The sequence below is a fragment of the Halostagnicola alkaliphila genome (assembly GCF_055379965.1).
This window is the reverse complement of record NZ_AP043825.1, coordinates 170,281-227,951: the sequence shown is the minus strand read 5'-3', so window position 1 is coordinate 227,951 and position 57,671 is coordinate 170,281. Positions and strand designations below refer to the sequence as shown.

Here is a 57,671-nt window from a genome sequence, read left to right as displayed (position 1 = left end):
ATGACGCCCATGAATCCGAACGTCAACGCCGTGTATCGCAGGAACAACGCACCCTCGGAGATGACCTCGGGGTCGTTCGTAAAGACGGACACGATCGGGTTGGCGGCGAAGAGAACGAGCACGCCGAGACCGCTCAACACGAGCAACATCACCTTCGCGCCGAAGTGATTGGTCCGCTCCGCACGATCGATCTTTCCGGCGCCAATATTCTGCCCGGTCATCGTTTCCACGCCCTGTGAGAACGCGATCGCGGGAAGGAAGATGACCGAGAACACTCGAGTTCCGATCCCGAACGCCGCGACGACCGTTTCGGGGAACATGGCAATAATAACCAACAACAGATTGATCGAAAGCGCTCGGGCCGTTCCCTCGACGGAAGCGGGCATCCCGATATCGACCAACCGGCGACCGTACTCTATATCCGGCGACATCTCCGAGAGGTGGATTTGAACGCCGTGGGTGCCGCGAAACAGGATCACGAGTCCGACGCCGAACGCCAGCGTTCGCGAGAGAACGGTCGCGATGGCCGCGCCTTCGATCCCCGACCCTGCGTAGCCGGTAAGCGCGAATAGTTCGGTCTCTAGGCCGCGGAGCCCCAGATAACCGAATAGGGGATTGTTCTCGAAGCCGAAGATGAAAAAGGGGTCGACGACGATGTTGATCACGACCGATCCGAACATCACGAGCATCGGCGTGACCGTATCGCCGTATCCGCGCATGAGCGCGAGGAAGACGAAGAAGCCGAAAACCGAGACCAACCCGATGGAGTACACGCGCATGTAGTCGGCGACGAGAGGTGCGACCTCCGGTGATGCACCGAGCAATCCGAGGACATCGTCGACGAATACGTAGCCGAACGCGCCGAGGATAACCGACGTGATAATCGAATACGTCACCGTCTGCGACGCGGCGTACTCCGCCTGGTGTTCCTGTCCCGCGCCGGTGTACTGGGCGACGAGAACACTCCCGGCAACCGAGACCCCGAGCGCGAGCGCGATGAGGAAAAAGACCATCGGAAACGCGAAACTGATCGCAGCCAGCGAGGTGGTGCTATGTTGTCCGAGCCAGAACGTGTCCGCGAGGTTGTAGGTAACCTGCAGAAGATTCGTGATAATCAGCGGAATCGAGAGGTATATCAGTGGTTTTGCGATCCCACCCGATGTGAGATTGAGTTGATCCGACGATTTGAATATCGCGTTCAGATGCTCTCGGAGCGTCACTCGACGCTAACCTCCACTCCATCCGATACGAGTACGTGTTCCGCAATGTACGTCTCGAGCGTGTCACAGGTCCGTTCGAGAGGGTGTCCGACGGCGACGTGACGAGTCTGGACGCCGTTGAGTATCGTCACGATGAAATCGGCCGTCTGGTCCGGGTCGATCTCGTCGCGAAACGTTCCCGCTTCCTGTCCCGCCTCCAGAATCGACCGAAACCGGTAGTGGAGGAGTCTATCGAAGTCCGCCAGTTCGGAGCGAAATCGATCGTCGTAGGGTCCCTGGGCCTTGATCTCGAGCAATGCCGTCCTAAAGCGCTGAAAGGTCTCTTCGTTCCGCGGGGCGAGGTACGTCTCGATGAGCGCCACGAGTTGTTCATCGGGCGTGTCTCCCTCCAACCCCGCGATTCGCTCGGCGAACGAGCGCTGTAAGTAATCGAACAGGGAGTAGAGGAGATCCTGTTTACTATCGTAATAGTAGTGCAGCGTCGATTTGCTCTTCGAGGACTCGTCCGCGATATCCTGCATTCGAAGCGACGCGTAGCCGTGTTTACAGAGGGCTGCATAGGTCGCGTCCATGAGTTCGTCGGTTGTTTCGTTCATTGTGCTCAATTTGACTGGCCAGCCAGTCAGCCGTTTTGTTATATAAAGCGTTTGCCGGACAAAAAAGCACCGGTTCACTTCGACGAAAGGACTCGGGAATCCTCGGAATTTCTCGAGAGCGGACAGGGCCTCCAAAGTGGACCCTGACGTTTCTCGACGTTACTCGTTTTCAGTTCGTTTCCGCTCGACCAGCGACAGCCCGATCATCGAGAGCACGATATCACCGTCTTGATTCGTGACTTCTCGCAGGGTTTCTATGTGACCGCGGTCCGGCTTGCTTTCGGACGCTTGTTTATCGACAACCTCGACTCGAAGCGAAAGCGTGTCGTCGGGCGTAACCGGGTTTTTCCACCGCAGTTCGTCGACACCGATACCGGCGATCGTCGCGAACTCGTCTCCCATCCCGTCGGCGCTCAGGCGCATGCAGATCGCCGCGACGTGCCAACCGGAAGCGACCAACTCGCCGAAGAGCGAGTCCTTCGCGGCCTCTTCGTCGGTGTGAAACGGCTGCGGATCGTACTGTCGTGCGAACTCGGTAATTTCTTCCTTCGTGACGTGGTAGTCGCCGTATTCTCGAGTCTCACCGACTTCGATATCGTCGTAATACTGCATGCTAGTACGTAGCAGGAAAAATGCAAAAGTGTTCTGTTGTCGTTCATCGTCGTCCCTCCGCGGTCGATCCGCGAACATCGTGAGAAACAGCCTGTCCGACCGGCGGCGATACGCTTCGTCTCGCCGTTCTCGAACTCGTCGGCGGGAGCGACTTCAATACGGTCGACGTCGTTCATAGACCGAACACCTCCGTCGCGTTCCAGCTGGATATTCAAGAGTTACGCTGACCACTCCCGCCGTGCGTGCGCGAAGCTGGCACCTCGGATTCCGAGAGATGGGTCTCAAATGAGCCACCTCCAATCTTCGTCGAACGGGTAACTATTCGGAAAGCCAACCGCAGTGTGACGAGTTCTACCTATCGTCTAAAAGAATGAAAACGCCGAAATCAAGCCCCGTCTACCGACCCTACGAAACAATAGATTTATACTGATGTGCTAATAGCACAGACATAGGTTTGATGATAACATGAGACATGCCACCACTATCGGTCGGCGTCGCTTCCTGAAAGGCACGAGTGCAGCGGGTGCAGTAGGTATCACAACGCTTGCTGGTTGTCTGGGAGAAGGGGGAGGCGAGGACGAATTGGTTATCGGTACCGCCGCCTCAGCGACGGCGAACTACGCGTCAATGCAGGGCTTCGGCTCCGCGGTGAACGAGAATACAGACGACATCTACCTCGACGTGCGTCCCAATGACGGGATGGCCGCCAACGTCGGTGACATGGCACGAGGCGAAATGGATCTCGCGTTGCTCACTGATTACAACGCCCTCCTGATTGAGCGCGGTGAAGACGAATACGCCGATATCGACTACGAACTCACGCAACTACTGAAAACGGCCACGACGGAGTGGATTCTGGTATCTAACGACGAGGACATCACCTCGTACGACGACATCGATGCGGATACCAGCGTCTCTGCAGGTCCGTCCGGTACAGCAGTCATGGACTACTTTGTCGAAATCATGGAGCTACTCGAGATCGAGTTCGACGAGACCCCAGTCGGCTTCGGTGACATGGGCTCTGCTCTCGAAGAAGGGCGGATAGACATCGGACTCTCGGCGACCAACAACGCACCCACGGCCGACGAAGAGGAAGGCACCGATCTAATCACCCCGGGTTGGGTCCAGCAACTACAAGGGTCGTCTGATGTCCATCCTCTCGAAATGGCGGAAGACCAGTTCGAAACTGTTTCCGACGAGTTCACGACGTTCGCCATCGATCCGGACTTGGTAGACGGGTACGATAGTACCCCGGACTCTATTCCGGGAATGGTCCAGACGACGTATCTCTGTGCACCTTCCGATGCGGATGGAGACCTTATTACGACGATGATGGAAACGGCGTGGGACCAGCGCGACGACATGGGCACGTACCACGACTTCCTGACGTTCCACCAGTACGACGACCACTGGACTCGATTCAGTTTCGATGGGTTCCCGTTTCACCCGGCCGCGGCCGACTTCTACGAGGATGTCGGAGCCTGGGACGACGACCTCGAGCGCCTGTCGGAGTAGCGGAACTTCACCCACAATACAAAATATGATACTAGTTATGAATACGGGAGAGGAGCCTGTATGAATTGGACCAATCGAAAGTCGCTCTATCGGTTCGGAGACGGCGTGATCTGGGTTCTCGGAGTCATCATGTCGTTGCTCCTCATCTACTACGCGTTCTCACTGTACGGTGTCCGCACGCAACACGCCAATCTCATCCTCGGCTTGAGCATGGCTATCTATTACATGCTTCAGTTTAGAGAGATCTACGGCGAACAAGAGGCTTCGGATACGATCGATGAGGACAACGTGGCCGTGCCGATTTTTAAATACATCCGCATCGAACAATACCTTCCACAGATCGACGCCGAGGTGAAACATGTGTGGGTAGCCGTCAGTCGGTCGTACGAGAAAATAAAACCGGCACTGTTTCTCACCCTCACGGCGCTCTCGCTGGCGACTGCCCTCTACATTCAGTTTCACTTCTCTCGACTCCTCACCGAGGCCCCTATCGCCGGAAATACCCAACTGGATTTCCTCGTCGGTGCGATCGTCATCGTGCTCGTTACGGACGTCACGACGCGGGCTTTCGGGAAGATCATGGGCGCCGTCGTCGTTATCGGAATCCTCTTCGGTTTCTTAGGCCCGTATCTCCCGGGTCTGTTCTACCACGGCGGTCTCGGTTTGGAACAGATGATCAGAATCGCGGCGATCGGTCTCGGCGGCGTCTACGGGTTCATCCTCGAGATCGGCGCCACCTGGGTCGCGATATTCCTCCTGTTAGCAGGCTTTACAAAGTCCTACGGTATTCTCGATTACATCGTCGAAGTGAGCGAGGAATTCAGTAAACTCACTCGAACCGGAATCGTCCACGTGGCCGTCGTCGCGAGTCTCGGCTTCGGATCGATAACCGGTAGCGGTGCTGCGAACACTGCCACGACCGGGAACTTCACGATTCCCATGATGAAAAAGCAGGGCGTCGATAAGGCCTATGCCGGCGCAGTCGAAACGGTCGCGTCGATCGGCGGTCAACTCGTTCCACCGATTATGGGCGTCGCTGCGTTCATTATGGCCGACCTCGTCGGCGTACCGTATCTCTCGATCGTACAGGCGGGACTGATTCCGGCCTTCCTGTTCTACTTCAGCATCGTCGTGGCCGTCCAACTCCTGATCTTCAAGCACGGCTGGACGTCGAACACGTCGGGCGATGTCGACTATCGTCTCTTCCTCCAGTCCGTTTGGTACATGATCCCGTTCGCTGTTCTCATCTATCTTCTCGCAGTGTTGCGGTTTAGCCCGCTAATTGCTGGCTACTACACTGTGCTATCACTGATAGGCGTCTTCTTCGTCAAAACGATCGTCGAAGACGGGAGAGACGGCGCGAGAGAGGCCACCGTCAAAACGGTACACGGGCTCCGACAGGGTGCCGTCGACATGGCCGCACTGATCGCCGTACTCGGATCCATCGGGATTCTCATCGAAGTGCTAACGCAAACTGGATTCGCACAGCGTTTGAGTACGTTCATGGTCGGGCTCGCCGGCGGGAATCTTCTCCTCCTGCTCGTTCTGGCGATGATCGTTAGCCTGCTGTTCGGTCTCGGAATGCCGGCACCGGCGGCGTATATCCTCACCGCGTCACTGGCGGCGACCGCTATGGTCGGCTTCGGTATCAGGGATATTACCGCCCACATGTTCGTGTTCTACTTCGCGCTGTACGCATCGTTCACACCACCTGTTGGTCCGTCAACGATCATCGCGGCGAAATTAGCGGAAGCGTCGTACCTCGAGACGGCGAAGCAGTCGATGCGACTCGCCTTCCCCGGGTTCCTGATCCCGTTCGTATTCATCGCTAACGATTCGTTGATCTATTGGGAGAGCCCGGTTACCGTACTCTTGCTACTGACGACCGTCGTCTGTGTCATCGGCCTCTGTATGAGCATGTTCGCATTCGACGGCCGGAACCATCTCTCGACGATCCACCGGGTCATATTCCTCGTGCTCTCGCTGCTCGGTATGTTCGGTACCCAGCTTGGAGTGTTCGATACGTACCTGTACCAGGTTGCGGTCGCCGCCATGCTGGCGACGTTGATGGCCGTGAGTTATTTCATCTCACCGAGGATGGAGACTTCCGGCCTCACAGCGCGCTCCGACTAGTCGAATTCGTTCCCCGATTTAGGGATCTTTTTCGCCAAAATACCGACAAAAGCTTTTAGCCACTGATAAAGTAATAGTGCATGTGTATTATGAACACACACGGGTTAGTTGTGCGGAGAAAACATGTTACGAAACAGACTGTAACGGGGATCGGACCGTCTCGTTCACCCGATCGGGATTCGAGTGACCAGCGATGGAATTAGATCCCGACGAACGGGCCATGCTGAACGGTGAGGAAGGTCCCGCCAAACAGGTGGCGATGGATCTACTGATCAGGTACGCCGAAGCGCTAGACGCCGACCGCCTCATCGACACGGACAACGTTGCTGGCGTCCCCGGAGCGGTCAACGAATTCCTCGAGAACTACTACGGTGGGGAGAGTACCAGTCACGACGAAATATTCTCGCGATACGATCTCGATAGCGATCGGGTCGTTGACGTCCCCGATACCGAGGCCGGTGCCACCCGACTGCAGGGGAAGGTCGAACCCAAACATTGGGACGAGCTGGGAACCGACCAGAAAAACGCCGAACTGGACCGTATAAGCGAGGAATTCGCCGCCGACCACGATGTCGAAGTTCTGAAGACGTGTACGCCGTACCACGCGGGAAACCTCCCGTCGTACGGGGAACACTGTGCGTGGATGGAGTCGTCGGCCGTCGTGTTCATCAACTCCGTCCTCGGTGCGCGGACGAACGTCGAGGGACGTGAGAGCACCAGTGCCGCGATGCTCACGGGGAAAATCCCCGACTGGGGGCTCCATCGCGATGAGAACAGGTACGGAACCCACCGGATAGAAGTCGACGTGCCGGTCGACGACATCATGAATTGGGGGATGCTGGGCTATTTCGTCGGTAAACACATCCAGGAAGACATCCCCGTTCTGGTCGGTGACTACGGGAGTCCGAGCCGGGTAGAGCACAAGCACTTCGGCGCCTCTGCGGCGACCTCCGGCGGGATCGAACTCTACCACGTCGTCGGCGAAACCCCGGAAGCCGAGACCGAGGCCAGTGCGTTCGGTCCCAACGAACCGGAGAACGTCTATCGCTACAACGAGGAGGCCCGCGGGAAGGTGTACGACGAACTCAATGCTATCGGTGACGACCGCGACATCGACTTCGTGATGCTGGGCTGTCCGCACTACTCGATAGAACAGGTACGGGAAGCCAGTCGTCTCCTGGAGGGGGACGAGCTCGACGAAGACGTCGAACTGTGGCTGTTCGCGTCTCGAAAGGTTCGGGATCAAGCCGAACAAGAGGGGCACGCGGACGTGATCCGTGCCGCCGGCGGGAAGATGATGACCGATACGTGTTCGTCGATGAGTCAGGCCGTCCCGCCGGAGACCGACGTCGTCGCGCTCGATTCGGCCAAGCAAGTTCACTATCTTCCGGCCATCATGGACGTCGAAGCGTGGTTCGGCTCGACCGAAGACGTCATCGACGCGGCTGTCTCCGGTTCCTGGGACGGTGAGCGGCCATGACCGACGAGACGATTGTTCTCGAGGGACGCCCCGTCGTCGACGGTTATATCGAGGCGGAGGCCATCGTCACCGACGAGACGATCTCCGGCTGGGGTGGCGTCGATCCGGAACACGGGACGATTATCGAAATGCGCCACGAACTCCACGGCGAATCGTTCACGGACAAGGTGCTCGTGTTCCGAGGGGCGAAAGGCTCCTCGGGCTGGTCGTCAGTCTTTCACACGACGCGGCTGGCCGATACCGCACCCGCTGCGATGATCTACGAAGAGACGACCACGAAAGTGGCGCTCGGGGCTGTCGTCACGCGGGTGCCTGCCGTGACAGACCTAGACGAGGATCCGACAGAAATCATCGACAACGGCGATCTAGTTGCCGTCGACGGTGACGAGGGTATCGTAACGATCACGAAACGCGCTGGCTCCGGCGACGGGGACGTACCAGAGTAACCGGCAGATCCGATCACGAACCGGACATCATCAGGGACTCTGGCCCCAAGCCAGGGTTCGTCAACGGACAGGGAAACACACTACAATGACAGAAGACATCCAGACGGATACGGTATCCAAATCGGAACAGGACGAACGAACGCACATCGAAGCCGATATCTGTGTCCTCGGCGCGGGAATATCAGGCGTTTCGACCGCGTTAGAGGCTGCCAAGTCGGGTGCAGACGTCGTCTTGGCCGACGCTTCGCAGTCGATCGGCGGTCAGGCGGTCGGCTCGATCATCGGGACGCTCATCGGACTGTACTCCCACGGTGACGACCCCTATCAGCTCACTCACGGCATCGCTGACGACCTCATCGAGGACTTGGAACCGGAGGGGTCGATTCAGCGGCTCAGTGCCCAGACTTCGGAACTCTCGACGGTCCTGTTCCAGTACGACGAAGTCGAACTCCAGCGGTGGATGGAACGAAAGTGCCAACAGCATGGCGTGCGAACGCTGCTCGCTGCGATACTCACTGATGCGGAGTTCACCGACCGTCGCGTGGACCATCTCGATTTCACGACGCGGTACGGTTCAGTTAGAGTCGAAGCGGACGGATTCGTCGACGCCTCCGGCGATGGGAGCCTCTGTTGGGAGGCCGGACTCAAGCTACGCGAACCCAACGAACCGGTGTACGGCTCGCTGAACTTTCTCATCGAGGGGTACGACACCGACGCTGTTGGGGACTTCTCGATGGACGACGTCCACGATCGGCTCGAGGAAGTTGGCGAGGAGTACGATCTCGTCCGGGAAGACGGCCACTTGATGCACTTTCCCGAGAAGGATTTCATGCTGGCTAACATCACTCACATCGAGACGCCGCTGGACCCGCTCGGGTACGGTAATATGGTATTCGAGGGACGCCGGCAGGCCGACAAGACAGTCGAGTTCCTGCAAACTGAGTTTTCCGAAATCTTCGAGGGCGCGAGCGTTCGCCGCTACGGGAATCCCGGGATCCGCCAAACCCGTTGGATCAAGAGCCGTGAGCAACTGACGCTCGACGACCTCCGGGAGGGGCACCGGCCAGACGACGCCGTCGCGCGCGGTTCGTGGTCGGTCGAGCTCCACGACACCCCAGAAGACGTTCACTGGGAGCACTTCGAGGACGGCCACGTCTACTACATCCCGCTGTCCTGTATGATACCCGAGGGAGCGGACAACATCGTCACGGTCGGCCGCTGTGTCGATGCCGATACCGAAGCCCTCTCGGCGATCCGGATAATGGGTATCTGTATCGCGATGGGAGCTGCCGCTGCACACAGTCTCGATCTGGCGGGTTCGGACCCGGTATACGAGATCGACATGGACGACCTCCAAGAGCGGCTGTACGATAACCTCGAACGAACCGACTAATCACCGATTGTGCTCTTCTATCCGATTTCGGCACAGAAACGGGGTAATCGAAATCGTTCGGAGCGAACAGCGAGTGCGACGGCCCTCGCTACTTGCACACTGGCTATCCCGGCTGCGTCGGGCGAACGCTATCGCTCGAACCAGTACGAGTACCTCATCTTTGTGCAGCCACAGGGAATGTGCGATTGGAACCGATATGATCGGATTCGATCCGATCCGCGATCACACGCAATAGTCCTCGAGCGTTCAGGCGGTCTCCGCGTGCGGATCGTACTCGCTGGAACGACAACGGTATCAATCGACTCCGACAGTGCTAACCCATAAAACTCAAGCAAGTAGAGATGTAACCATTGCTCGATGACTAAACAGGCTACTCGGCCAGACGAACCCGAGATATCCATTGACGGTGACTGGAATGCGCTCTTTATCGACGGCGAATGGCGCTCCGTCGACGATCGAGAGCGGGTTGCCGTGGAGAACCCGGCAACGAGAGAAACGGTCGCTCAGGTTCCGTTGGGGACGGTTGAGGACGTCGATGACGCGTATGACGCGGCGGTCAGCGCACAGGAAGCGTGGGCCGAAACGACACCCGACGAGCGTGCCAAAGTGGTGCGAACGGTCGCAGAACTGCTGGAAACTCACGCCGAAGAGATCCGCGAAATCCTCGCAGTCGAAGCGGGAAGCGCTCCGCCCAAGCTAGATATCGAACACGGCGGTGCCGTGACGTTCGTCCACGATGCGGCGTCGTTCCCATTTCGCATGTCCGGCCGGCACAACCAATCGAAGATTCCGGGTAAGGAAAACATCATCCAACGCGACCCGGCCGGCGTCGTCGGCGTCATCAGCCCGTGGAACGTACCGCTAAAACTCGCGATTCGCGCCGTCGCTCCCGCCATCGCCCTCGGGAACAGCGTCGTTCTCAAGCCGCCGACCGAGACGCCGATATCGGGCGGACTCGTCATCGCTCGGTTATTCGAAATGGCCGGATTGCCCGACGGGGTCCTAAACGTCGTTCCCGGCCACGGCACCGTGGCGGGCGACCGGACGGCGTCCCATCCCGACAGCGACGTCGTCGCCTTCACCGGCTCGACCGGAGCCGGACGACTCGTCGGTGAAAACGCCGTGAACCACTTCGCGCTCCCGGCGCTGGAATTGGGCGGGAACAACCCGCACGTCGTCCTCGAGGACGCCGACCTCGACGCCGCGGTCGACGCCGGGACGTTCGGTTCGTTCTGGCACCAGGGTCAGGTCTGCATTTCGATCAATCGCCACCTCGTCCACGAGTCGCTCTACGACGAGTACGCAGAGCGGCTCGCGAACCGCGCGGCCGAACTCCCGATCGGCGATCCGACCGACGAGGAGACGGTCATCGGGCCGATTATCAACGAAGAACAGCGTGACGAGATCGTCGAATACATCGAGCAAACGATCGACGAAGGCGCGACGCTCGAGGCCGGCGGCGACTACGACGATCTGTTCGTCGAACCGACCGTCCTCACCGGCGTCGAAAACCACATGGCTGCCGCCTGCAACGAGCACTTCGGACCCGTCGCGCCGATCATCCCGTTCAGTACGGACGAGGAAGCGATCGAACTCGCGAACGCGACCGAATACGGACTGGCGGGCTCGGTCCATTCGGCGGACCGCGGTCGCGCTCGCGACGTTGGGGACCAGATCGAGGTGGGAATGATGCACGTCAACGACCAACCGGTCAACGCGGAGCCACACACGCCGTTCGGCGGCAAGAAGGACTCCGGTATGGGTCGGTACAACGGCGACTGGATCATCGACAAATTCACCGAAGTGAAGTGGACATCGGTCCAGCGCGAGTCGCGCGATTACCTGTTCTAAGCGCACCGAGGCGACTCCGAAATATTCGGAAAAGACTCTCCGAGGATCGATACGCCACTTCCATCGCGATCACCTCATCCGCTTTGCAGTAGTACTAAATATCGCTAATACGACTGTTACCGTATGGCAGTGAACGCCGCGATAGTCGGTCCTGGAAACATTGGCACTGACCTCATGTACAAGATCCTCGATCGGAGCGATTCGATCGATCTACAGCGGATGATCGGGATTTTTCCGGTGGACGAGTCCGAGGGGCTTCAGGCCGCCGTCGACGAAGGGATCGACGTGGGAACGAACGGAATCGACAGCGTCCGAGAACACGCCGACGAATTCGACGTCGTCTTCGAGGCCACGAGCGCGTCGGTCCACGAACAGCAGGCGCCGGTGTACGAGGAACTCGACCTGTTCGCAATCGATCTCACCCCCGCGGCAGTCGGTCCGTACACGGTCCCTGCCGTCAACATGGACGACGTCACGAACAGCGGGAACAACATCAATATGGTCACCTGCGGCGGACAGGCGACGATTCCGCTCGTCCACGCGGTGAACCGAGTCGCCGACGTCGAGTACGCGGAAATGATCTCGACGATCTCTTCGGAAAGCGCCGGCCCCGGAACCCGCCAGAACATCGACGAGTTCACCCAGACCACCGCCGCCGGCCTCGAGGAAGTCGGCGGCGCCGACGAGGGGAAAGCGATCATCGTCCTCAATCCTGCAGAACCGCCGATACTAATGCGAAACACGGTGTATACGAAAGTGTCGGACACGACCGACGTAGACGACGTACGCGACTCGGTGGCCGAAATCGAGAGCGAAATTCAGTCGTACGTCCCCGGATACGAGGTAACCCTTGAGCCGAGCGTTAAGGATCAAGACGATGTCGGCTTCGACCTCGGCGATTCGATCGTCATCACGACGATGCTCGAAGTAGAGGGAGAGGGACAGTACTTACCGCCGTACGCCGGAAACCTCGATATTATGACCAGCGCCGCGCTCGGTGCGGCAGAACGGATCGCGGAACACTCCGCTGAGGCGCGGACCGTCGGGGGTGATGCCGATGACTGAACGCGACGTTCGACTCGTCGACATGACGCTTCGCGACGGCATGCACGCCGTCGACCACCAGTTTACGCCGGACCAGATGGCGGACATCGCGAGCGCCCTCGACGAATCTCAGATGGACGTGGTCGAAGTCTCCCACGGCGACGGCATGGGCGGCTCGTCGATCAATTACGGATTCTCGGCGGCGGATACGGCAGAATACCTCGACGCGGTCGTCCCCGAGCTAACTGATACCGAGCTGTCGGTGCTGATGCTACCCGGAATCGGAACCGTTGAAGAGATCGACCTCGCAGTCGACCGCGGTGCCGACATCTGCCGCATCGCGACGCACGTGACGGAAGCGGACGTCTCCGCCGAACACTTCGAATCTGTAACGGACAGGGGACTCGAGGCGAACGGACTCCTGATGCTTTCGCACATGGAGCCGCCGGAAAAGGTGTTAGAACAGGCCAAGCTCATGGAAGAATACGGCGCAGACGCGGTATACGTGATGGATTCGGCGGGGGCGATGCTCCCCGAAGACGTTCGCGAGCGCGTGGGACTGCTCGCCGACGAACTATCGATCGACGTCGGATTCCACGCGCACAATAACCTCGGCCTCGGGATCGGGAACACGCTCGCCGGTATCGAAGCCGGAGCAACGACAGTGGACGGCTGTCTTCGCGGCCTGGGTGCCGGCTCCGGGAACGCGCAGATGGAAGTGCTCGTCGGCACCCTCGAGAAAGCAGGGTACGACGTGACGCCCGATTTCTTCAGTACGATGGACGCCGCAGAGGACGTTCTGGTTCCGATGTTGACCGAGGAAACGATGCCCGAACTCGATAACGACTCGCTCGTTCTGGGCTATGCGGGCGTCTACTCGTCGTTCCTGCGACACACTCGACGCGTCGGCGAGAAATTCGACCTCGATCCTCGAGAAATCCTCGTCGAACTGGGCGAGATGGGCGTCGTTGGCGGGCAAGAAGACATGATCACCGACATCGCCGCGAGTATCGCGGAGGAACGAGCGGACGAAGTCGAGGCCGACGACTAACGGGCTCTCGAGTGGTCCCGTCTCGTTTTGCTAACCGATCGGAGAAGCGTCGCGAACCGCCGGTCGTCAGTCGAATTCCTGAACCAGTTCGATACCGTAGCCGTCCGGATCCTCGATGAACGCCACTCGAGCGTTCGCGCCGTCCGAGGTGAGCGGACCCCGCCGAACCCGACAGCCCGTTTCTTCGACGAGTCGCTCGACTTCGGCGTCGGTATCGTCGACTTCGATTGCCACGTGGTCGAACCCGTCCGAGGACGCCTCACGGTCCGGATGGGATTTGAACTGAATCTCCGTGTCGGAGTCGCCGGCAACGAACACATTGTGAGCCCCCTCGCCGCTCTCGAATTCGCGCGTCTTCTCGAGGCCGAGCGAATCGACGTAAAACGACAGGGTCTTATCGATGTCCGATACCCACAGCGCACTATGTATAACGTCCATAGGAGTAGATAGATAGCTGAAAACATAAAATCGTCGGAACAACGCGGTGAGACGAGCGACGGTCGAGGGCTCGCGCCGACTGAGTACGAGACGGGGAAGAGCTCGCCGTATGGACGTGAGGTTTATATGACGGCTATTCGTTAGTAGTTATGTATCATCGGTATCACAACCCGAGTGCCGTATCGGAGGAGACGGGTTCGACGACCGCTCACATACTTCCAACGATGAAAATCGACGCATTCACCCACGCGCTGACGGAACGGTTCTACGAAACGTTGCTCGAGGAGTACGAATTTCAAGGTCTCAGCGGTTCGCCGTCGTTCTTGTGGGATCTCGATCAGCGCCTCGAAGACATGGACGAGTTCGGCATCGACAAGCAGGTGATCACGATCGCCCTGCCGCCGATCTGGCAGGGGATGGGCGACGAGACGGCGCTGGAACTCACGAAATTAGCGAACGACGAGATCATGCGTATCGCCGATCAGCACCCCGATCGGTTCGTCCCGGTCGGAACGATTCCGAAGGTCAACGACGAGTTCATCGACGAGTTCGATCGGTGTGTCAACGACCTCGACATGGCCGGCATCCAGATCTTTTCGAACATCGACGGCAAACCGTTGGATAGACCGGAGTTCGATCCGCTCTTCGCGAAAGCCGACGCCGAAAACACGCCCTTGTGGATCCACCCGCAACTGTTCGAGTGGTACGACTGGGCGAGCGAATACATGGATCACCGACTCTTCGGCTGGCCGTTCGATACCACCCTCGCGCTCTCGCGACTCGTGTTCGGCGGAGTCGTCCAGAAGTACGATATCGACATCGTGTCGCACCACGGCGGCGGCATGATCCCCTACTTCAGCGGACGTATCGACGGGTTCTACGAGACCCGCATGCAGTACCCGGACAACTACGCCGATACCGATCTACCCGACTTAGAGCAACCGGTGAGCGACTACTTCGGCGAGTTTTACGCCGATAGCTGTCTCGGAAATTCCGTGTCGGCTCACGAATGCGCGTACGACCTCTTCGGAGACACGTTCATCTACGGCACTGACTACCCGTTCGGTCCGGGTCGAGGACGCGCGGGGATCGAAAACGGACTCGACGCCATCGAGGAGATGGATATCGACGAAACGGAACGAGAGCAGATCTATTCACAAAACCTCCTCGAGTTGATCGAGTAGCGCGCTCGAACGGCAGCCCGTTGCATATTTTGTCGTCGATATCGGAGTACTCGGTCGTCCGATGTCCGGTTCGATAGCAGGCGACCGGAGGAAAATACCTATATATCTGTCTTACGAACAGTTTTAGCAAGCCGCCAACGGTGGTTTGTGTCAACAGGAGACACAGGAACGCGGCTATCACTAGCTGGTGATATGAATGATGAAGTCACAAATCGCAAAACTCGGCCACGTCGCGATACACACGCCCGACCTCGAGGAATCGCTCTGGTTCTTCAACGAGGTTCTCGGGCTTCAAATAGTCGAACAGACCGACGATACCGCCTATCTCCGCGGCCAACGAGACTGGGAACATCACACGCTGAGCGTTACGGAATCGGGACAAAAAGGAGTCGATCACATCGCGTTTCGAACGTCCAGTGCCGACGCGTTAAGCGAACTCGCCGACCAATTCGAGACGGAGGGCACCGACGTTACCTATCTCGACGCGGGAGTCGAACCGGGACAGGGAGAAGCGATTCGAATCGAGAAGTTCGGCCACCCCTACGAATTCTATTACGAAGTCGACAAGCCTCAACCTCCCGAAGACCAACGGTCGGGTCTCAAGAATCGTAACTACACTGAAGCGGTCGCGAATCGAATCGCGCCGCGGCGCATCGACCACGTTCACGTCCAAGACCCGACCGAAACGGCTACGGACCACGCAGTCTGGTTGGAGGACGAACTCGGATTCCGACTGAACGAGCGATACCGAGCGGAAGACGGCGAACTCTGGGGGTGGTGGCTCGCGGTGACGCCGCTGCCGCACGATATTGCGATTCACCGGGAACCGCCGGGAACGACCGAAGGGTTCCATCACCTCTCCTATCACCTCGATAGCCTCAACGAACTCTGGAGCGCCGCCGACATCCTGAGCGAACACGGCATCGAACCGGACGGCGGTCCGGGTCGTCACGCGATTACGCGTGCGGACTTCTTGTACGTGTCCGATCCCGCAAGCGGGTTCCGCATCGAACTGTTCGCAGGCCCCGGATACCTCAACTTCGAACCCGACTGGGAGCCGATCGAATGGACAGAAGAAGACATCGGTGGCGAGACCAACCACCAGTGGGTCGGCCAAGGACCCGCATGGGACGGCCTCGACTACGTTAATTGAACGCGATCACCAACTCGACACGGCGTTCGACTTCAAGACAACGTATCGGAGCGGAATCCGAGTCGATCCGACCATTTCGGATTTCGGTCGCGCTCATCGTTATTCATCGTTGAAACGAGACTATCGATGCGGAAGAGGCGGAACACTAAATAAGCAATCACCGAAAGAACAAACCGGATGACTCTTAGCAAAGACGAAACGACCGAGTTCGCGGAATCGCTTTACGAGGCACAGAAAACGAGTTCGCCGATTCCACCGATTACGGACGAAAAAGAGATTTCAGTGGACGAAGCCTACGAAATACAATCAGGAGTCGTCGACCGCATTTGCGGCGACGACGGACGGATAACCGGTCACAAGCTGGGCCTCGTAAGCGAGGCGAAACAAGAACAGCTCGGAATTCAGGAACCGATATTCGGCTCCGTAACCGAAGAAACCGTCCTCGACGGGACGACGATACCGACCGACTCGCTGATTTCCCCCCGACTCGAGGCCGAAATCGGCCTTATCCTCGACGAGGACATCTCCGCGCCGGTAACCCCGACCGATATCCTCACGGCCACGCGCGCCGTCGTTCCGGTCGTCGAGATCCTCGAAAGCCGATTCCAGGGGTGGACTATCCCGTCGGCCCAAGACGTCATCGCCGATAACACGTCGGCCGGTCGCGTCTTCGTCGGCGAAACGCTCCACGACGTGACCGACGTCGACCTCGCGATGGAAAGCGTCGTCGTCTCGGTCAACGGGGAAATAGAGGCGACGGGAGTCGGCGCGGATATCATGGGACACCCCGCTCGAGCCGTTGCTTGGCTCGGAAACAGACTCGACGAACTCGACGAAGGGCTGGAAGCGGGCGAGGTTATCCTCACCGGCGGTATCAACGCTGCAATCGACATCGAACCGGGCGACGTCTATCACGTCAAGTTCGCGAACATCGGAGAGATTACGCTCACCGCCGAGTGAACACCGGGTTGTCCGCTGTTCTCGTGTGACAATGATCCGATTTTTGTCCGCTCTCATCAGCCACAGTGAGTCTCAGTGAGACGGTGAAAATGCTCCCTCGAAGACGGCCGAAACACCGTTCGTTACTCGACGGTCGCTGTGATCGTCCCGATCGAAGCGAATTCGGCCGTGAACACGTCTCCGGGTTCGATATCGACCGCGGGTGTCAACGAACCGCTCAAAATGAACTGCCCGGCCTCGAGCGTCTCTCCCAAATCGGCGAGCGTGTTCGCGAGCCACGCGACGGCTCGTGCAGGATGATCGAGAACCGCTGCGCCGACACCTGAGGCCTCGAGCTCGCCGTTGTGATAAAGTTTCAGACCCTCCAGCGAGAGGTCGATTCCGTCGACGGCGCTTCTCGTCTCGCCGGTGAGATACAACGCAGACGACGCGTTGTCCGCGATGGTATCCTGAATTCGGATATCCCAGTCGCGAACGCGACTATCGATCACTTCGAGAACCGGAACGACGAACTCCGTCGCGGCCAGGACGTCGAGGGACGACACCGGCGGCTCGAGATCCTCGCCGATCATGAAACCGATCTCGGGTTCGATACGCGGTTCGATCAGTTCGTCGCCGGGAATTTCCCGTCCCTCGACAAACATCGTATCTAACAACCGACCGAAGTCGGGTTCGGGGACGCCGAGTTGGTCGCGGATCGCCGTGCTCGTAAGCCCGATCTTGTGGCCGACGAGAGACGCACCGTCCTGCAGACGACGATCGACGAGGTTCGATTGGATGGCGTAGGCATCCTCGGTCGTCAGGTCGTGCGCTTCGGTGAGCCTATCGATGGGGTCGTTCGTTTGCAGTGCTTCGTAGAGCGATCCCGCAAGTCGATTTCGGGTCTCGTCGTCAAGCATACGTGTACAAGAAGCGGTCACCAGCAAATAGATTGGGGTATGAAGCGAGACGAACGCCGCATCGTCCGCGTCGGGAAGCGGCGAAACGGAGAACACTCCGGCGGAGTTGCGTCTCGATCTCCGCGTTCGAACGCGGTGATCGCTACTCGTTTCCCACCCGACGCCCGTTCATCTGTATCTGCCACAGCGCCCGGTATAGCGTCTGAAGCGTACACTCGCACCGATCGGCGACCGATCGACACACCTGCAGATATCGATCGTAATCGGTCGGCGACGGAGGCGACGGATACTCCCGCGAGAGTTCGCCACACCGTCGTAACGATTGCCACTCGGACTCGCTCAATACCAGATAGGTTTCCGGATCGAGGAACTGCAAGAACGCGGTCGCGACCGAAACGTCAACGCCGGTCAGATCCGTGAGACATTCGAGTTTCGCTCCCGTCGTCTCGCACTCGAGCGCGCCGTCGATTGCCCCCTGGATGTCGTCGAACTCGTTATCGCCGAAGGCGTCTTCGGCTTCGCGTCGTTCGGCATCAGGATAGTCACCCAGAAACCGCCGGTAGTACCACTGTACGATCCACTCTACGTCGCGGCGCCCGTACGAACCGCTTTCCAGCGTCGAGGGGAGCATCTCGAGGTGGTCTGCCTCGACCCCGGCGAGGGGTTGGGTGTCCGGATACGCTTCGACGAGGCGACCGACAGATTCCGCGGAGAGATCCATACCATCAGGTACGTGTGGCAGGTGCGTGAATGTTGTCCTCGGAACCGCCACCCGACGGACGAACGGTCGCTTACGAAAGCGACGGACAGTCCGACGAATCGAGACGGGTTTGAGAGAAAGGTTCATACCGTGGGAAGAGTTAGTATGCCGTATCATGCTCCATAACCAAGCAGGTGATCACGATGTCGACGGATGACACAGATTCTCCCACCAAAACGATCTGCCCGTACTGCGGCGTCGGATGCGGGATTCAGGTCCAACAGGGCGAGGAACCCGACGACGTTCGGTTCATGCCCTGGGGGGACGCGCCGGTCAACGAAGGTCGAATCTGTATCAAAGGCGGTGCGGCGACAGAAGTCATTGCCCACGAAGATCGGTTGACCGAGCCGCTGATCAAGGAAGACGGTGAGTTTCGTGAGGCGACTTGGGACGAGTGCTACGAGTACATCGTCAGCGAACTCGAGCGGATCCGATCAGAGTACGAGCCCGACGCGATGGGGTTTTTCGGCTCCTCGAAGACGATGAACGAGGAGAACTACCTCCTCCAAAAGCTGGCTCGGCGATACGGCACCAACAACGTCGACAACTGCACGCGCATGTGTCACGCGTCGACAGTGTGGGCGCTCCGGACCAGTCTGGGTGCCGGCGCGATGACGAACAGTATGCAAGATCTTCGCGACGAAACGGACGTCTTCTGGATACAAGGGGCGAACCCCGGCGAGCAACATCCGATCGCCAACAGTCAATACTTCCGGCAGGCGATGCTCGACGGTGCGACCGTTATCCAAGTCGATCCGCACGCGAACAAGACGACGCAGTCGTTCCAAATCGACGATACGGAGCGGCACATGCACCTCCAGTTGAACCCGGGAAGCGATATTCCGCTGTTGAACATCGTTCTCAAGACGGTTCTCGAGAACGATTGGATCGACGAGGAGTTTATCGCGGAGCGAACCGAGGGATTCGACGACCTCAAAGCGACGCTCGAAGACTTCGACAAGGAAGCGGCCGCTGAGGAGTGTGGCGTCCCACTTGAGGACATCGAGTTAGCCGCGGAAAAGTACGCGACGGCCGGCAACGCGGCGATCTTCACCGGGATGGGGATGAGCCAGCATCGGTGCGGCGTCGACAACGTTCAAAACGAGATCAATCTGGCGCTGGTCACGGGCAATCTCGGTCGGCCCGGAACGGGCGTCAACCCGTTGCGCGGACAGAACAACGTGCAAGGAACCTGTGACGTCGGAGCGATGCCCAACGTCCTGCCCGACTATCAGCTGGTCGACGACGACGAGGCCCGCAAATCGGTCGAAGACGTCTGGGGCTTCGAGGTCCCGCCCGAGCCGGGCTTGACCAACGTCGAAATCTCACACGAGTTCGGAGATTCGATCAAAGGGGTGTACGTCATGGGCGAAAACCCGGTCATGAGCGAGCCCGACGCGAACCGGGTCGCCGAACGAATCCAGGACCTCGAGTTCATGGTCGTCCAGGACATCTTCATGACCGAAACTGCAGAGTACGCGGACGTGATCCTCCCGGCGACGTCGTGGGCCGAACGAGACGGGACCGTCACCAATACCGACCGCCACGTCCAGCGGATGCGCGGAATCGACAAAGTCTACGAAAACACCCGCCACGACCTCGACATCCTCTCGGAAGTCGGAACTCGTCTGTTCGGCGATGAGAAGTTTGATTTCGACGGACCTGAAGCAGTCTTCGAAGAGTTGCGACAGGTTTGTCCGAGCTACCACGGCATGACCTACGACCTGCTCGGCGAAGCGGGACTTCACTGGCCGTGCTACGAGCCCGGCGACGAGGGCGACCCGTTCCTCTACGAGGAGGAGTTCGATACGGAAAGCGGGCTGGGACACATCGAAGGCGTGAATCACACCCCGCCGGCCGAGACACCCGACGACGAGTACCCGCTCGTCCTGACGACCGCTCGCCTCGAGGAACACTACAACACGGGGACGATGAGCCGTCGATCGCCGACACTCAACAAACAGACGCCCGAGAACTTCGTCGATATCCACCCCAACGACGCCGAGCAGTACGAAATCGAAACCGGTGACGAAGTCACGCTCAGATCTCGACGAGGGCAAATTACCGTCGAGGCGCAGGTCACCGAAGATATCAAGGAAGGCGTCGTCTGGACGACGCCCCACTTCGCGGCCGCCTCCGCGAACAAGCTCACGAACGACGTCCTCGACGACCGAGCGAAAATCCCCGAGTACAAGGCCGCTGCAACCGATATCGAGGTTACACTCGAGAACGACAGCTCCGGAACACCGGCCGACGATTAACGGGGTACTTCGATTCGAATTTAACTAATTGATCGAGTCGGCGACTCTTGGGGGACCGATTACGTAACCGTCGTCTACTCAGTTCCGAGAGTATAACCGATAGCTGATAATTAGAAGGTCGCTCGCTCGCGGTTGTCGAGACGAATCAGACAACCCGGGAATCGAGAGACGCCGGTCACGGGCCCCTCGGCGATCTGGCCGCGCTTGCGACGTTCTCAGTTGTATTTCACGGTATCCAATCCCCTGATCTCGCCGATCCATTGTCGGTCGTCTAAGTCGCCTTCCTGCCAGGCGATGGGCTCCCAGTTCGGATCGAACACCAGGTAGCCGCGGACGTTGAATTCTACCCGGTGACCGCTCGAGTCGTCCCTAACGTAGAGGAATTTGCCCCTCGAGATCGAATGCTGGCCGAGTCCATCGATCGGATACCCGCGTTCGTTCATCGTATCCGCCGCATTGAACAGATCTTCCGCGCTCTCCGACGTGAACGCGATATGGTGTAATCCTGGACAGTCGTCCTCGCTCTCGCCCTGAATAACCGCGACCTCAATTTTGTTCTTTGATGCACTCAAAAAGGTACCCCAGCGCGATCCGTCTTTTTCATCATAATATTCCATTACCGACAATCCGAGCGTCTCCTGCATCCATTCGGCAGCTTTCAACGCGTCCGTGTCCCAAATTTGAACGTGATCGACGCGAAGGGGGGCGATCGCGCTCGTTTCATCCGAAATGTACGATTTGTTTTTCAGCTTCGACCGCCGCTGCTTCGGCGGGTCGGGTTTTTCCATCTCGTGGTAGATCTCGAACTCGTGGCCGTGTGGAACCTGAAACCGAATCGCCTCCCCTTGCCCGAGCTCTTCGCCGGCTTCCAATCGCTCCACCTCGATACCCTGTTCGCGGAGTCGCTCTGCGAATCCGTCGATGCTTTGGTGATCCTCCGTTTGCCAACCGATGTGATCGACGCGGGCGGAACCGGTTTCGGTAAGTCGGAGCGAATGGTGATCGAACTCTTCGACGCCACGGAGATACGCCGTGTCACCGTCTCGTTCTACCTCCTCGAGGCCGACCGAATCTCGGTAAAACCGAAGCGAATCTTCGAGATCGGGTACTTCGAGTGCGACGTGACCGAGACGGGACAGTTCCGGAGACATAGATAGCGAGATGCGATCCACCATAATAATTCATTCGATATGGTAGATGTTCGCGGGAAACACGGCATCCTCAGATAGCGCGTTTACTCTCGTTGCACGGTAAACAGACATTTAATGCGGCCCGATCCAAATCACGTTTCGAAATCTGCGACCGGTCCGAAGGGGTGCCGGCTCGAAGTTGTCTATCCGACTTACTCGGATGGAGAATGCGGCTGGACGGTGCTTCTACGCGCTAGTCAACGACCGCCTCCCATCGTATTGCGGAGTTCAAACTATACACCCCACACTATTTCGTTAATTGATCAGCTAGTACTAGGAAAATAGTACCGATATAAGCGGAGAGATCCTTTCCGATGCAAACCGTATTGAGAGCGGATGCTTTTATTAGCCAATTTTCGTGTCTTTCATTTCTCACCACACCATCTTTTACAACGGTACAATGTAATTCTAAGAGGGATCATCGTCCGAGAAGGTTTCCGATTATTTCGGAAATTTTCGATAGCAGCGGTTCCATCGTCTCCACGACGACTGTTCGCCTCTATGCGACGCCGAGAGAAAGTAGGGGGTTTCGACTGGCCGATTCTCGAGTTATTCGCCAAATTGGTAGTTTATCGTCACTGTCTCCTCCATTTCTTGCAGCTTCCGCAATAATTCGTTCTGGTATTGTTCGTCTTGAATACGTCCGGTCGGGACGACGATTCCGAACGATCCGAGCACTTGATCGTCAATCAGAATTGGAACCGAAGCCATACCCATGCCGATAACCTGCTCGTTCCAGTCGACGGCATACCCTTTGTCCCTAATTTCGTCTAATTCGTCCTTCAGCCGATCGAGATCGGTTATCGTATACTCCGTTCGCTGTTCGAGGCCGCGTTCGGCGATAATCTCGTCCACTCGTTCATCCGGTAAATGTGCTAGTATCGCTTTCCCCGTGGCAAGCGTGTGAAGCGGAGTTGCAGCTCCTGTATGCGTCCCGAGACTCAAGGCCTGTTTCCCCTCCTCCTGGTGAAAGACCACCGCGATCCCGTTGTTCTCGATCGTCAATCCGACCAATTCGTTCGTCTCGGCGGCGATTCGCTTCATCTCGGGTTTCGCGACCTGGAAGAGACGATTTCGATATTTCATCTTCCCTCCGATTGTGAGAAAATACGAACTCAGAAAATACTCTCCATTTTCGCGCGTAACGTACTTCGTGTCGCTCAGCGATCGGAGGTAATCATAGACGGTACTATCCGGAAGGTCCATGCGGTTGGCCAACTCGGTGGGACCCGCACCGTCTAACTCCCACAGGAGCTCCAATATTTCAAACGCCCGGTGAATCGTTGTGAGTGAGCTTGTCTTGCGTGCCATAGGGAGACATTGAACCGGATGCGTATTGTAATTTCCGATGTATTCGGAAACGGTCGTCGGTGGTCGAGAGTGGACTTCGCAACGAACGGGGCCAGACTAAACTGCATTGAACACAACTATTAACACGTTGGAGACTGAGTGAGTATTTGAGGGGTAGAGTACCTCATCACTTCCCTAGCCCTGGGAGGTCATCAGCCATCTGAGAACCATACCCCTCCGTAGCTCATATTCGGTGAGACTCATAGCTCACCCCGGTGGCCTCATTCTTTGACCGGTTCGGCGGAAATACCGACAACCGCGTGTCGCGGCGTTCTGGGACCGGAATGTATATTGTAGTGTACCATCCAATGAGTAGTACACGATGGACCAGACAAACGATTTCCGAAGAGCGATCGAAAACAATGGATCCGTACTCGGGGCCAGAGCCTCGACGTTCTCACCCGCCGTGATAGAAATCTACGGAGAATTGGGGCTCGACTTCGTCTGGCTGGACTTCGAGCACATGGGACCCAGCCCGTACGATAGCACGATGTTCGAAGAGTTAACGCGCGCCGCCGATGTCGGCGGAATCGAGTTGTTCGTGCGACTCCCCTCTGCAGACCCGTCGCTCGTTCGAAAAGTCCTCGATACGGGCGTTCGAAATATCCTCATTCCCCGAATTGACGACGCCGAAGAGGTTCGAAAAGCCGTAAAGGCATCCCGATTCGTTTACGAAGGCGAACCCGGGGAGCGCGGAATGGCCAGCGGAAGAGCGCGAACCTGGGGATTTTCTGAGGACTACGTCTCGACCGAAGACGACGAAGTGTGTCTCGGAGTGATGATCGAGAAGACGACCGCCGTCGATAACTTGGACGAAATAGTATCCGTCCCCGAACTCGGGTTCGTATTCGTCGGCCCGTCAGATCTCTCGGTACAAATGGGCCATCCGACGAACAAAAACCACCCAGACGTCACGTCACAAATCGGGGAAATAGAGGAGGCCTGCAAAGCGGCGAACGTTCCGATGGGGTGTATCGCGAACAGTCCCGACAAGATCGAATCCGTCGTAGAAGACGGCTACCAGATCGTCCGTATGGGAGGCGACCTTTCGGCAGTGAAAAATACCTTAGGGGAACGACTGAGCGAAATCGGCGAATTGTAACCGCGACGCGATCAAATCTGTCGCAGCGAACACCGGTTTGACCGTCTCAAAACGTTTCACTCGAAAACCGCCGGACACGTTCCGCGACCGTTATTTTTCTGCCGTCGCGATATACCGCTCGGAGAGACGCTCTCCGTCTATTATTCGCGTCACGTTCGACGCAAGCTGGTCGATATTTTCGGAGCGAGCTTCGGTCGTCATCGCGGCCACGTGCGGCGTTACGACGACGGTATCTAACTCGAGAAGCTCCGAATCGGAATCGAGCGGTTCCGTCGCAAAAACGTCCAATCCGGCCCCCGCGATCGAGTTCGAGGAGAGTGCGTCTAGTAGTGCGTCTTCTCGAACGAGGGGGCCGCGACCCGTATTGATGAGCACCGCGGAGGAATCCATAATGGACAGCTCCCGTTGATCGATGATATGACGCGTTTCGTCGGTTAGCTCAGCCGTGAGTATGACCACGTCGCTTTCCTTGAGAAGCGTTCCCAATGACGCCTCCTCGCCGCCGACCAGTTCGGTGTCGATACTCGGGACGTACGGATCGTACGCGAGAATGTCGACGTCGAACCCCGAAAGGATTGTGCCGACTCGTTTTCCAACGTCTCCGAATCCGACGATACCTACCGTCGATCCCGACAGGTTCGATCCGAGCGAATACTCGTCTCGCCACCGATCCGTCGCGATAAGGTCCCGGGCCGCCGTGAGACGACGGAGCGTCGCCAACGTGAGACAGAGCGTGTGCTCCGCCACCGAGAGGGCATTGTGTCCCGGCGTGTGCGTGACCGAAATATCGGTAGCTTCGGCTGCGTCGAGATCGATCGAATCGATTCCGGTTCCGAGTTTGCCGATGACTTCGAGCTGCGGCGTCTGCTCGATTACTTCCGCCGAAAAGGGAATGCGGGACGTAACGAGCGCAACGTCATAGCCAGCGATCTGTCGCGCGTATTCGTCGTTGTCTATCCCAACGGTGGCCTCCCACGAATCAGGCAATTGATTGAGAAGCCGCGAAGTGGGAGTAATGTCTTGATCGATGATTACCTGAACCATGCTACAGATCATCTTCACAAGCACTTGATTGTACCGGTCAAGTTTATAAATCGTTCCCACAGTTACGTCGGAAGCTCGAGAGAGACTTGAGGACGATCATATCGTGCACAAAGAAAAACGTCGGCGGTATCGTTCCTCAAATACGTCCGACCGGTTCCGTCCCTCGCCGAATCGCTATTCTGGACCCACGTTGAAGAAGCGACAGAGATTGGGCTGAAAAAGAGGGTCTATGGCGGTAGATTTTTGGTCGAGAACGTATTCTATCCATACGACCGCAACTGACAGCGGCAGTGTTAGAGATGGATACGAAACTAACCGAAATAACAGTCGTCGGTGACGACGATACTGGCCTTTTAGCACGAATCACGACCCTCCTGTTCGAGAACGATATCAACATCGAAGATCTCGATCAAGAGGTGAAAGACGACGTGTTTCGGATGACGATGCGCGTCGACACATCCGAAATGAACTGTTCGGAAAGCGAACTCGAGGACGATTTAGCGGAGCTGTGTGACGAGCTAGACGTCGATTTGCGGGTTCGATTCACGGACGACGACGAGTGTGAGTCCCTCGCGGTGCTCGTAACGAAAGAGAGTCACTGTCTCCAAGCGTTGCTCGAGGAGGACGAAAGCGGCGAACTCGATGCCAACATCGACGTCGTGATCGGCAATCACTCCAAACTGCGACCACTGGCCGAACAACACGACGTCCCATTTCACGATATCGGCGACGGGGAAGGCGTGCCGGACGAAGACGAACTGCTCGAATTGCTCGACGAGTACGACGTCGACCTGATCGCACTCGGACGATACATCCGCATTCTCAGTCCGGACGTCGTCTTCCGCTACCAGAACCGTATTATCAACGTTCATCCAAGTCTGCTTCCCGCGTTCCCCGGTGCGGCAGCTTATATGCAGGCGATCGAAGAAGGCGTCCGAATCGCCGGCGTCACGGCGCACTACGTGACGCCGGATTTGGACCAAGGTCCGATCATCACGCAACGAGCGTTCAACGTTCCCGACGACGCGACCGAATCGGAACTAGAAGACCGCGGGCAGCCGCTCGAAGCTGATGCGCTGATCGAGGCGATCAAACTTCATCTGAACAACGACGTCGTCGCCGGAAAGGGACGAACAAACGTTCAGGCCGACGATACGGAGCTCGGCCTCCCCGAAGAAATCAACGAGTTAAATCCCGACGGTCCGGTAGACAAGGACTCGATCAAAGCACAAAATCTGGCCGAACCAGCCGACGACTGACGACGCGTAATCGAATATCGCACCGCCGTCGGCCGAGTTACGAATAGAATTTGATTTTCGCGGCGTTCGAGGACGAGAAAAACACGTATTTCTCGACGGAGTCTGGTCGTCAGTGTCCGCGATGAGGCACGGAGAACAATTCGGTTACAATCGACCGGTACGCCAAGACTCGGTGTCGGGGACCTGATTAAACGTGTAAATGTGTAGCCCCCGGATACCGTACTCCGGATCGTCGGCGTAAGCTGCGAGACCGTCGACGAGGTCGTCAGGTTCGTACTTCCCGCGCGAACCGATGAATTGACGGACGAATCCGAGGATTCCGCTCGTCTTCTTGAGAAAGCGCACGGAATCGCCGACGCCGACCTTCTGTGAGATATTTATTAATTTCTGATATTTCATCACACCCGGGATGCCAACCTCGACGGGGAGTTCGATCCCACGAGCGCGAATGTCTTCGATCCAGTCGATAACTGCCTGGGAATCATAACAGAGTTGGGTCGTTATGTAGGTAGCGTACGACGCTTTCTTTTCCATCGCTTCGGCTAACGTCTCCTTCGAGAGAAACGCGTGTCCCTCCGGATACCCCGTGATCCCAACTTCCTCGAATTCGTACTCGATCGTCTCGAGCGCTTCGAGCAGCTCGTACGCCGATTCGAACTCGCCGATCGGTTCTTCTCGGTCCCCTCCCGGAACGAAGATATCCGTGATCCCGACCGCCCGCAACCGTTCGGCGATACTTTCGAGATGTTCGACATCTTCGACGTATCTGGCCGAGACGTGTGGAACGACTTCGAATCCGCGCTCTGCGGCTTTCTCCGACCATTCGATCGTCGACTCGAGTTCGAGCGTCGGCGAAGCGGTGATTGTGACCGTGGCACCGTCCGGAAGGTGCTCGATTTGCTCGCCGAAGCTCTCGAAGGGCATCAGCTCGTATCGGAGATCGTTCAGTAGGTTCGGTACCGTGTCCGTCGTCGCGGCCGACTGGGAATTAACTGTCATTAGTTGTAACCTCTCTTACACTGGTTGGATCGCGGCTCATTGGGAGGTGATCTGGTTCGCGGGTATTTGTCAACTGTCCCTTGTCCGGTTGGGATCGGCACGTTGTGTGAATTTACGGCAAAGTCATAAAAGCTTTTCTGTATGACGGGATACGATCATCAAATTCGCGGTAAACGGCCATACCGACGGACCCCCACCAGCAGGTGACGAAAGATCTTGAACCGTGGCGCTATCGCGTGATATTCGTAACTGGTGTCGTCTCGAGCAGCCAAAGTATCGCGTTCGCAACGGGTCTCTCGAACCGAAGTTGGCTTTAGTCCGTATCCACAATCAGTTCCTATGAAGGTTGCGCTGGGCGGAACATTCGACCCGATCCACGATGGTCATCGAGCGCTATTTGAGCGAGCGTTCGAACGGGGGGATGTCACAGTAGGTCTCACGAGCGACTCCCTCGCACAAGAAACGCGCCAAACGGAACGAAACGTACGGCCGTTCGAGACACGGAGACGGAATCTCCGTACCGAACTGACGGAGTACGACGATGGTCCTTCGTTCGAGATTCGCCGTCTGAACGAGCCGACAGGAATCGCAACGAAACCGCAATTCGACGCCCTCGTCGTCTCGCCGGAGACGAAGCCTGGTGCGAAGCGTATCAACGAGATCCGCATCGATCGAGGGTACGAGCCGTTAGAAATCGACGTCGTTCCACACGTCCGCGCGGAGGATGGCGGAATTATCTCGAGTACGCGAATCGTTTCCGGAGAGATCGACGAATTCGGTAATCTGACTGCACAGTCTACCGGCGGTACTTCCGCTACGCGTTGATCGAGAAAAGACGTAAAACGGTTATCCGAAATTGCAACTTGAATAGTGGCAGGATCGGTGGTACACGCCTAAGCGGTGATCGGTTCGGTATCTATCGTTTGTCCTCGCTGTACGGGGCAGTTGCGACGGTTGCCGTGATTTCTTTCTGGACGTGGCGTTCTACTTTCGGATTCTCCGTGCCTTCTGGTTCGCCCCAGGTGAGGGTAACCTCGGTTCCCGGTTCGCTGTACTCGGTATCGACGACGGCGAGCGAGAGCATCTCCCGTTTGTTGTAGATGTAACTCTTGTCCGTGGAAACACCGATGTGTTCGCCATCTTTCGACACTTCGTCGTACGGACACGCCGCAGATCGTGGATGGGGAAGCTCCATGAACTGATGCGTGTCTCCTTCTTCGAACAGCGAGGCGAAAACGTCGACCACGTCGTCGCCGTCCCAGACCAGCGTTACCTTCTCACGCTCGGGATCGTCGACTTCCTTCTCGAGGGCGTCCCGGCCGACGAAATCATTACTGAGGTCGAGAATGTGGTCGTATCCGAGTTCCACGGGCGTGAAGTAGTAGTCCGTGATGTCGTCCGATTCGAAGCTTCCGCCGATCGAGAGGAGCCCCTGCCCGACATCCAGCCACTCACGGTAATCCTGCATCTCCTCGTCGAAGATTGCGGGCACGACGAGCGGAACCCATCCGAGGATGGCGTTCGGCGTCTGGTAACTCTCCGCACCGAGACGACGGATATCGTAGGCTTCGCCCGCATCGAGAACGGCGGACTTGACCTCGTCACCGTACTCGTACGGCCCCCAGAACTCGAATCCGGGCTCGCCGGCCATCCCGTGACGCAGGAGGTTGACGCTCTTTCCGTCGATCGAGATCGACTCGAAGTTGAAGAATCCGAGATCGGGAAGCGGTTCGTCGGCGGCCTCTTCCATGACCTTAATCGCTTCAGGACCCTGAACTTGGAACCTGAAGTTGTTTGGATCGTCGCCAGTCTGAACCGGTCGACCCTGGAGTTCGCCGGTGACGTCGTACTCTCCCGTCTCGATCTGGTACTGGAGCCAATTGTGGGCGGCCGCGCCGCCGACGCTCAAGAATTCGTCGTCGTCGAGGTGGAAGAGAATAGCGTCGCCGATGAAGTAACCGTTCGGATTGGAAACGACCAGTTGCTTCGCCTTTCCGGGTTCGGTATTCTCAAAGTTGTTGATGCCGAAATTCGAGTAGAATTCGACGGCATCGGGACCTTTCACGTGGTGATCGGTCATGTGATAGGACTGGTCAGCCAGCGCAACCGTCTCCCGCCACGAACGCTGTTCTTCGATCCAGTGAGTGTACTCGTCCGGGACCTTGGTGAACTGACCGACTCCCAGATCTTGCATCAGTTCGACTGGATTCCCGGCAGCTTCGACTGCCTCTTCCATACTGTCGCTAAAGGACCATGCTCTTTCGCTCATTGTATATCGCGATTTGATGGATGTCCTTCGAGTATTTATAATTTCCGCAGACTAGTTATCGAGCGGAAGCGATCCTCGGTCCATTGATAAAACGAAAAGCAGAACCAGACACACTACTCCGGGGCTCATCGTACTGGTTCAGCCTTCCACCGATCGAACGAGACCGAGGAACAATTGGTGACAGCCTGAAAATTACGCCTCCACCGAATTGTGAGAGGTCGGCGCATGGAAACGCTACGGTCGCGCGGTCCGTGCGCACGAACAGGCCTGACTAAATCAGCCCCAGACCCCATCATCCCGCAAAGTGAGCGCCGAGACGCGGTCTCTGTGATACCCATCCGGTAACAATAACGTCGCACATTCAGACGGCGAACACGCCGACAGAAGAGTCAACATTCCCCCGCAAGAACCGGGATCGCATCAGCTCCATGCACCCTTCTTCGGCGTCCCCCAAACGAGAAATCACTAGGCGAGCAAAGTGATGAGACGGTGACGGAAGAAACCCGTCTATTGAATATCCTCGTGTTTCGTCGTTTTCCGATCGAGTTTCCCCGTCGAAGTGCGAGGCAAGGGTTCGTCCACGAAGTGGTACGTACGAGGCCGCTCCATGCGGGCCAATTCATCGCTCGCGAGACACCATTCGTCGAGCTCATCGACAGTGAGGTCGGACGTCGCGGGGTAGACGTACGCGGTGACTTTTTCCCCGTACTCCTCGTCTTCGACGCCGACCACCGCGGATTCGTTCACTTTTTCGTGCGCGTTGAGACGTTCCTCGACGGGGTTCGGATACACCTTGATCCCCTTCGACATGATGAGGAAATCGGTCCGCCCCTCGAGGTACAGAAATCCGTCTTCGTCCCGGTAACCGAGATCGCCGGAATGCCACCAGCCGTCCTCGAACGTCCTTTCAGTTTTCTCCGTTCGTCCCCACGCCCAAACCGGACAATCGGGCGCCTTGATGGCTATCTCTCCGACCTCGCCCGTCGGTTTGATATCATCATACGAGCCGTCCCGATCGATGATCCGAATCTGTACCCCCGGCACCGGCTTTCCGACGCTTTCGATTCGACCCTCCTCCAGTTCGTCGTTCGTCATCACCGTCGCGTACGCTTCCGTCGCCGCGTACGAATTTTTGACGATCTCACAGATGTTCTCCCGCAATCGCTCGAGCGTCGTCGCGTCGAGGACCTCTCCCGCCGACGTGATCGCCCGAAGGGAGCTCACGTCGAAATCGTCGAACGAATCGAGGTTGAGAAGTTCCCGCCACATCGTCGGGACGAGAAGCGCAGTCGTAAGATCGTGCTCGTCGATCGTCCGGAGGTACTCTTCGGGATCCCACGTCTCGAGGAAGTACGTCGTCGCACCGGATACCAGCGCCGGAAGCACCACCGAGTACCACGCCGCGAACGACGGCGTAAATACGTGGGGTTGTCTGGTCGCCCGGTTTACCTCGAGAACGTCGACAACCGCCGTTGCGCGCATGTACATCCCGCGGTTAGTGTGACACCAGCCCTTGGGTTTCCCCGTGGTTCCCGATGTCCACATGACGACTGCAGTATCCTCCTCTCGAGCGCGGACGTCCGGTTCGTCGGTCGGTTGCTCGCTGACGAACGTCTCGAACGATCGATCGAAGTCAAACTGCGACTCGCCTGTACTGACAATCAGGTCGATGTCGGTCGAGAGCTTATCGCGGACGCGCTCCTCGAAGAATTCGACGGTCGATTCGTCGACGACGAGCGCGCGAGGCCGAAAGGAGTCGATACAGTACTTGAGTGTGTTCGGGGACGCACGGACGTGGAGGTTCGAGACAGTACATCCCGCTTTGAGCGCACCGTTCCAGAGAGTCGTATGTTCGAGGGAATTTTCACAAAGCAGTGCGACCCGATCACCTTGACCGAGGTGTTCCCCGAAGGCGTTCGCGGCCTGGTTGCTCTCCTCGTCGAACTCTTCCCAAGTTACCACTCTGCCGTCGATACCGTTGCCGAAGGCCGGTTTGTGGGGGTTGTTTTCGGCCGCAATACTCGAGAGATCTTTGATCGGCGGTACTTCGACTGTCGACGTGTGGTGCATAGTAGATAAACTTGTAGTGGCTTCACTTATAGTTTGAGTGTTATTCCGCCGCATGTCGTAACTTCACAACCAATATGGGAGAGACGGTGAGTCCTGGCGAATGCGGTGATTTTCAGTCGGTGGAACACGGTATCAGTTGAAGGGAAGTTACTTATACAAAGGAAGAGCAATTGCAAACGATGTTTCAGTACGAATGGAAATGCGCATGGGGAGAAGCTGATCCGCAAGGTATCGCCTACTATCCACGGCTCATAAACGCCATGCACTGCGCTGGCGAGGAGTTCATGGACGACAAAGGAATCGCATACTGGGAGATTCCAGAGGAGTACGGGATTTTCTTGCCAATCGTCGCGATGGATATGGAGTTCGAACGTCCCGTGATGGTCGGAGATGTGCTTCAGATTTCGGTCGAGCCCGAAATCGGAAACAAGAGTCTCGGGATGCAGTTCACCGCGACGCACGAGGACGGTGGCACGGCGTACACGGGACACGAACAACACGTCTGCGTCTCGGAAGAAGACAATCAAAGTCGACCGTTACCCGACGAGATCAAGACGATTCTCGACGGCTCGTCCGAATAGACCGTTCACAAGCGGCTGTGTTGATTCACAGCGCCGATACGTTTCACTCCTAGATTGTCTTCCACAAGCACTAGCGCAATTTCGGTTATACCTGACGGCTCGTACCCTCTAGCGGTTCGCACGGTGACAGCAAAGAGGGGTAACGCTATCGCGCCAGTACTCATCCACAGAAGATCCTACACACTTCAGTTATATACACGAGTGATTTATCACTCGATGAATGGGAACCACCAATTTCCGATAATATCGGATGTTTGCTCAAACGAGCCAGTACGCGTCTCCCATTACAATCATTTGAGAGTGATTTTTTCAGGAGTTTCTTACACCCATACTACTGTAAATGGTTCGTGTTTCCAGGGGTTTCTAACCTTACTCACCCAGACGGGGGCAAACACAACGGCATGACTAGATTCTTGTTGGAGTGTAACACACCACAATACTGCGGTTTTAACTGATCTAGACGCCCCTACACGAAAGTAGCGACTATTTCCGAATATTCCGGAAAAGATTCCAAAAAAGCCCGAGTGGACGAACAACCCTCCAACCACAAACCGCTAAGCACATGCGCAATTTGCCATGAATGCGTGTTATCTCCTACCAATGTCAGCGTCTTTCGTCCTATATACTCGGATCGAATCCATCCGGTGTGAGAGCGGTATAAACGTTCACAATAGTATCATCACACAAATCAGCGGCTCATTCGAAATGATTACGCAAATGTCTCCCAGAAGAGACCGTTAGCTTAATACTTCACAGAATGTTACCGATATTATGGAGTACTTCGAGGCAGTCAATTATCTAGCTACCCTACAGCGATCTAGACCGAAGTTTGGGACAGAAACGACGGAGGAACTGCTCAGAAATCTCGAGGTCCCATACGAAACCGTCGATTACATCCAGATTGCCGGCTCCAACGGGAAGGGGAGCACAGCAAGTATGCTCGCAAGCGTTCTCGAAAGGGAAGGGGTAGACGTGGGGTTGTACACGTCGCCCGATTTGAACGACCTTCGCGAGCGGATCCGTCTCAACGGGCGAAAGATACCGAAAGCGCAGTTGACATCGCTGGTTGAGCGGATTCAATCACACGTCCGCGAACGTGACGCCGCCGGCGATTGCCCGACGCAGTTCGAGGTACTGACCGCTCTCGCACTTGCCTACTTTACTGAGCACGACGTCGATATTGCGATACTCGAGGTCGGAATCGGCGGGCGCTACGATGCGACGAGCGTCGTCGACCCCGTCGCCAGTGCGGTCACGTCGGTCAGCTTGGAACACACGGATATCCTCGGTGAAACCGTCGAAGAGATCGCGCGTGATAAGGCTCAGGTCAGCCCTTCGAACGGGCCGCTGGTGACCGGTGCAACCGGTGAAGCGCTCGCAGCCATTCGCGAGGAGACGGCGACCGTAACTGTCGGTGACCGAGATGCGGACGTCCACGTCGAGAGCGGCGGCTCCGTTTCCGACACGGAAGAGCTCGTAACCGTTCATACCCCAGATTGGGACCTCGAGGCGCGGATACCGCTCCTCGGACATCATCAAGCGGTAAACGCCGGGATTGCGACAACGCTTGCAACGCAGGTTGCAGACGTCGAACGGCCGACGCTGAAAGAGGGGCTCCGACGAACACAGTGGCCGGGACGTTTCGAGATCGTCACGTCGGATCCGTACATCGCGCTCGATGGCGCTCACAACCCGGACGCCTGTTCGAAACTCGCCTCACTCGTGAACCGATACGACTACGAGAACCTCCACGTGGTCCTCGGGGCACTGGAGGACAAAAACCACGAAGAGATGGTCGCCGCTCTCCCTCAGTTCGACACGGCCGTCGTCGGTCAACCGGACGTGAGTCGCGCCGAGTCACCAGAAGCCCTCAAAAATATCCTCGAGCGAGAAACAGATGCCGCTATCACTACCGCCTCGACGGTTCTCACCGCGGTCGAACGAGCGATCGAGCGCGCCGAACCCGACGATTTCGTGCTCGTGACAGGATCGCTGTATACGGTCGCTGAAGCTCGAGACCGATGGACGAGACACCTAATTCCGACGAAGACTCGCTCGCGGGCGAGGGTAAAGAAGGTGCTCGAGAACAGTCAGATCCCACCCACGCGCGCATCGAACGTACTGGAGCAGTTTCAACAACAGACGGTCAAGACCTTCTGTCGACCAGGGAGCGTAGACAAGGTAACGGAGAGCATGCGATCGGTGGGTGGAATGGCAACCGCCTCGGCTATCGAAGACGTTCACCAACACGTCGACATCGTTTTGAACGGTTCCAACAACCAGTTCCGCCAACTCATCGAGGGTCTCGACGAAACCGACGGCGAGTTATCTCATATCGCGTCCCAACTTCGCACTACCCTCAGTTTTACCGAGGACAACCCATGGAGCGAGTATCCGTGGGACCAGAACTCACCGACCATCATGGGAATCATGAACATTACGCCGGACAGTTTCCACGACGGAGACGAGTACAACCGGACCGAAGACGCCGTCGAAAGAGCCCATCGTCTTATCGAAGACGGTGCAGACATCATCGATATCGGCGGCGAAAGTACGCGACCGGGGGCGAAGCCGGTATCTGCCGCCCAAGAACTCGATCGCGTTATCCCCGTCATCGAACAGCTCGCGGATAGCTCGAGCCTCATCGCCGTCGACACGCAAAAAGCCGATGTCGCGAAAGCGGCTCTCGATGCGGGAGCGGACATCATCAACGACGTCTCGGGGCTTGCAGATCCCGAGATGTGCCAGGTCGTCGCCGAGTACGATGTTCCGGTCGTCATCATGCACAGCCTCGAGACGCCGGTAAATCCCGATCAAACGGTAACGTACGATGATATCGTGGAAGACGTTATCGACGATCTTACCGAGCGAATATTGCTCGCCGAACGAAACGGGATCGAAAGAGAACGGATTATCATCGACCCCGGCATCGGGTTCGGGAAGAGCGCCTCAGAAAGTTTTGAGGTGATTAGTCGACTCGACGAACTGCAGGCGCTCGGTTGTCCGGTGCTTCTCGGCCATTCGCATAAATCGCTGTTCGACGAGATCGGGTGCGGGCCCAACGATCGCCTCGCACCGACAGTCGCGACGACTGCACTAGCCGTCGAACGCGGTGCGGACATTATTCGAGTCCACGATGTCGCCGAGAACGCGGCGGCCATCCGAACGGCGAAATCGGTGAAGTAGTCCGAGTATAATTCAATCTATAGCATAGTAATCGTGTCATCAATAGGGTATCTCTCTGAACAGCGAATCCAATTCCGGGGAACCATTTATCTTGGTCACCGACGTACGCAGCGATAGATGCGAGGCACGCTCATCGGAGCACTCGCCACGAATAGAAGTACCCAACTATGGCTGATCCAGAGATCAAAACGGAGTTCGAGACGTTCGCGAACGTCGCCGAAAGCGCGCCCTCGAACGCCAGAATCCCGGTCGAAGTGCAGGTTGTCGTTTCGGACACGTTCGACGCGTACCGAAACGCTCGAAACGGAGCCGGCGGGTTCTATCTCGAGACCTCCGGCGGCCAGGACGGCTGGGGATACTTCGGCACCGAACCGACCGAACGCGTTCGGGTCGACGCGGGCGACGTCTCCCGCGAGGACAGCGACGCGAGTCCGTCGTTGGCGGCTATCGACGAACTCCTCGATCGCGAACTGTTGGTCCGTGGTCACTGTACCGTGCCGTACCCTTGCGGTGCCTTCGGTTGGCTCTCGTACGATGTCGCCCGCGAACTCGAGGATCTGCCGACGACGACGAGAAACGAGCGAGCACTTCCCCACCTCCAGCTCGGTGTATTCGACTGCGTCGCCGCCTGGCGTCAGCCGTGCGACGGGGAGGTTACACTCCACGTTACCGCCTGTCCGGTCGTGAAAGACGATCCGAAGGCGGCGTACGAGCGCGGACGTGAAAAAGCGGTCGCCCTAGCAAAAGACGCGACGACGGGTTCGTCCGAGGTACCGATGCCGACGTCGGTCACGGGATCGGCCAGCTTCGAAAGCGATTGCGGCTCGCAGGGGTTCGCCGAGCGAGTGAGAACGGTCAAAGAGTACGTCCGCAACGGAGACACGTTCCAAGCAAACGTCTCTCACCGACTCACGGCACCGGCGAACGTCCATCCGGTCGAAGCGTTTTCGGCGCTCCGGGCCGTTAACCCGGCCCCCTACTCCGGACTGCTCGAATACCCGGGCGTCGATCTGGTGAGTGCGAGCCCGGAGCTTCTGCTCGAGGTGAGAGACGATCGGGTGGCGACGGAGCCGATCGCCGGGACTCGACCGCGCGGAGAGAGTCGGGAGAAAGACGAAGCACTCGAGACGGAGTTACGCGCGGACGAAAAAGAGCGCGCGGAACACGCGATGATGGTCGACCTCGAGCGGAACGACCTCGGAAAAGTCTGCGAGTACGGAACCGTCGACGTTACCGAATACCGCCGTATCGACCGGTATTCCGAGGTGATGCATCTCGTCTCACTAATCGAAGGGAGACGGCGTTCGGGGACGTCGATCGCGGACGCCATCGGCGCGGTCTTTCCCGGCGGGACGATCACTGGCGCACCCAAACCGCGAACGATGGAAATTATCGACGAAGTCGAACGCACGCGTCGCGGGCCATATACTGGCAGTATCGCCGTCCTCGGCTTCGACGACCGCGCGACGTTGAACATCATCATCCGAACGCTCGTCCGGTACGAAGACGAGTACCACCTCCGGGTGGGAGCGGGTATCGTCCACGACTCCGAGCCGGATAGCGAATACTACGAGACGCTCGACAAAGCTGCCGCACTGATCACCGCTATCGACACGGCACTCGACGACAGCGGGTCTTTCGACGTCGAAACACCGACCGGTACGCTGGAGGATGTCAAATGATTCTGATTATCGACAATTACGACTCGTTCGTCTACAACCTGGTACAGTACGTCGGTGATGCCGTCCCGGAAACGCGCGAAATCGAAAAACACAGTTCGTCGCCGGTCGTGGTCCGGCGCAACGACGAAATCGACATCGTCGGGGTTCGCGAACTGGATCCGGACGGAATCGTCGTGTCACCGGGACCCGGAACACCGTACGATGCCGGCGTCTCGATGGATATCTTCGTTGAAACCGAGTATCCGACGTTGGGCGTGTGTCTCGGCCATCAGGCGCTCTGTGCGGCCAACGGTGTACCCGTCGGCCACGCACCCGAGGTAGTCCACGGAAAATCATCGACCGTCGTACACGACGGCGAGGGACTGTTTGCCGGTCTTCCGAATCCGATTACGGCCGGCCGGTACCACTCGCTGGCGGCCGCAGATAGCGAACTTCCCGATTGTATCGTCCCGACAGCACGAACGGACGACGAGCGAGACGTGCTTATGGGCGTCCGACACGCGGAAAAACCCCATTTTGGGATTCAATTTCACCCGGAAAGCATCCTCACCGAGACGGGAGAGCGGATGGTCGAGAACTTTTGCAGTTCGATCGCGGCTGTCGAGTGAGAACGACGCTGTACGCCGGACGGTTACTCGCGTGAGCACCATCTCACGTTGCATACATCGAAATCATTTTTTAGGGTGATGACGATTTGATACCCACCGAGTAGACAAGGGCGGTCGATATTCCGGATCACGTGACGGACCAGCCTGAATCGACTCGTATTCAGACACGGAAACGAAAACGAAAGGTGTTCGCCACAACATGACCCAAATTATCGACGGCAACGAGATCGGAGACCAGATCAAGAACGAACTGACGGAGAGCATAACCACGCTCTCGGACTCGGACGTCACTCCGAGCCTCGCGACGGTCCTCATGAGCGACGACGACGCCAGCGAGACGTACGTCTCGATGAAACAGCGGGCGTGTGAGGAAGTCGGCATAAACGGCATTCACATCGAAATCGACGCGGATTCATCGCAGGAAGAGTTATTCAAACATATCGACAATCTAAATTCGGATCCCGACGTGAACGGCATCCTCGTCCAAATGCCGGTTCCCGACCACATCGACAAGCAGGCGGTCCTTCAACGGGTAGATCCGATGAAGGATGTAGACGGATTTCACCCGGAAAGCGTCGGACGACTCGTCTCTGGTAATCCGCGGTTCGTTCCGTGCACACCCCACGGCGTCCAGAAACTACTGTCGGCGATAGATGTCGATCCGGAAGGAAAAGACGTCGCCATCGTCGGTCGTTCGAATATCGTGGGTAAACCGCTGGCAAACTTGTTAACACAAAAAGGTCCGGGCGGTAATGCGACCGTCACCGTCTGCCATTCGCGTACTAGCAACCTTGCCGAGAAAACTCGTAACGCGGATATCGTCGTCGCAGCGACCGGCGTTCCGAAGCTCATCGACGGTTCGATGATCTCGGACGGAACAGTCGTCATCGACGTCGGCGTCAACCGCGTCGATGCGGATACCGAGAAGGGATACGAACTGGTCGGAGACGTCGAGTTCGAGAGTGCAAAAGAGAAAGCAGGCGCGATTACGCCAGTTCCCGGTGGCGTCGGGCCGATGACGATTTCGATGCTTCTCTACAATACGGTGAAAGCGACGAGCCTGCAGGAAGATATCGCAGTCGAGTTGCCGGAACCGACGCTGTAATCGTTCCCACTCCGGGACGTTCCGCTGAGTAGCCGTCCGACGAAACATCTTCCCGTACGAACGGTCACGTAGAAATCTACTCGGACTGATAGGGATTATCGTAGCCAGCCGGATGTTTCGCCTCGTAAGGGTTGACACTGTGTTTCGATTCTCGAACAAGAAATCTATGAATTCCTACGATAATCCCTATGAGAAAGAGGGGTGTTCCCGCTACGTCCAATTAAGGATTCTAAAGCGTACCTGACGGAGGCCCCTGTCGAGAGCAAATCCGAGAATCATGATCGCGATCAACGTCGCGTATACCTGCACCGAATCGAACGTTCGAACGCCCTGAATCTCGATGTGGCCCAGTCCGCCGCCGCCCGCGACCATTTCGAAGACGAACGTAATGATGAGCGAAATCGGTAATGCGATCTGGATTCCCGAGATGATTCCCGGAGCCGAAGCCGGTACGATCACTTTCCTGAGAAGTTGTCGATCCGAGGTTCCCATCATTCGTGCCGACCAGATGAGGTTCTCGTCGACGTCTCGAGTCGCGTTACGAACGTTGATCGCGACCGGCCAGAAACAACCGATTGCGACGAGCACGATTTTCGAGAGGTCTCCGGTCCCGAACCAGAACAGGAAAACGGGAACGAGAGCGATCACGGGGACGGGGTAGCCGACCTCGATAATGGGATCGAAGAACCAGCTCGCAATTCGATTGCGAGCGCTCAACACACCGACGACGATCCCGAGCGTACAGGCGATCACGAGACCGACGAGGGCCCGTCGAACCGTCAGATAGCCGTGATAGATGAGCGTCCCGTCGACGGTCATCTCGACGAACCGGACGAGGATATCCGAAAGCGGCGGGAGGAAGTAGTAGTGAACCATGCCGAGTTGGGTCACGATCTCCCAGAGCACGAGCACGATGACGAGCGAATAAACCGACTTTCCGGCGTTTATGGCATCGCTTCGATCGAATTCGAGTTTGTTGCTTACGTCCATCGGACCACCTTCCGTTCTACCCACTCGTAGCCACGCACCGCGAAGAACGCGGCCGCCGAAATAATCACGAGGACGGCGAACATGTGCGTGTAGGCACCGACCTCGCTGTAGCGCAGAATTTCGAATCCGACGCCTTCGTTCGAGGCGATGAGTTCCGCGCTCACGAGCGCGATGAACGCGATCGGTATCGCCTGTCGAATCCCGGTGAGGATACTCGGAATCGTCGCCGGAATAACCACTTTGAGCGGGATCTTCCAGGACGGCATCCCCATCATTTGGGCCGACCAGATAAGGTTCTGATCGACGTCTCGAGCGGAGTTATAACTGTTCAAGACGATCGGGAGCAAGCAGGCCAGGAAGACGATCAGGATCGCCGTTTCCGTCCCGACGCCTAACCAGAGGATCGCGAGCGGAACGAGCGCCGCTTTGGGAATGGGATAGATCAACGCGAGGAAGACTTCGAAGAAGTCCTCGACGGGATCCGAACGAGCCATACCGACCCCCAGTAATACGCCTATCGAGATGCTAAGTGCGAGCCCGACCGCGACGCGGTACAACGACACCTGCAAGTGTGGAAGCACGTCACCGGAAACGAGCAACTCCCACGTAACGGACGCGACTTCGGACGGTGGCGGGAGGACCACACTGGGAACGAACACGCCGCTAGCGAATTCCCAGAACCCCACGGCGATGAGCAACGGGATCCACTCGAGGAGAAATCGAACGGGCCGCTGGATCGACTCGGGAACCGTTTCTTCGACATCAGCTAATCGAAGGTTGGCATAGGACATGTGTTACAGTTGTTTCTCCGGTTGGGTTTCTTCACGAAGCGACTGCCAGACCTGGTTTTTCACGTCGGTGTACTCGTCGGACATGATGATGTCCTCTCGGTCTTGCGTTCGGTCGACGTCGATTTCGACGGACGTCTTTTTCGTTCCAGGATGGCGAGTCATGATCATCACGCGCTCCGAGAGATAGACTGCTTCCTCCACGTCGTGGGTGATGAAGATGACCGTCTTCTCGAGATCGCGCCAGATATCGAGAAGGTGATCCTGGAGCAGTTCGCGAAGCGGTTGGTCGAGGGCACCGAACGGTTCGTCCATGAGGAGGATCTTCGGATCGTACGCGAGCGTCCGCGCGAGTGCGACGCGCTGTTTCATTCCACCCGAGAGCTCCTTCGGGTACTTATCCTCGAATCCGTCGAGGTCCATCATATCGATGAACCGCTGTGCTCTCGAGCGACGTTCCTCCTTGGCGACGCCGCTCTGTTCGAGGCCGTACGTGACGTTACCCATGACGGTGCGCCACGGAAAGAGCGCGTAGTCTTGGAAGACGACGCCTCGATCGGTCCCCGGCCCGTCGATCGACTGGTCGTCGACGGCCATCGATCCCGACGACACCTCGAGAAATCCAGCAACGAGATACAAAAGTGTGCTTTTTCCGCATCCGCTGGGACCGACGACGCTCAGAAACTCGCCGCTCGGTACCTCTAACGAGAGGTCCTCGATCGCCTTCGTTCGTTCAGCCCCCGATTCGTATACTTTTTCCAAATTCGAGATTGTGACGTGTCCTTCAACCATTTTTGACTAGGAATGCGGCGAAATGCTATTTAACTGTTCTCATGCGATACGACCACAGTAAATCGATTATCTTACGAAACGAATTCGTTCGTCGCGTGGTCTTCCATATCGACCTGTTCCTCGGTAAGCCCGAGATCGTACATTTCGTCGACGATCCCCTGAAGGGCGTCGAAGTCGATCTCGAAGTCGCGGTAGTAGTCGTTTTCCGTGAGGAAGAACTGGTCGACCTGCTCTTCGGGAATTTCGAAGTGATCGGCGGCCAGCGAGACGACCTCGTCGCGGTTGTTTTCGATATAATCGATAACGTCTTGGAAGTCGTCCATCCACGCTTGGAGCTCATCTTCCTTTTCATCGATCGCATCATTAGTCGCAGTCGTGAAGGTGTACGGGTACGGCTGAAGTTCCTCCTGGAACGCGTCTCGGGTCGTAAATATTTCAGTGAGTCCCTCGTTTCGCGCGTCCACGGAATACAGCCCGGGGAAAATCGCCGCATCGAAGATTTCGTCTTCGAGCCCCGGAATAAACGTCGGGAACCCCTGCTCGATGAATTCGATATCTTCCTCGTGGTCGATCCCGAGTTCGTCGAACATTTTGACGTAAACTGCGTGGACGCCGGTCCCGACCGCGTTAACCGCGACCGTTCCACCCTCCAGATCCTCGGGTTCGGTGATGTCCGAGTCCGGCAGCGAACAGACGTTCACCGCGAAGTAGTCCGGATGAGCGTCCCACATATCGATAGCGATCGTTGAGATTCCTCCGGGAACGGCGTCGGCGGCAACTGCGTTGGGGAAGCTCTCCATGGTTAGTAATCCGAGATCGGCTTCTCCGGATGCGAGCGCGTTTACCGTATCAGGCGTACTCGCGTCCTGATGAATCTCGAACTCGTAGTCTTCGCCGACGTGCTCTAATTCGTCTTGGAGCTCGGGAATATCGAGTAGGGAGCCCAAATTTTCGATCGGAACGACGAAGTTGAATTGAAGCGCCCCCTCATCCGATCCCACGCACCCTGCCAGCCCTGTGAGACCGACGGCTGTTGCGGCTGTACCAGTTTTAAGGAATTGCCTTCTGCTACTAGGTAGCATACATTCGTAAACATACAGAATTGGTAAAAGTGTTACGGTAACACGCCACGCATATATTAGTTCATCAATGATTCGAGAGCTCGACCCGACCAAGCCTAGAACGTCGTGGAAAATATTACCTGTAGATAAAACTGTTTATCGGTAGTTAGGAGATCTAGAGTCGTACAATGGATAACAGCCCACAGTCCATCTCTTCCATAACGGGTGATGTCGGCGTCGACCCGATTTCGCAAGGAGACGTGGAGATTGAAACGTACTCCGTGATAGATCCCGACGGATCGTTCGATGCTGACCGGGTACCTGATCTCAGCGACGACGAATTTCGCGATCTCTATCGATGGATGCTCGTACAGCGCGTGTACGATAACCGCGCAACGAAACTTCAGCGCCGCGGTCGTCTCGGAACGATCGCTTCCGGGCGAGGCCAAGAAGCGAGCATCGTCGGGAGTGGATCCGCCCTTTCCCTGGACGACTGGATCTTCCCGTACGGTCGCGAGGCAGCTGCGTTGTTGATGCACGGACTTCCTCTGCGAGACCTCCTTATGTATTGGCGCGGTATCGAAGATGCGTCGAGAATGAGAGGTGCAAATATTGTTCCGATGTCTATCTCAGTCGGTGCGCACGTCCCGTTCGCAACCGGAAAGGCGTGGGGGATGCAACTCGGGGACGAGGACGCCGTGACGTTCACGAACCTCGGCGACGGTGCGACGTCGACCGGTGCGTTTCACGAAGGGATGAACTTAGCCGGCGTTCTCGGCGTTCCTGCGGTGTTCTTCTGTCTGAACAATCAGTACGCTATTTCGCTGTCGTTCGACGAGCAGACGAACGCGGAAACGGTCGCACAGAAGGCGCTCGCGTACGGAATCGACAGCATCCGAGTCGATGGCAACGACGTTCTCGCCGTTTACAATGCGGTCTCAACCGCCCGAGAGCGCGCCCTCGAGGGCGAACCGGTCCTGGTCGAAGCGGTCACGTACAGACGAGGAGCCCACACCACGAGCGACGACCCGACCCGTTACCGAAGCGACGACGAGGTCGAGAAATGGAAAGACCGTGACCCGCTCGAGCGGTACCGCTCGTTCCTCGAGGAAACCGGTCGGTGGGACGCGGTCGACGAAGCGGAGATTCGCGAGGAGTTCGGGACGGAGTTCGACGAGGCCGTCGAGGCCGCAGACGAGTTCGAAGAGCGCGACGTCGAAGAGATATTCGAGTATCTCTACGAAGAAATGCCGCCCGAACTCGAGCGGCAATTAGCAGAACTAGAAGAGTTTCTCGACGAACGGCCCGACGTATACGACCATATCGAACGCCGTCCGAAAGGATAAGAGGTATCATCATGAACGCGACAATTATCGAAGCGGTCAACGACGCATTGCACAAAGAGATGGAAAACGACGACAAGACGGTCGTCTTCGGGCAGGACGTCGCCGAATCCGGCGGTGTCTTCCGAGCCACCGAAGGATTGGTAGAGGAGTTCGGGTCCGACCGAGTGCTCGACGCGCCGCTCTCGGAAATCGCCATCGCCGGAGCCGCCATCGGGCTGTCGACTCACGGATACCGCCCGGTCGCCGAGATCCAGTTTTCGGGCTTTCTGCCGCCCGCGTTCGACCAGTTGGTCACGAACGCCAGTCGAATCCGGTGGCGGACGCGCGGCGAACTCACCGCACCGATGGTCGTCCGAACGCCCTACGGAGCCGGCGTTCGTGCGCTCGAGCACCACTCCGAGAGCCTCGAAGGGGCGTACGGACACATCCCCGGCCTGAAACTGGCGATCCCGTCGACCCCACACGACGCGAAGGGGATGCTCATCAGCGCCATCCGCGATCCCGATCCGGTGTTGTTCATGGAACCCAAACACGTCTATCGCTCGCTCCGAGAAGACGTTCCCGAGGAAACGTACACCGAACCGCTCGGGAAAGCGGCGGTGCGTCGAGAAGGAACCGACGTCACCGTCGTCTCTTGGGGATCGATGATGCACAACACGATAGAGGCCGTCGACAACCTCGAGGGAGTCGACGCCGAGATCATCGACCTCCGAACGATCTCTCCCTTCGACAGAGAGACCGTTCTCGAATCCGTTCGAAAGACGGGCCGTTGCGTCGTCGTCCACGAAGCGGCCAAGACCGGCGGTTTCGGCGGCGAAGTCATCGGCGCGATCAACGACGACGCGCTCATGTACCTCGAGGCACCGATAAACCGCGTCACCGGGTTCGATATTCCCGTCCCACTTCTGTCGATGGAAGATTTCTACATTCCGCACCCGCCGCGTATCGAAGAAGCGATCGAAGAAACGATGAGTCACTGACGGCCCGTACCCGCGTTTTCTTGCGATACGGCTCGTTTTCGGACGATTCGATGCGGTCCACCCGGTTCGCCGAGCAGCGCGAATCAGAATTTCGTCTCGAGGGTTACCGATTCAACGTATGAATGGCCCGATCACGAGCGTTCTCGGACGCTTCCATGATGGCCTCCGACAGTGTCGGATGGGCATGGACGGCTCCCGTAATATCCTCGAGTTTCGCGCCCATTTCGATCGCGAGACCGAGTTCGGCGACGAGTTCCGACGCCTCCGGCGCGACGATCTGGCCACCGAGTACGAACCCGGTATTTGAATCGGCAACGACCCGAACGAACCCGTCGGATTCGCCCATCGACAGCGCTCGGCCGCTGGCTTGAAGCGGCATCGTCCCGACGACGGGGTCGAACCCCGAATCGTCGGCCTCGGCTTCGGTCATCCCGACCGTACCGATCTCCGGGTCGGTAAAGACGGCCGCGGGGACCGCCTGGTGATCGAGCGCTGCGGGTTCTCCCGCGGCGACACCGGCGGCGACAAGCCCTTCGGCGCTAGCCTTGTGGGCCAGCATCGGTTCCCCCGCCACGTCACCCACCGCGAGGACGTGCTCGAGATCGGTTCGCGTTCGCTCGTCGGTTTCGACGAATCCGCGATCGGTCGTCTCGAGCCCGAGCGCGTCGAGGTCGAGTTCCGCGGTGACGGGTTCGCGACCGACCGCGACGAGCACGCGGTCGGCGTCGAAGACCGACTGTTCGCCGTCTTCGTCCTCGGCGACGACTTCGATTCCCTCGTCGCTTTCGCGCCACTCGCTCGCACCGAGGCCGAAGTGGAAGTCGATGCCGAGGGCTTCGGCTCGCTCTCTGACGACGCGTGCGATGTCGTCTTCGTAGGTCGGGAGTGCGTCCTCGAGCATTTCCACGACGGTTACGTCCGCGCCGGCTTTCGCGAAGACCGTCGAGAGCTCCATCCCGATGTAGCCAGCGCCCACGACGACCAGCTCATCTGGAATTTCCTCGGCCTCAAGCGCTTCGCGCGAGGACCAGACGGGGTCGTCGGCGAAGTCGAAGCCGGGAATCGACATCGCTCGGCTACCGGTGGCGATGATGGCGTGTTCGAACTGGATCGATTCACTTCCTTGGCCCTCGCCGCCGTGGGCGACCCGAACGGCGTCTTCGTCGATGAACGTCGCCGTTCCCTCGATCAGCGAGACGCCGTTTGCCTTACAGAGCTTTTCGACGCCGCCGGTCAGTTGATCCACGACGTCGTCCTTCCACTCGACGAGCGCTCGCATGTCGATCGACGGGTCGGCGTGAACGCCCATCTCTTCGGCGGTCGCCGCCTCGTGTGCGACGTCCGTCGCGGTTATCATCGCTTTCGAGGGAATACAGCCGTAGTTCAGACAGGTCCCGCCGTAGGCGTCCTTTTCGACCAGCGTCGCGTCGAGGCCGTGTTGGGCGGCCCGAATCGCCGCCACGTAGCCGCCGGGTCCGCCGCCGATTACCAGTACATCCGTCGCCGTCCGCACATCTCCCATCACCATTATTCGAGTAACAGCAGTTCAGGATTGTTCAGGTATCGCTTGACCTCGTTCGTAAACTGTGCCGCCTCCGCGCCGTCGACGATTCGGTGATCGACCGACATCGAGATGGGGAGCGTCTCGCGAACCACGAGTTCGCCGTCGTCGACCCACGGTCGTTCTTTCAACGATCCCATCGCAAGAATCCCCGCCTCGGGATAATTGATGATCGGGGAGACGTATTCGCCGCCGATCGCTCCGACGTTCGTGATCGTGAACGTCCCGCCCTGCATTTCATCGGGTGCGATCGAACGGGTTCGAGCGCGTTCGGCCTTGTCGTCGATCTCTCGAGCTAACTCGATCAAGCTTTTTTGATCCGCATCGTCGATCACGGGGACCATGAGTCCGGCGTCGTTCGCCACGGCGATCCCGATGTTGTACTCGTCGTGGAGGATGATTTCTTCGTTCTCCTCGTCCAACTCCGCGTTCAACGCCGGGACTTCTTTCAACGCCGCCACCGACGCCTTGATCGCGAACGGCAGGTACGTAAGCGACGCGTCGCGATCCGAGGCCACTTCTTTGAGCCGACTTCGCATCTCGACCAGTTCCGATACGTCGACCTCGTCCTGATGGCTGACATGGGGTGCCGTGTACTTCGAGGTCGACATCTTTTCTCCGATCGTCCGCCGTACTCCAGTGTACGGAATCCGATCACCCGGCCGATCTTGGTCGGGTTCAACGACTCGTGATTCTTGCCGGCTGGACGCCGTTCGATCGCGCTCTACGTACGCGTCGACATCTTCGGGCGTGACGAACGGTTCTCCTTCCCGCCGTTCGCTCGCCGGAACCTGATCTATGGCAACGTCTTTCTCGCGAGCGAGTTGTCGGGTCGCCGGCATCGCGAGCGTCCGATGTCGGTCCGTGCTTTCAACGCGTTCGGCTGGCGCCGAGTCGTGCTCACCGGGTCCCGATTCGTTCGTCTCGAACCGATCTTCGGCTTCAGCGCTCGTCGTCGCTTTGCTACCCGCCGTCGATCTATCACCCGTCGTTTCGTTCGAGTTTACGAACGTGCGTACGTCGGACTCGGAGATTCGATCGGCCGAACCGTCCATTCGACTCCGTACCGCGGAAAGATCCACACCCTGTTCTCGAGCGAGACTTCGAACGCTCGGCGGGGCAAATACGCGTTCGTCTTGGACGGGAACGTCGGTTCCGCCGCTCGTCCCGCTCGCCGGTTTGGCCGAATCGCCCGTCGAGTCGGAGTCGGCGGACGACTGTTCTGTCGAAGCGCTCGAGTTACCCGAAGCCGTGTCGTCGGATGAGGTCCCCTCAGTGACGGTTCCGTCATCGACTTCGAACGTGACGAGGACGTCGCCGACCGGTACCGTCTCATCCTCTTTCGCACGAAGTTCGGCAACGACGCCTTCGTACGAAGACGGAATCTCTACCAACGCCTTATCCGTCTCAACTTCAGCAATCGGTTGATCCTTCTCGACGTGGTCACCGGGTTCGACGAACCACGTAACGAGCTTACCTTCGGCGACACCTTCGCCGACGTCAGGAAGTTTAAACTCCTCTATAGCCATGCGTCCTAGTACATCGTGTACAGAGTGCTATACACTCTTCGGTGAGTGATATTGGCAACTGCATCAATTATCACTACTTCGACCGAGCGTCTTCGATGAATTTCGACGCGAGCCTCAAGGTGATTCTCCGTAGGCGCAAAAGACAGCGTTTCCTATCGCCCTTTTGATCGAACTGTACTAGTATGCGGAATCAGCACCCAGCAGGAGGGATGGATGATAACTTGGAAAAAGGATAGTCACTAGTATACGTTGCCGCTACCGAAAGTAATACGTGACTAGGGAATTTCCGGTCACATGTGATTGGAGAAATCGACCATATCGAGATAGAGGCAAGCAACGCTAACGAAATGGCCGAGTTTTTGAAAAAGCTCGGATACGAAGAACTTCGAACGACGGAACACCACGGCGAGTCCTTCGAGCTCGAACCCGCGTCCGGGGACGGCCCGCTCTTCGAGATTCACACCGTCGAAGGGGAAGAGGTTCCAGGAATCAACCACATCGCCTTCGGGGTTGACGACATCGACGAGGTATCTGAGCAACTCGAGGACGAAGACATCGACTCGATTGTCGGTCCGTACGATGTTGAAGAGACCGGGCGCACTATTACGAACTTCCGCGACCCTGACGGTCGACGGTTCCAGGTAGTGTCGGACGAAGAGTAAACGATACGAGTGCCGACGAACGGTGAGTGAGGCGCTTCGGTCGGTGAGACACCGAGATCGAAGACGCAGACCGTTGCAAACCGTCCACCACTCGCGCTTTGATTTTTGGGTCGATACCGCAGATAGTAGACGCCTTCGTACATTCCTCCTCGAGAATTGGTTTCGAGAGTTGCGTTACTCAAACTATTGATCGAAGAGTATCCCGTCCGATCGGAACACCGCGAATCCGATTTACTCGGATCATGCGAATCATAAACCCACACATAATAAAATCCGCGCCCTAATTCAAGATGTTTATTCGAGATTGCCAGTATATTACATCCATACATTTGTAATAGTTTGGCGGAGAACCTTCGGTAGATCGCCATCCGAATATAGCGGAAACGAGAGAAACCAGTACTTGGCCCGCAGATCACTACGCAACGCCGTTTGAACAACACGGAACGCCGAGTCACGGGTGATGCTAAAACTGAGAACGGATTCTGTAACCGTGCTATCAGTATGTTTATTGGTACCGCACGGATTTTCCATAGCAATGCATATCGCAATCATCGGCGGGGCGAGTACGATCGGATCGACGTTCGCGTACACAGTCACGGCACACAATCCAAACGCGGACGTCACGATCGTCGAAAAAGCGGAAGCCGCCGCGTGGGGTCACACGACAGATATTACGCATAGCCAGTATCATTTCTCCGATTCGCCGAGGGATGATCCGTCCTCTCTCGGAACAATCGAGAGTATCGGAACGGACGAAATCGAGACGATAGAGCCAGACGTAGTAGTGATCACCGCTCGAGCGCCGCTGGATATCGATCCAAAAGAAGCCGAGAAAGGGGGGATCCGGAGAAAAGAGCTAGCGGGAAACGTTCCGATTATCGATGACATCGCCACACAGCTGCGATCGATCGGCCCGTTGCCCGTGATCGTCGTTACGAACCCGATCGATAGAATCACGTACAGGCTGTGGGATCAATTGGAATGGGACCGCGAGAGGTTTCTCGGGTTTTCGTTAGCCGAAACGGCAAGAGCAGCGGAGACGATAGCTTCGCTGTACGATGTCCATCCATCCGCCGTGTCCTGTCCGACGATGGGCGAACACGGCGATAACGTCGTCCCCATCTTTTCGAAAGCGACGGTGAACGGGGAACGCGTAAGCCTATCGACGGAACAACGAACGGAGATCACGGAACGGGTGCTCGAGATTCCGTTCAAAATTGCAGAGGGCCGCGGAATAGAAGATTCATCGCGATGGGTAACCAGCGCGGGATTGAGTCGCGTACTTAGAAACATGTTCGACGAGACTCTCCAAGATCGTTTGTGTCTCTCCGTTCCGATCGACGGGGAGTACGGATTGGAAGACGGGTGCCTGAGTATCCCGGTGGAATTGAACGAACACGGAGTGAAACGAACCGTAGAGTGGTCCCTCTCGAGTGCAGAAACACAGCAGTTGGAAACCGCTCACGAAAAGATTCGAGCGGATATCAACAGACTCGATACGTTTAACTGAGTGGAATGGGAGGGTACGATAAGATAACTGAAGCAGTCCGGGAAAGCACAATGATGTGAGCACCATTGTCGAACTAGATAGTTGCAACACTGGTGAAGGGACACACCTCTATCGATGTGTTTTGAGTATTATCATATTACTTATCGATGAGTGGCTTAGTGTCATCGAACGGTTTCAAAACGGTACACTCCAGCGGACGGGAGGACATCGTGGGTTATACTATCCGACGCAACGATTCCCCGAGTACTCAATGACAACTACCGAAGACCGAATCCGCACGACGCACGTCGGAAGTCTCCCCCGTCCGCCAGAGCTGCTCGAGCTTCTCAAAGCGCGCCAGGACGGCGAGGACGTCGACGAAGACGAGTGGGAGGCGACCGTCACCGACGCCACACGAACCGTCCTCAAACGCCAAGCCGACATCGGACTCGACATCGTCAACAACGGCGAGCAGTCCCGGGTCTCGTTCAACTGGTACGTGGCGGACCGACTCAGCGGTATCGACGGCAAGCGCGAACAAGAAATCTGGGCGGACCTCGAAGAGTTCCCGGAGTACGCCGATGAAACGTTCAAGACGGACGTTATCGATCTCTCGATGCAGCCCGTCGTCGACGACGAGATCGAGTACACCGGCCAGGAGGAGGCCGACGCCGAATGCGAGGAGTTCCGCGAGGCCCTTGCAACCGTCGACGCCGAATACGAGGAGACGTTCATGACCTCAGCGTCGCCGAGCATCGTTACGACCACGCACGTCAACGACTACTACGACTCCTACAAAGAGTACCTCTTCGACGTCGCGGACGCGATGGCAGACGAGTACGAACTGGTCGCCGAAACCGGGATGACCATCCAGATCGACGCCCCTGAACTCCTCACCGTCGGCCAGACGTCGGCCTTTGCGGACGGACCCATCGAGGACATGAAAAACGCCACGAACCTCCACGTTAAGGCGCTCAACAGGGCTCTCGAGAACGTCCCCGCCGAACAGGTCCGGCTTCACACATGCTGGGGGAGTTACGAGGGCCCCCACCACCTCGATGCAAATCTCGTCGATCTCCTGCCGGAGATTTACGAAGCTGATATCACTGGACTGCACGTCGAACAGGCCAACCCGCGCCACCAGCACGAGTACCGCGCGTTCGCCGAACAGCCGCTGCCGGACGGGTGGACGCTGATGCCGGGGGTCGTCGACGTGAAAACGAACATCATCGACCATCCAGAGACGATCGCGGACCGCCTCGAGCGGGTCGCCGACGTCGTCGACGATTCGACGCCGATCGTCGCCGCGCCCGACTGCGGCTTCGACACCCAGGCCGGGATCGGCATGGTCGATCCCGAAATCGCGTGGGCGAAACTCGAGGCGCTCGTCGAGGGGAGCGAGATCGCGACCGAGCGTCTCTACTGAGAGAAGGCTGAAGCGGTCGAACGATCGCGGTTTAGCGTCTTCTCGAGCGGGACCAGCGTCGTATCGGTTATCGCCTCGCCGTAGCCGATCAGCCTCTCGAGGAACTCCCGTCGGTCATCGGCGATCACGCGGTCACCGTCAGCCCGTTGATCGACCCGGTTACCGCCGCGAACCCGTGACCGAGCCGTCGATGATTCGTCCGTCGACGAGTGGCGTTCATGCTGTGCGACCTACCGTACTGGAGTCCTCGAGCGGTACGAGACTAACCGATACGCCGCACAAGACTCGGTAAGCAGGTCTGTGAGTCTTGTCTCAAACAAATTCTACGACCTGCTTGTTTCTCAAACTGGCCTAACTGAAAAGTAGCGGGCTCGAGAGAAGTGTTAGTTCCTGATCAGGCAATCAAACTTCCAATCGACCACCATTCTATGAAATCCGACATATTAGGTTACCTGAGACGTAAGAAGTCGATAATTACTAATTTAGCTACGGTTCGCTATCATCACCCCCCATGTAGACTTTCGGCGAACCGGTTCGACTGCGATGACGATGGGCGTGTTCCGGCCATCAATTGAGAGCGTTACGTACTCTCCGTCCGTGTGGTCTCCTTTCGATAGGTCGAGTTACTCGATTTGGTTCGGGAACTGCTGACTGATCCGGGTTCGAAAAAATAGCCACTGTACGCTGATACTTTTCCGATATCAGCAGATAGTTTATAATACATCACTGTCCTTCGCGTTCGATGCTCGTCCTGTATCGAACGCAGCAAACACACGCTCCCGACCAAACACAATGATCTCATCCACGGTATCGTCCACAAACCGGTGGAGGGGCGGCTTCGATGAATTCCTGTCTGCGGTCCCAAACAACCCGTCCGGATCGTGTGACTGTGTTACCGACCGAGACGGGTGATGCCGTCATAGAACTATTCTCGAGGGGGTGTTTTTCATCCCGACTCCGCTGAACCATCCGATAGATCGATTACGAAGCGACCCTCACCTCGCCAAAACAACTATCAGTGACAACGGTCACATCAGTTGCAATGAACGGGCTCGATCGCGTTCGACCGCACGTCATCGGAGAAGGGCGGAGCGGTGGGCTTTTCCTACTGGCAGTGATCGCTCTCTCGTTGCTCTTCTCCGGTGGTTTTGTGCTCGAAATACTGGATGTGGGCTTCTCGCTTAGCTGGGTCGTCGTAGCGTTCGGAATCGCGATCGTCGCAGGAGGGGTGAGGGCAGGCCTCATACCGGCTATCGGTTCACTGTGGTTTTTCGCCTTCTGGTGGTATACCTTTCCACCGCTCGTGGGCTATCTCACCGGCGATTGGGAAACGGTCTCCCGATATACGTACCCTCGGACGTTGGGATACGGGTACGAATCAGCCTACCACGAGCTAATGGGTGGAATCAATCGGGGCGTTAGATCTGGCCTCTTGCTTGCTCTTTTCGTCGGAACAATTGGATACAGTATTGGAACCGCCGTCGCTTGGTTTCGACACGATTGAGAGGTCGTCGATAACTATCTCCTCTGTACGTACCGTTCGTCGGGGAGTCGCGGAGAGGAGATGCAAATCGTCCTATGACACCGCCATACGGGAGACCGGCAGTGCGACCTCACCGAAAGATGCGATACTCTCCCGGTGGGGTGTGTTGGGCGGCCACCCATCCGTTTTGCTGATCCGCGAGAAATCGCGACAGGCACCCCGTGGCCCCCCTACGAGTAACGCGCGTATGGCACTTCGAGCCAGCCACTGGGAGCATGATTCCGAGTAACCGAGAGCGCGGTCGCTTCAGTTCCACTCTAAGACGAACCGTCTTGGTTGTAGATCCCGTCGAGTAATCGAGGGACAACAGCTATGACATCCATCGGTAACGTCACGTTCGCATGTACGGACCCCGACCGACTGGCAACCTTCTGGGCAAGCGCACTCGAGTACGAACGAGAGGAGTGGCCGGCCGAGTTCCAGCAAGCGTGGGAGGACGCAGGTCGTGATCCCAACGGTGCTGCTGCGATCGTCGATCCCGACGACAACGGACCACGGCTACTCTTCCAGAAGAAGCCGAAGACGCCGACCGAATCGATCCCCATCCACCTGGACCTCACGACGGACGACCGGGAGGCGACGGTCGAACGACTCGTCGAGCGTGGGGCGACGGAAGGGGAGACGAAGACGATGGAAATCGGCCCGCACACGGAAACCTGGACGGTAATGACCGATCCCGAGGACAACGGCTTCTGCGTACAAGCGCCGGATCAGTAACAAGGCCGATCGCGGAACGCGGATCGTCGTCGTTCGAGCCGGTGTCCGTCGCCGATTCTTCCCGTTTGGTAACATGGGGTTTGGTCATCGTCTCTCTCGTTCGTCCGCTCGTGAGAGAACGCGATAGGTCAGGTGCGTCACGGCCGGTGACTCGACCACCCTCGTTCGCTCGAGTTCGATTCCGCCGTGATCCGATCGTCCGAACAGCCGAACGCCGTCGCCGAGCACCACCGGCACGAGGTGGAGTTCGAGTTCGTCGAGCAAACCTGCCTCGACGCACTGTTGGATCGTGCTCGCACCGCCGGCGACCGAAACCTCCGCGTCGCCCGCAACCTCCCTGCCCAGTTCGACCGCGGACTCGATCCCTTCGGTGACGAACGTGAACGTCGTTTCGCCCAGTTCGAGGGGCTCTCGCTCGTGGTGCGTGAGCACGAACACCGGCACGCCGAAGGGTGGATCCTCGCCCCAGTGACCCTCGAACGGGTCGTCTTGCCACGGTCCCTCGCCGTTGTCGAACATCCGCCGACCCATCACCACCGCGCCGACGTTCTCGATCGACTCGCTGAATATCTCGTCGGCTCGACCCGTCTCGCCGCCCTCGAGACCGTGGACCTCCCGCCAGCTCGCGAGGTCGTAGATCCACTCGTGGAGGCGCTCGCCGCGGTCGCCGAGGGGGTTCTCGCGACTGTCGTTCGGCCCGGCGACGAAGCCGTCGATCGAGACCGAGATGCTGGCACGGACCTCGGCCATCTCAGGGTCCACCTCCGCTCGCCGCTTCGTCGCCTTCGTTCGCCGACAGGTGCTCGTCCGTTCGGAGCGGTTCGAGGGCCGCTTCGAACGCGGCCGCCGTGAGGTTCGCTGCCTTCGCGGAGTCGGGACTCACGATCGAGTTCCTCCGTCTGCGACCCCCAGTCCTTCCGATTCGAGACCGTTCCGTAGGGTCTCGAGAACCGACGGGCCGATTCCGTGCAACGCCTCGATTTCGTCCGGATCGGCCCCGTCCAGCTGGTCGAGGCGGGAGTAGCCGGCCCCGGCGAGAGCGCGGCGCGTAGGCGCGGTCAGTTCCTCGGGGAAGCCGTCCCGAAGCAGGTAGGTGATTTCGGTGGTCCACTTCGACCGATCGGATTCCGCCGTCGGATCGGTTTGGAAATGCTCGTATCGTCCCTCCCAGCGGGTTGTCTCGCCGTCCGTTCGACGGGCGATATCGTGTCCGTTCGCCTCCGCCCAGTCCTCGAGCGCCGCGTGTCGGCCGGGAAGATCGTCGGGATCTCCCTCGTGTACTAGGATCGCGTACGTGCCGGCGGGGATCGTTCCGGGCTGCACCCGCTCGTCGCCGTCGAGTCGCCCCTCGGTCGGAACGCCGACCTCGAGCTCGAACGGCCTCGTCTCGTCGCCGAGGACCCGATACCGGTAGAACGGAGCGCCGACAAGCGGCTCCTCGTGCCGGTCGAGCCACTCGAGGAGCTCTTCGACGAGGGCGTTAACCTGCCCCCACTCGGCGAGCGTGGCCTCGATCGGGATCTTCACGCAGGGACGATCGCTGCGGTGCTCGAGAGATGGGGTCGTCGCCGTCATGTGCGAGCGCCTCCCGACTCGTCGAGGTATTCCTCGAGCTTTTCGAAGCTCTGGCTCCAGCCCATTTCCATTCCGCCGAGGGCCTCCTCGACGGCCGGCGTCGCCGAGATCACTTCCGCCTCGAGCGTGAGGGACGTCTGATCTCCATCTTCCTCGAACGTGACGGTGTTTCGAACCTCGAGTTGGTAGGTGCCGTCTTCGTCCTCGAGCGCCCGGCTCGTGCTCACGAGCCGCTCGGGTTCGACGACTTCGTGGAACACCCCCTCGTCGGGGTAAACGGTTCCGTCGGGCGCTTCCATGTCGATACTGAACGCGCCGCCAGGGCGCGCGTCCACCTCGCAGTCGGGGACGGTGAATCCCTGGGGACCCCACCACTCGGCCACCTGATTAGGGTCGGTCCACGCCGCCCACACCGCCTCGCGGGGAGCGTCAAAGGTTCGCGTGATCGTCGTGTCGTACTCGCTCGGGTCGAATTCAGTCTCGTTGGTCATCGTTCTCGGATCTCGTCGTTCCGCACAGTCGCCGCCAGCGTTTCGATCGCCGACGTCCATCCTTCGGCGTGTTGCTCGGTGGTCTCTCGGTCCGGAAGACCCTCGTGAGTGAGCACGACCTCGGTGCCCTGGCCGACCTCGTCGAATTCCACCGTGACTCGGCCGACGTACCAGGTGTGGACGAGGCGCTCGCGCTCGATCACCTCGAGGAACTCGCACTCGATGTCGTAGTCGGCCTCGTCGTCACGCATGGTGATCGAGAACGAACCCCCAGGTTCGGCCTCGAGTGTGTGAACCTCGACGTCCATGAGGCCCGATCCGTACCACCGACCAACCTCGTCGGGGTCGGTGAACGCTCGCCAGACGGCCTCGGTCGACGCGGTGACGGTGCGCCGGACGGTCAGGCTCGTCTCCGTCGTTTCGAGCGAGGATCCCGCCGTCACGAGATCGGCCAGGGTCTCGAGGGAGTCGTTCCATCCCTCGTTCGCATCCGAGGGCGGAATCGCCTCGGGGATGTTTTCCTGACGAACGGTGACCTCGGTCCCGTCGTCGACCGACTCGAAGGTGACGGTGACCGTCATCTCGCCGGCCATCTCCGGCTCATCGCTCTCGAACTCGTCCGTGTAGACGATCCGTTCGCCTCGAGAGAGCTCCACGTAGGTCCCGCCGAACGACTGCTCGAAGTCCGCGACCTCCTCGGCGTCGCCGTAGAACGTCATGCGGTACGTGCCGCCTTCCTCCGGTTCCAAGTGGTGGACCTCGGCCGTGAAACCGGTCGGCGGCAACCACGCTGCGAGTTCGTCCGGTTCGAGGAAGGCGTCGTATACCCGCTCGGGCGACGCCTCGATCACGCGACTCGCGGTCATCGTTCGCGTCTCAGACGTCGGAACGTCCGTCATCGGTTCGATCCCTCCTCGAGTACCTCCGCCAGTTGAGCGAGCATGCCCGTCCAGCCCGCTTCGGCACCGTCGGGAACCGGACCGGGGAACTCCTGGGTGATCACGACCTCGGTGCCGCCGCCGACGTCGCGGAACTCGTACGTGAGACGGAGTTCGCCCGCCTCGGTCTCCTCGGCCGAAACGAGGCGTTCGGCTTCGACCACGTCGACGTAGTACCCCTCGTTGTTCATGTGCGTCTCCCCGTCCGTCCAGCGGATGGCCATCTCGCCGCCGGACTCGAGTTCGTTGGAGCGGACTTCCGCCGTCATGCCCTCCGGTACGAACCACTGCTCGAGTTCGTCCGAATCGGTGAACGCCCGCCAAACGCGTTCCCGTGGGGCG

General features: G+C 58.0%; 52 protein-coding genes (2 of these 52 only partly in view). 27 read left to right on the top strand and 25 right to left on the bottom strand.

The features are described 5' to 3' along the window. The 3 genes from ACZ5C7_RS03275 to ACZ5C7_RS03265 form a co-directional block, all read right to left on the bottom strand. A protein-coding gene (locus ACZ5C7_RS03275) for an MATE family efflux transporter (protein ID WP_464375175.1) crosses the window boundary here: on the bottom strand, positions 1 to 1,220 show its 5' portion. It extends 271 nt beyond the left edge of the window; the window shows 1,220 of its 1,491 coding nt (coding positions 1-1,220); the start codon lies at positions 1,218 to 1,220; the stop codon falls past the left edge of the window. Beyond that, positions 1,217 to 1,816, bottom strand: coding sequence for a TetR/AcrR family transcriptional regulator (locus ACZ5C7_RS03270; RefSeq protein ID WP_464375174.1), 600 nt, complete (start codon positions 1,814 to 1,816; stop codon positions 1,217 to 1,219). Before ACZ5C7_RS03270 ends, ACZ5C7_RS03275 begins: the two co-directional genes overlap by 4 nt. A 159-nt stretch (positions 1,817 to 1,975) precedes the next feature. Further along, complete coding sequence (locus tag ACZ5C7_RS03265) at positions 1,976 to 2,428, bottom strand: MaoC family dehydratase (protein ID WP_464375173.1); 453 nt, start codon at positions 2,426 to 2,428, stop codon at positions 1,976 to 1,978. Positions 2,429 to 2,893: 465 nt separating this feature from the next. Between ACZ5C7_RS03265 and ACZ5C7_RS03260 the strand changes: the two genes are divergently transcribed. The 8 genes from ACZ5C7_RS03260 (at position 2,894) to dmpG (ending at position 13,341) form a co-directional block, all read left to right on the top strand. Continuing rightward, a complete protein-coding gene (locus ACZ5C7_RS03260) occupies positions 2,894 to 3,943 on the top strand; it encodes a TAXI family TRAP transporter solute-binding subunit (protein WP_464375172.1) in 1,050 nt (349 codons plus the stop codon). A 60-nt stretch (positions 3,944 to 4,003) separates the two neighbouring features. Continuing rightward, the gene (locus ACZ5C7_RS03255) at positions 4,004 to 6,076 is read left to right on the top strand and encodes a TRAP transporter permease (RefSeq protein ID WP_464375171.1); all 2,073 of its coding nucleotides are present in this window, start codon (positions 4,004 to 4,006) and stop codon (positions 6,074 to 6,076) included. Positions 6,077 to 6,269: 193 nt separating this feature from the next. Next, positions 6,270 to 7,556: an aconitase X gene (locus ACZ5C7_RS03250; RefSeq protein ID WP_464375170.1), complete on the top strand. Its 1,287-nt coding sequence runs from the start codon at positions 6,270 to 6,272 to the stop codon at positions 7,554 to 7,556. After that, positions 7,553 to 8,002 (top strand): aconitase X swivel domain-containing protein, encoded by a 450-nt coding sequence (locus ACZ5C7_RS03245; RefSeq protein WP_464375169.1) that lies wholly within the window; start codon positions 7,553 to 7,555, stop codon positions 8,000 to 8,002. Before ACZ5C7_RS03250 ends, ACZ5C7_RS03245 begins: the two co-directional genes overlap by 4 nt. 85 nt (positions 8,003 to 8,087) lie before the next feature. After that, positions 8,088 to 9,395, top strand: coding sequence for an FAD-dependent oxidoreductase (locus ACZ5C7_RS03240; RefSeq protein WP_464375168.1), 1,308 nt, complete (start codon positions 8,088 to 8,090; stop codon positions 9,393 to 9,395). A gap of 357 nt (positions 9,396 to 9,752) precedes the next feature. Continuing rightward, positions 9,753 to 11,246: an aldehyde dehydrogenase family protein gene (locus tag ACZ5C7_RS03235; protein ID WP_464375167.1), complete on the top strand. Its 1,494-nt coding sequence runs from the start codon at positions 9,753 to 9,755 to the stop codon at positions 11,244 to 11,246. A gap of 123 nt (positions 11,247 to 11,369) precedes the next feature. After that, on the top strand, positions 11,370 to 12,311 hold the full coding sequence (locus tag ACZ5C7_RS03230; RefSeq protein WP_464375166.1) for an acetaldehyde dehydrogenase (acetylating): 942 nt from the start codon (positions 11,370 to 11,372) through the stop codon (positions 12,309 to 12,311). Beyond that, positions 12,304 to 13,341: a 4-hydroxy-2-oxovalerate aldolase gene (gene dmpG / locus ACZ5C7_RS03225; protein WP_464375165.1), complete on the top strand. Its 1,038-nt coding sequence runs from the start codon at positions 12,304 to 12,306 to the stop codon at positions 13,339 to 13,341. Before ACZ5C7_RS03230 ends, dmpG begins: the two co-directional genes overlap by 8 nt. A 66-nt stretch (positions 13,342 to 13,407) precedes the next feature. Here dmpG and ACZ5C7_RS03220 read toward each other — a convergent pair whose 3' ends face one another. Beyond that, entirely contained in the window at positions 13,408 to 13,779 is a 372-nt protein-coding gene (locus tag ACZ5C7_RS03220) for a VOC family protein (protein ID WP_464375164.1), read from the bottom strand. 224 nt (positions 13,780 to 14,003) lie between these two features. Between ACZ5C7_RS03220 and ACZ5C7_RS03215 the strand changes: the two genes are divergently transcribed. From ACZ5C7_RS03215 to ACZ5C7_RS03205, 3 genes are all read left to right on the top strand, one after another. Continuing rightward, a complete protein-coding gene (locus ACZ5C7_RS03215; protein ID WP_464375163.1) occupies positions 14,004 to 14,963 on the top strand; it encodes an amidohydrolase family protein in 960 nt (319 codons plus the stop codon). A 199-nt stretch (positions 14,964 to 15,162) separates the two neighbouring features. Next, positions 15,163 to 16,116, top strand: a complete 954-nt coding sequence (locus ACZ5C7_RS03210) for a VOC family protein (protein WP_464375162.1) — start codon at positions 15,163 to 15,165, stop codon at positions 16,114 to 16,116. Positions 16,117 to 16,293: 177 nt separating this feature from the next. Beyond that, positions 16,294 to 17,076, top strand: coding sequence for a 2-keto-4-pentenoate hydratase (locus tag ACZ5C7_RS03205; protein ID WP_464375161.1), 783 nt, complete (start codon positions 16,294 to 16,296; stop codon positions 17,074 to 17,076). Positions 17,077 to 17,198: 122 nt separating this feature from the next. On the opposite strand, the gene ACZ5C7_RS03200 is transcribed toward ACZ5C7_RS03205, so the two are convergent. Together ACZ5C7_RS03200 and ACZ5C7_RS03195 are read right to left on the bottom strand one after the other, a co-directional pair. Beyond that, positions 17,199 to 17,975 carry a 2-keto-4-pentenoate hydratase gene (locus ACZ5C7_RS03200; RefSeq protein ID WP_464375160.1) on the bottom strand — a complete coding sequence of 259 codons (777 nt, stop codon included), beginning with the start codon at positions 17,973 to 17,975 and terminating at the stop codon, positions 17,199 to 17,201. Between the two features lie 142 nt (positions 17,976 to 18,117). Continuing rightward, a complete protein-coding gene (locus tag ACZ5C7_RS03195; RefSeq protein WP_464375159.1) occupies positions 18,118 to 18,696 on the bottom strand; it encodes a hypothetical protein in 579 nt (192 codons plus the stop codon). Between the two features lie 182 nt (positions 18,697 to 18,878). Here ACZ5C7_RS03195 and fdhF point away from each other — a divergent pair, with 182 nt between their 5' ends. Then, positions 18,879 to 20,996 (top strand): formate dehydrogenase subunit alpha, encoded by a 2,118-nt coding sequence (gene fdhF / locus ACZ5C7_RS03190; RefSeq protein WP_464375158.1) that lies wholly within the window; start codon positions 18,879 to 18,881, stop codon positions 20,994 to 20,996. Positions 20,997 to 21,211: 215 nt separating this feature from the next. On the opposite strand, the gene ACZ5C7_RS03185 is transcribed toward fdhF, so the two are convergent. Together ACZ5C7_RS03185 and ACZ5C7_RS03180 are read right to left on the bottom strand one after the other, a co-directional pair. Next, positions 21,212 to 22,147 (bottom strand): VOC family protein, encoded by a 936-nt coding sequence (locus ACZ5C7_RS03185; RefSeq protein WP_464375157.1) that lies wholly within the window; start codon positions 22,145 to 22,147, stop codon positions 21,212 to 21,214. A 588-nt stretch (positions 22,148 to 22,735) separates the two neighbouring features. After that, a complete protein-coding gene (locus tag ACZ5C7_RS03180) occupies positions 22,736 to 23,497 on the bottom strand; it encodes an IclR family transcriptional regulator (protein WP_464375156.1) in 762 nt (253 codons plus the stop codon). A gap of 361 nt (positions 23,498 to 23,858) precedes the next feature. Between ACZ5C7_RS03180 and ACZ5C7_RS03175 the strand changes: the two genes are divergently transcribed. Further along, positions 23,859 to 24,638 (top strand): HpcH/HpaI aldolase family protein, encoded by a 780-nt coding sequence (locus ACZ5C7_RS03175; RefSeq protein ID WP_464375155.1) that lies wholly within the window; start codon positions 23,859 to 23,861, stop codon positions 24,636 to 24,638. Positions 24,639 to 24,728: 90 nt separating this feature from the next. Here the strand turns inward: ACZ5C7_RS03175 and ACZ5C7_RS03170 are convergent, their stop codons facing one another. Further along, on the bottom strand, positions 24,729 to 25,682 hold the full coding sequence (locus ACZ5C7_RS03170) for an NAD(P)-dependent oxidoreductase (protein WP_464375154.1): 954 nt from the start codon (positions 25,680 to 25,682) through the stop codon (positions 24,729 to 24,731). A gap of 299 nt (positions 25,683 to 25,981) precedes the next feature. On the opposite strand from ACZ5C7_RS03170, the gene ACZ5C7_RS03165 reads away from it, so the two are divergent. Then, a complete protein-coding gene (locus ACZ5C7_RS03165) occupies positions 25,982 to 26,941 on the top strand; it encodes a formyltetrahydrofolate deformylase (protein ID WP_464375153.1) in 960 nt (319 codons plus the stop codon). A gap of 144 nt (positions 26,942 to 27,085) precedes the next feature. Here the strand turns inward: ACZ5C7_RS03165 and ACZ5C7_RS03160 are convergent, their stop codons facing one another. Then, positions 27,086 to 27,940, bottom strand: a complete 855-nt coding sequence (locus tag ACZ5C7_RS03160; RefSeq protein ID WP_464375152.1) for a methylenetetrahydrofolate reductase — start codon at positions 27,938 to 27,940, stop codon at positions 27,086 to 27,088. A 339-nt stretch (positions 27,941 to 28,279) separates the two neighbouring features. Between ACZ5C7_RS03160 and ACZ5C7_RS03155 the strand changes: the two genes are divergently transcribed. Beyond that, complete coding sequence (locus ACZ5C7_RS03155) at positions 28,280 to 28,765, top strand: phosphopantetheine adenylyltransferase (protein ID WP_464375151.1); 486 nt, start codon at positions 28,280 to 28,282, stop codon at positions 28,763 to 28,765. 91 nt (positions 28,766 to 28,856) lie between these two features. On the opposite strand, the gene ACZ5C7_RS03150 is transcribed toward ACZ5C7_RS03155, so the two are convergent. Continuing rightward, positions 28,857 to 30,209 (bottom strand): aminomethyl transferase family protein, encoded by a 1,353-nt coding sequence (locus ACZ5C7_RS03150; protein WP_464375150.1) that lies wholly within the window; start codon positions 30,207 to 30,209, stop codon positions 28,857 to 28,859. A 507-nt stretch (positions 30,210 to 30,716) separates the two neighbouring features. Continuing rightward, complete coding sequence (locus ACZ5C7_RS03145; protein WP_464375149.1) at positions 30,717 to 32,279, bottom strand: class I adenylate-forming enzyme family protein; 1,563 nt, start codon at positions 32,277 to 32,279, stop codon at positions 30,717 to 30,719. A gap of 179 nt (positions 32,280 to 32,458) precedes the next feature. Between ACZ5C7_RS03145 and ACZ5C7_RS03140 the strand changes: the two genes are divergently transcribed. From ACZ5C7_RS03140 to ACZ5C7_RS03120, 5 genes are all read left to right on the top strand, one after another. After that, positions 32,459 to 32,860, top strand: coding sequence for an acyl-CoA thioesterase (locus ACZ5C7_RS03140; RefSeq protein ID WP_464375148.1), 402 nt, complete (start codon positions 32,459 to 32,461; stop codon positions 32,858 to 32,860). Between the two features lie 771 nt (positions 32,861 to 33,631). Next, complete coding sequence (gene folP / locus ACZ5C7_RS03135) at positions 33,632 to 36,046, top strand: dihydropteroate synthase (RefSeq protein WP_464375147.1); 2,415 nt, start codon at positions 33,632 to 33,634, stop codon at positions 36,044 to 36,046. Positions 36,047 to 36,213: 167 nt separating this feature from the next. After that, complete coding sequence (locus ACZ5C7_RS03130; RefSeq protein ID WP_464375146.1) at positions 36,214 to 37,728, top strand: anthranilate synthase component I family protein; 1,515 nt, start codon at positions 36,214 to 36,216, stop codon at positions 37,726 to 37,728. Beyond that, the gene (locus tag ACZ5C7_RS03125) at positions 37,725 to 38,336 is read left to right on the top strand and encodes an anthranilate synthase component II (RefSeq protein ID WP_464375145.1); all 612 of its coding nucleotides are present in this window, start codon (positions 37,725 to 37,727) and stop codon (positions 38,334 to 38,336) included. The genes ACZ5C7_RS03130 and ACZ5C7_RS03125 overlap by 4 nt, the downstream gene beginning before the upstream one ends. Before the next feature lie 199 nt (positions 38,337 to 38,535). Beyond that, the gene (locus ACZ5C7_RS03120) at positions 38,536 to 39,441 is read left to right on the top strand and encodes a bifunctional methylenetetrahydrofolate dehydrogenase/methenyltetrahydrofolate cyclohydrolase (RefSeq protein WP_464375144.1); all 906 of its coding nucleotides are present in this window, start codon (positions 38,536 to 38,538) and stop codon (positions 39,439 to 39,441) included. A 210-nt stretch (positions 39,442 to 39,651) separates the two neighbouring features. Here ACZ5C7_RS03120 and ACZ5C7_RS03115 read toward each other — a convergent pair whose 3' ends face one another. From ACZ5C7_RS03115 to ACZ5C7_RS03100, 4 genes are all read right to left on the bottom strand, one after another. Continuing rightward, the gene (locus ACZ5C7_RS03115) at positions 39,652 to 40,431 is read right to left on the bottom strand and encodes an ABC transporter permease (protein WP_464375143.1); all 780 of its coding nucleotides are present in this window, start codon (positions 40,429 to 40,431) and stop codon (positions 39,652 to 39,654) included. Next, positions 40,422 to 41,222: an ABC transporter permease gene (locus tag ACZ5C7_RS03110; protein WP_464375142.1), complete on the bottom strand. Its 801-nt coding sequence runs from the start codon at positions 41,220 to 41,222 to the stop codon at positions 40,422 to 40,424. Before ACZ5C7_RS03110 ends, ACZ5C7_RS03115 begins: the two co-directional genes overlap by 10 nt. Before the next feature lie 3 nt (positions 41,223 to 41,225). Beyond that, positions 41,226 to 42,011 (bottom strand): ABC transporter ATP-binding protein, encoded by a 786-nt coding sequence (locus ACZ5C7_RS03105; RefSeq protein WP_464375141.1) that lies wholly within the window; start codon positions 42,009 to 42,011, stop codon positions 41,226 to 41,228. Positions 42,012 to 42,082: 71 nt separating this feature from the next. Next, complete coding sequence (locus ACZ5C7_RS03100; RefSeq protein ID WP_464375140.1) at positions 42,083 to 43,093, bottom strand: ABC transporter substrate-binding protein; 1,011 nt, start codon at positions 43,091 to 43,093, stop codon at positions 42,083 to 42,085. Positions 43,094 to 43,260: 167 nt separating this feature from the next. On the opposite strand from ACZ5C7_RS03100, the gene ACZ5C7_RS03095 reads away from it, so the two are divergent. Next, positions 43,261 to 44,418 carry a thiamine pyrophosphate-dependent dehydrogenase E1 component subunit alpha gene (locus tag ACZ5C7_RS03095; RefSeq protein WP_464375139.1) on the top strand — a complete coding sequence of 386 codons (1,158 nt, stop codon included), beginning with the start codon at positions 43,261 to 43,263 and terminating at the stop codon, positions 44,416 to 44,418. Between the two features lie 11 nt (positions 44,419 to 44,429). Further along, positions 44,430 to 45,398 carry an alpha-ketoacid dehydrogenase subunit beta gene (locus tag ACZ5C7_RS03090; protein WP_464375138.1) on the top strand — a complete coding sequence of 323 codons (969 nt, stop codon included), beginning with the start codon at positions 44,430 to 44,432 and terminating at the stop codon, positions 45,396 to 45,398. 103 nt (positions 45,399 to 45,501) lie between these two features. Here ACZ5C7_RS03090 and lpdA read toward each other — a convergent pair whose 3' ends face one another. Both lpdA and ACZ5C7_RS03080 read right to left on the bottom strand, forming a co-directional pair. Continuing rightward, positions 45,502 to 46,926 (bottom strand): dihydrolipoyl dehydrogenase, encoded by a 1,425-nt coding sequence (gene lpdA, locus ACZ5C7_RS03085; RefSeq protein WP_464375137.1) that lies wholly within the window; start codon positions 46,924 to 46,926, stop codon positions 45,502 to 45,504. Next, positions 46,926 to 48,488 carry a dihydrolipoamide acetyltransferase family protein gene (locus ACZ5C7_RS03080; protein WP_464375136.1) on the bottom strand — a complete coding sequence of 521 codons (1,563 nt, stop codon included), beginning with the start codon at positions 48,486 to 48,488 and terminating at the stop codon, positions 46,926 to 46,928. Before ACZ5C7_RS03080 ends, lpdA begins: the two co-directional genes overlap by 1 nt. Before the next feature lie 296 nt (positions 48,489 to 48,784). Here ACZ5C7_RS03080 and ACZ5C7_RS03075 point away from each other — a divergent pair, with 296 nt between their 5' ends. From ACZ5C7_RS03075 to ACZ5C7_RS03065, 3 genes are all read left to right on the top strand, one after another. Then, positions 48,785 to 49,150 carry a VOC family protein gene (locus tag ACZ5C7_RS03075; protein WP_464375135.1) on the top strand — a complete coding sequence of 122 codons (366 nt, stop codon included), beginning with the start codon at positions 48,785 to 48,787 and terminating at the stop codon, positions 49,148 to 49,150. A 535-nt stretch (positions 49,151 to 49,685) separates the two neighbouring features. Then, positions 49,686 to 50,660: a malate dehydrogenase gene (locus ACZ5C7_RS03070; protein ID WP_464375134.1), complete on the top strand. Its 975-nt coding sequence runs from the start codon at positions 49,686 to 49,688 to the stop codon at positions 50,658 to 50,660. 250 nt (positions 50,661 to 50,910) lie between these two features. Continuing rightward, positions 50,911 to 52,065, top strand: coding sequence for a methionine synthase (locus ACZ5C7_RS03065; RefSeq protein ID WP_464375133.1), 1,155 nt, complete (start codon positions 50,911 to 50,913; stop codon positions 52,063 to 52,065). On the opposite strand, the gene ACZ5C7_RS03060 is transcribed toward ACZ5C7_RS03065, so the two are convergent. Continuing rightward, a complete protein-coding gene (locus ACZ5C7_RS03060) occupies positions 52,059 to 52,193 on the bottom strand; it encodes a hypothetical protein (RefSeq protein WP_464375132.1) in 135 nt (44 codons plus the stop codon). The genes ACZ5C7_RS03065 and ACZ5C7_RS03060 overlap by 7 nt on opposite strands. A gap of 914 nt (positions 52,194 to 53,107) precedes the next feature. Here ACZ5C7_RS03060 and ACZ5C7_RS03055 point away from each other — a divergent pair. Both ACZ5C7_RS03055 and ACZ5C7_RS03050 read left to right on the top strand, forming a co-directional pair. After that, positions 53,108 to 53,569, top strand: coding sequence for a hypothetical protein (locus ACZ5C7_RS03055; protein WP_464375131.1), 462 nt, complete (start codon positions 53,108 to 53,110; stop codon positions 53,567 to 53,569). 351 nt (positions 53,570 to 53,920) lie between these two features. Further along, on the top strand, positions 53,921 to 54,325 hold the full coding sequence (locus tag ACZ5C7_RS03050) for a VOC family protein (RefSeq protein WP_464375130.1): 405 nt from the start codon (positions 53,921 to 53,923) through the stop codon (positions 54,323 to 54,325). Between the two features lie 84 nt (positions 54,326 to 54,409). Here ACZ5C7_RS03050 and ACZ5C7_RS03045 read toward each other — a convergent pair whose 3' ends face one another. The 6 genes in view from ACZ5C7_RS03045 to ACZ5C7_RS03020 are tightly spaced (at most 1 nt apart) and all read right to left on the bottom strand, a layout consistent with a single transcriptional unit that may run on beyond the window. Further along, positions 54,410 to 55,075, bottom strand: coding sequence for a dihydrofolate reductase family protein (locus ACZ5C7_RS03045; protein WP_464375129.1), 666 nt, complete (start codon positions 55,073 to 55,075; stop codon positions 54,410 to 54,412). 1 nt (position 55,076) lies between these two features. Further along, entirely contained in the window at positions 55,077 to 55,208 is a 132-nt protein-coding gene (locus tag ACZ5C7_RS03040; protein ID WP_464375128.1) for a hypothetical protein, read from the bottom strand. Then, complete coding sequence (locus tag ACZ5C7_RS03035) at positions 55,205 to 55,900, bottom strand: GyrI-like domain-containing protein (RefSeq protein ID WP_464375127.1); 696 nt, start codon at positions 55,898 to 55,900, stop codon at positions 55,205 to 55,207. Before ACZ5C7_RS03035 ends, ACZ5C7_RS03040 begins: the two co-directional genes overlap by 4 nt. Then, the gene (locus ACZ5C7_RS03030; RefSeq protein WP_464375126.1) at positions 55,897 to 56,391 is read right to left on the bottom strand and encodes an SRPBCC family protein; all 495 of its coding nucleotides are present in this window, start codon (positions 56,389 to 56,391) and stop codon (positions 55,897 to 55,899) included. Before ACZ5C7_RS03030 ends, ACZ5C7_RS03035 begins: the two co-directional genes overlap by 4 nt. Continuing rightward, complete coding sequence (locus ACZ5C7_RS03025) at positions 56,388 to 57,290, bottom strand: SRPBCC domain-containing protein (RefSeq protein ID WP_464375125.1); 903 nt, start codon at positions 57,288 to 57,290, stop codon at positions 56,388 to 56,390. Before ACZ5C7_RS03025 ends, ACZ5C7_RS03030 begins: the two co-directional genes overlap by 4 nt. Beyond that, positions 57,287 to 57,671 carry the 3' portion of an SRPBCC family protein gene (locus ACZ5C7_RS03020; protein WP_464375124.1) on the bottom strand. 77 nt of this gene lie beyond the right edge of the window, so only the last 385 of its 462 coding nucleotides appear in the window; the start codon falls outside the window, past its right edge — the gene reads right to left on this strand; the stop codon is at positions 57,287 to 57,289. The genes ACZ5C7_RS03025 and ACZ5C7_RS03020 overlap by 4 nt, the downstream gene beginning before the upstream one ends.

Coding starts and splice junctions, on each gene's coding strand:
- ACZ5C7_RS03270 (WP_464375174.1), bottom strand. CDS start 1,816: ATGAACGAAACAACCGACGAACTCATGGACGCGACCTATGCAGCCCTC.
- ACZ5C7_RS03265 (WP_464375173.1), bottom strand. CDS start 2,428: ATGCAGTATTACGACGATATCGAAGTCGGTGAGACTCGAGAATACGGC.
- ACZ5C7_RS03260 (WP_464375172.1), top strand. CDS start 2,894: ATGAGACATGCCACCACTATCGGTCGGCGTCGCTTCCTGAAAGGCACG.
- ACZ5C7_RS03255 (WP_464375171.1), top strand. CDS start 4,004: ATGAATTGGACCAATCGAAAGTCGCTCTATCGGTTCGGAGACGGCGTG.
- ACZ5C7_RS03250 (WP_464375170.1), top strand. CDS start 6,270: ATGGAATTAGATCCCGACGAACGGGCCATGCTGAACGGTGAGGAAGGT.
- ACZ5C7_RS03245 (WP_464375169.1), top strand. CDS start 7,553: ATGACCGACGAGACGATTGTTCTCGAGGGACGCCCCGTCGTCGACGGT.
- ACZ5C7_RS03240 (WP_464375168.1), top strand. CDS start 8,088: ATGACAGAAGACATCCAGACGGATACGGTATCCAAATCGGAACAGGAC.
- ACZ5C7_RS03235 (WP_464375167.1), top strand. CDS start 9,753: ATGACTAAACAGGCTACTCGGCCAGACGAACCCGAGATATCCATTGAC.
- ACZ5C7_RS03230 (WP_464375166.1), top strand. CDS start 11,370: ATGGCAGTGAACGCCGCGATAGTCGGTCCTGGAAACATTGGCACTGAC.
- dmpG (WP_464375165.1), top strand. CDS start 12,304: ATGACTGAACGCGACGTTCGACTCGTCGACATGACGCTTCGCGACGGC.
- ACZ5C7_RS03220 (WP_464375164.1), bottom strand. CDS start 13,779: ATGGACGTTATACATAGTGCGCTGTGGGTATCGGACATCGATAAGACC.
- ACZ5C7_RS03215 (WP_464375163.1), top strand. CDS start 14,004: ATGAAAATCGACGCATTCACCCACGCGCTGACGGAACGGTTCTACGAA.
- ACZ5C7_RS03210 (WP_464375162.1), top strand. CDS start 15,163: ATGAAGTCACAAATCGCAAAACTCGGCCACGTCGCGATACACACGCCC.
- ACZ5C7_RS03205 (WP_464375161.1), top strand. CDS start 16,294: ATGACTCTTAGCAAAGACGAAACGACCGAGTTCGCGGAATCGCTTTAC.
- ACZ5C7_RS03200 (WP_464375160.1), bottom strand. CDS start 17,975: ATGCTTGACGACGAGACCCGAAATCGACTTGCGGGATCGCTCTACGAA.
- ACZ5C7_RS03195 (WP_464375159.1), bottom strand. CDS start 18,696: ATGGATCTCTCCGCGGAATCTGTCGGTCGCCTCGTCGAAGCGTATCCG.
- fdhF (WP_464375158.1), top strand. CDS start 18,879: ATGTCGACGGATGACACAGATTCTCCCACCAAAACGATCTGCCCGTAC.
- ACZ5C7_RS03185 (WP_464375157.1), bottom strand. CDS start 22,147: ATGTCTCCGGAACTGTCCCGTCTCGGTCACGTCGCACTCGAAGTACCC.
- ACZ5C7_RS03180 (WP_464375156.1), bottom strand. CDS start 23,497: ATGGCACGCAAGACAAGCTCACTCACAACGATTCACCGGGCGTTTGAA.
- ACZ5C7_RS03175 (WP_464375155.1), top strand. CDS start 23,859: ATGGACCAGACAAACGATTTCCGAAGAGCGATCGAAAACAATGGATCC.
- ACZ5C7_RS03170 (WP_464375154.1), bottom strand. CDS start 25,682: ATGGTTCAGGTAATCATCGATCAAGACATTACTCCCACTTCGCGGCTT.
- ACZ5C7_RS03165 (WP_464375153.1), top strand. CDS start 25,982: ATGGATACGAAACTAACCGAAATAACAGTCGTCGGTGACGACGATACT.
- ACZ5C7_RS03160 (WP_464375152.1), bottom strand. CDS start 27,940: ATGACAGTTAATTCCCAGTCGGCCGCGACGACGGACACGGTACCGAAC.
- ACZ5C7_RS03155 (WP_464375151.1), top strand. CDS start 28,280: ATGAAGGTTGCGCTGGGCGGAACATTCGACCCGATCCACGATGGTCAT.
- ACZ5C7_RS03150 (WP_464375150.1), bottom strand. CDS start 30,209: ATGAGCGAAAGAGCATGGTCCTTTAGCGACAGTATGGAAGAGGCAGTC.
- ACZ5C7_RS03145 (WP_464375149.1), bottom strand. CDS start 32,279: ATGCACCACACGTCGACAGTCGAAGTACCGCCGATCAAAGATCTCTCG.
- ACZ5C7_RS03140 (WP_464375148.1), top strand. CDS start 32,459: ATGTTTCAGTACGAATGGAAATGCGCATGGGGAGAAGCTGATCCGCAA.
- folP (WP_464375147.1), top strand. CDS start 33,632: ATGGAGTACTTCGAGGCAGTCAATTATCTAGCTACCCTACAGCGATCT.
- ACZ5C7_RS03130 (WP_464375146.1), top strand. CDS start 36,214: ATGGCTGATCCAGAGATCAAAACGGAGTTCGAGACGTTCGCGAACGTC.
- ACZ5C7_RS03125 (WP_464375145.1), top strand. CDS start 37,725: ATGATTCTGATTATCGACAATTACGACTCGTTCGTCTACAACCTGGTA.
- ACZ5C7_RS03120 (WP_464375144.1), top strand. CDS start 38,536: ATGACCCAAATTATCGACGGCAACGAGATCGGAGACCAGATCAAGAAC.
- ACZ5C7_RS03115 (WP_464375143.1), bottom strand. CDS start 40,431: ATGGACGTAAGCAACAAACTCGAATTCGATCGAAGCGATGCCATAAAC.
- ACZ5C7_RS03110 (WP_464375142.1), bottom strand. CDS start 41,222: ATGTCCTATGCCAACCTTCGATTAGCTGATGTCGAAGAAACGGTTCCC.
- ACZ5C7_RS03105 (WP_464375141.1), bottom strand. CDS start 42,011: ATGGTTGAAGGACACGTCACAATCTCGAATTTGGAAAAAGTATACGAA.
- ACZ5C7_RS03100 (WP_464375140.1), bottom strand. CDS start 43,093: ATGCTACCTAGTAGCAGAAGGCAATTCCTTAAAACTGGTACAGCCGCA.
- ACZ5C7_RS03095 (WP_464375139.1), top strand. CDS start 43,261: ATGGATAACAGCCCACAGTCCATCTCTTCCATAACGGGTGATGTCGGC.
- ACZ5C7_RS03090 (WP_464375138.1), top strand. CDS start 44,430: ATGAACGCGACAATTATCGAAGCGGTCAACGACGCATTGCACAAAGAG.
- lpdA (WP_464375137.1), bottom strand. CDS start 46,926: ATGGTGATGGGAGATGTGCGGACGGCGACGGATGTACTGGTAATCGGC.
- ACZ5C7_RS03080 (WP_464375136.1), bottom strand. CDS start 48,488: ATGGCTATAGAGGAGTTTAAACTTCCTGACGTCGGCGAAGGTGTCGCC.
- ACZ5C7_RS03070 (WP_464375134.1), top strand. CDS start 49,686: ATGCATATCGCAATCATCGGCGGGGCGAGTACGATCGGATCGACGTTC.
- ACZ5C7_RS03065 (WP_464375133.1), top strand. CDS start 50,911: ATGACAACTACCGAAGACCGAATCCGCACGACGCACGTCGGAAGTCTC.
- ACZ5C7_RS03055 (WP_464375131.1), top strand. CDS start 53,108: ATGAACGGGCTCGATCGCGTTCGACCGCACGTCATCGGAGAAGGGCGG.
- ACZ5C7_RS03050 (WP_464375130.1), top strand. CDS start 53,921: ATGACATCCATCGGTAACGTCACGTTCGCATGTACGGACCCCGACCGA.
- ACZ5C7_RS03045 (WP_464375129.1), bottom strand. CDS start 55,075: ATGGCCGAGGTCCGTGCCAGCATCTCGGTCTCGATCGACGGCTTCGTC.
- ACZ5C7_RS03035 (WP_464375127.1), bottom strand. CDS start 55,900: ATGACGGCGACGACCCCATCTCTCGAGCACCGCAGCGATCGTCCCTGC.
- ACZ5C7_RS03030 (WP_464375126.1), bottom strand. CDS start 56,391: ATGACCAACGAGACTGAATTCGACCCGAGCGAGTACGACACGACGATC.
- ACZ5C7_RS03025 (WP_464375125.1), bottom strand. CDS start 57,290: ATGACGGACGTTCCGACGTCTGAGACGCGAACGATGACCGCGAGTCGC.